Below are 57,671 nucleotides of genomic sequence, written 5' to 3' on the forward strand. Positions count from 1 at the left end.
ACGTTGATAGGCTATAGATGTAAAGGCAGTAATGTCATAGTCGAGTAGTACTAATAACCTGTAAGCTTATGTACAAACTTTTCCCCACACTAGGGTGTGGGGGAGAAACTTTCTAATACTAAAAATACTTTCTTTATCTCAGTATGTTAAGATATTGTTTTTAATTATGAATTATCAATTGTTAATTATTAATTAAAAAAGATTGCCCAAAGCAATTATAACTTCTTAAGGTGGTTATTGCGGCGGGGCTCACCTCTTCCCATCCCGAACAGAGTAGTTAAGCCCGCCTGCGCAGATGGTACTGCAGTTTTGTGGGAGAGTATGTCGTCGCCTTTCTTTATTGAGCCCCAACCTGAAAAGGTTGGGGCTCTTTTTTTTATAGGTACGACCTGTTCGCCTAACGGCTCGGTTCGTCGCCTTTCTTTAATCTGAACTTGTTTCATTCTATAAACCCTGTTTCGATAGAAACGGGATTTTTTGTTTTGGACTATTTTTGTAAAGAATATTATAAAAGGGAAAATTCAGAGTAAGATTGATTTTTATATTTTTTTTATCACATAAGTTACAATTCCCCAAATTATAAATTCATTCTCTTCGGAGACTTTTACAGGACTATAATTGCTATTTTCAGGCATTAAATAAAGGCAATCTTTCTGTAGTTTAATACGTTTTACTGTAAATTCTCCATCAATAAAACAAATCGCAATTTTATTATCCCGTGGTTCAATACTTCGATCGACAATGAGTACATCCTGATCTTCAATTCCTGCATCAATCATTGAATTTCCTTTGACCTTAATGTAAAAAGTTGCTAGTGGATTTTCACTCAGTTCTTTATTTAAATCAATATTATTTTCCATAAAATCAGCAGCTGGTGAAGGAAACCCTGCTGATACACCATCAGGAATAAAAGGAATCCGCACTTCACTTTTATAATTCGGTTTATAGAAACAGAGTTTTTTATTCTTTTTCATTCGCATCGTATTTCAAGGATCTGGTCGAATTTAGTGGTATACTTTTTAGATAAAAGTTTTTGATTCATGTCCCAGGTCACTTTTATATTTTGGCTTGCCAGTTTTATTTTGGTATCACCAATTTTAGCATTGAGATGATCTATCACTCTCATTAATGCTAAATGTTTGGGATTTTCTTCTTCGAAAAGTTGGAATTGCTTTTGGCTTTCTCCAATAAGTTCACTAACAATTACACCTGCTTTTTTAAATTTCAAATGTTCATTTCCCTGATGTAACTGCTTAAATAATTCAATAGCGGTATTTGAGATTGTTAAAGTAGAATTTGTCGCATAAGGTAAAGTGATAGCTTTGTTAAAATAATATTTCGATGTTTTTAAAGTATGTTTGTCAATAACAAGCATTACTATTATGGTATGACAGCATGATTGCTGTTTGCGTAATTTCTCTGCACATACAGCTGCAAAAGTGGTTATACGTTCCCGAAGTAAGTCAAAATCGGAGATTTGTTTGGGAAAGCTCCTGGTTATAGCAATACTTTTCTTTTGTTGGACAACCGGTTCTAAATCTAATACTGATTTTCCTTCCAATTCGGCTTTTAAACGAAGCCCAACAACGCCCATTTCTCTTCTTATCCACGTTTCATGTTCTGGTTGTATGAAATCCAGGGCTGTATTAATGTTTCTTATTTTTGCTTTTTTATACATTCTATATCCGATACCCCAGACATCTTCAATTTTAGTCCATTTTAAAGCTTTGATGCGTTTTTCTTCCGAATCGATAACATAGACACCTTGGGTTCTATCCTGAAATTCTTTTGCAATTTTGTTGGCTACTTTAGATAAGGCTTTGGTTTCTGCTAATCCGATGCATATTGGGATTCCAATCCATTTTCGGACACGATTTTTCATCTGTAGACCGTAGTCATGATAATCCGTAATATTTAATCCGTCGAAGTTTAGAAAGGCCTCATCGATACTATAAATTTCAATATTAGGTGTAAATTGATTGAGAATGGCCATGACACGGCGGCTTAAATCACCATAAAGTGCATAATTTGATGAAAAGAGTTTTACATTCTTTTCTTTGACTAAATCTTTAATCTTAAATGCCGGAGCAGCCATAGGGATGCCGGCGGCTTTCGCTTCATAGCTTCTGGATATTACACAGCCGTCATTGTTAGATAATATCGCAATGGCTTTACCATTGAGTTCCGGTTGGAAAACACGTTCGCAGGAGGCGTAGAAATTATTACAATCGACTAAAGCATACATAATACAAAATTACGCAATAGCACTGTTGTTAAATACTGTTATAAAGTTAATTTTTTAGAATTTGATAATGATTTTTATTTTATTTAAAATGATGAGAAAGTTATCCGGATACTAAATAACTATGCTATTTTACCTATTAACTGTGCTATATTGTTATATTTTAACTAAAACGTTTTCGTAAAAGGTAATATAGCATATAAATATGAAAAACTACTGTAGTTTAAATCTGTATTCGAAAACTATCTTTGTACCAGTTAAAAGAAATATAAATCTAAAATTTCTAATTATGAAAAAGATTTTAAAACTAAGTTTAGTATTAATAGTTGTTTTAATCGCTATAAATACTCGTGCAACTGATGTTAGATTTCCTAAAGTTGAAAAAGCAAATCCAAAGAAAATGGTAACATTTGCCTTGAATGATGTAAATAAAGCTAATGTATCTCTTTATGATTCAAATGATCAGTTGTTGCATACAGAAAAATTGTACACATTGAATTTGAATCCTCTTAAATCAAATGACAAAATCGTTAAAACATACGATTTGAATCCTTTAGCTGACGGGATTTATTATCTGGTGGCTGAGTCAAAAACGAAAGTTGTGAAGTATGAAATTATTGTTGCTAATAAAACTGCAACAATTATGTCAGATCCTTATTCAGAAGTGTACAAAACGGTTGCGGTTAAATAATTAACTTTGGTTAGGTTAGTAGTAAAAGACTCCTTTTTAGGAGTCTTTTTTTGTTTTACTCTAAAAATGATTTTAATTCATGCCGGTATTCCGAAGCATTTTTACCGGTGAACTCTTTGAAAGATTTGTTAAAATGACTAAAATTATTAAAGCCACTTTCAAAAGCTATGGACGAAATGCTGATGGGTTTTTCGGCTAATAATTTACAGGCATGCACTAATCTGTAATCATTAACAAATTTGGTAAAAGTTTTATGGGTTATTTTCTTAAAATAACGACAGAATGAAGGTACGGTCATACTCACTTTCTCTGCAATTTCTTCTAAACGAATTGGTTCTTTAAAATGATCTTTTACATAATTGAAAATAGAATTGATTCTTTCATTGTCCTGAACATGCATTTCCATACGGAAACCTTCGGCGTTTAAAACAGTTGCATCTTCCGTTGCTAATTCTAATTCATTCAAGATTTCGATGAGACTTAATAAGCGTTCAAAAGGAGTTTTATCTTCCATTTTTCCAATTTTCTTCCCGATTTTTCTTTTAGTTTTTCCACCAAAAGTAATTCCTGACTTAGCTTGCTGTAATAGGTTTTTGATGTTTACCATTTCCGGAATCTCAAAAAAATGTTCTCCTAAAAATTCAGGTTTCATTTGGATAACAATTTCGTTTTTATTTCCTGTTAGTTCATCAGTAAAACCGCAATGGGGTAGATTACTCCCTATTAAGGTCAGATCACCATTGGTATAATAGGAAATGTGGCTTCCTACCTGGCGTTTTCCCGCTCCACCATTTACATAAATTAATTCAATTTCCGGATGATAATGCCAAAAATGAGAGTTATAATTGATATTATATTTTGTCAATGTAAAAGAGCTGCCAAAAGAGGGCTCAATAATTTTGAGTGTTGGTAAGGTTGATTTCATTTTTTTTTCAATTTGGTTGGCTATACTAAATTAACAAAAAAATATGTAATATTAACTAAACCAAGCGATAACGTTTTAGTAGATGGTAAAATAACATAGCAACTGGAAAATCTACTGTCTTTTTGTAGAGTCTGCTTATAATAACTTTACATTATTAAATGAGTATAAATCTTAAAAGTAGGTATTATGAAAAAGATTTTAAAAATCAGTTTGGTAACAGGAATAGTTTTAATAGCTATGAATGTGTATGCGGTGGCGATCAATTTTTCAGCACGCAATGAATTTCGCCAGGAAAAGATGATTTCATTTGGTTTAAACGATACAGATCAGGTTAGAATAAGTATTTATAATGCTGATGAAAAATTAATCCATTATGAAAGTCTGATGGTGAATGGGAAAATTGTCAGAAGTTATGATTTAAATAACTTTGATAAAGGCATTTATTACTTAGTTGAAGAGTCTCCATCTAAAATTATAAAATATGAAGTTTTAGTTTTAGACGATTCAGCAACGATTATGACGGATCCGATTTCAGAGATTGTTAAGCCTGTTTTGTAAAATATTTAAAATTAAAACGACTAAAAACATTTTTTGGCACGAATTATGATAATCAAATTGTGGTTAGAAATTTTGCTATTTGTTAGTAATTAATTAGTTTGTGTAGTTAAAAAGAAAGCTTCAATTATGAAGCTTTTTTTTATTTATAATGTACCTGTAATTCTATCCATGACCCAACTGGTATGCGTTGCTGTTTTTCCAGTTGAGGGATGCCTTTCGGTTCCAAACAGCTGCTCTCTCATATCTTCCACATGATGAAGCTGAACATTTTCCGGATGGTCGATAACCATTGGAAGGATTCCGTTTTCATTAGTCAGGATTACAGGATGCTCATCGAAAATAGAAAATTCAATTGTTCCCTGACTTCCATAAATAAAGACTTTATCTTCTCTGGTTGCCGTACCAAAGTTCCAGCTTCCGGTTCCTGTAATGCCATTTTCATGAATCCAGCAGGCTACAAGAGCATCTTTGGCTGAATATAAATTTTGTTGATTTAAACTCATACCTGAAACTTCTTTAATATCCCCCAGAAGATAGTTGAATAAATCCAGCCCATGACTGGCTAGATCATCAAAATAACCTCCTTTGGCCACTTTAGCATCCGTACGCCAATTGTACAAACCTGATAAATCCTGTGGTGAAGCGGGCTTGCTTAAATGCCAGTTAATATGTCTGATCTGCCCAATGCTGTTAGCATCCAGCCATTTTTTAATTTGCTTAAAACGAGGTAAAGAACGTCTGTAATAAGCTGTAAAAAGAGGAATGTTTTTGCTTTCAAAGGCTTCAGATATGGCTTTGCTGTCTTCGTAGCTTGGCGCCAATGGTTTTTCAATGCAACATATTTTTCCTGCTTCGGCTACTTTTAAGCCGTATAATTTATGCGAATCGGGTGGAGTAGCAATATAAACGGCATCGACTTCAGGATCATTAATCAAAGCGTCAGCATCCGAATAATACTTTTTGATGTTATGTCTCTTAGCATAATCAGCTGCTTTATCGTCATCTCTGCGCATTACGGCAACAATTTCAAATCCCGTCGTTTTTTGGTAAGCAGGTCCACTTTTCTTTTCGGTTACATTTCCACATCCGATGATTCCCCAACGAATTGTTTTTTCATTATTTATAGCACTCATTTTAATCAATTTAATTGCATCCATCTATGCCACAGCTGTCGGCATCAGGAGTGTTCAAGATAGTAATTTTTGATTCAAATTGACCTTCTTCCCAAACTTTTTCTAATGTTTTTACAAATGTCTCTTCGTGTTGTGCACCTGAAATTGCATATTCATTATCGAATACAAAAAATGGGACACCTTGAATTCCTATTTTTTGTGCCATTGTGATATCTTCTTGTACTTTATCAGCAAAGGCATCTGAGTTTAAAACTTCCGTAACGGTTTTTTCATCAAGTCCTACTTGTATTGCCAGTTTGGTTAAGGTGTGTTTGTTATTTACATCTTTTCCGTCTGTTAGATAGGCTTTAAAGAGCAGTTCTTTAAGCTCATTACCTAGTTGATGTTCTTTGGCTAAATGCAGTAAACGATGGGCATGAAATGAATTAGCCATAATAGCTTTTCCGAAATGAAATTCTAATCCTGAATTAGCTGCATTTTGGGTCATGTTTTCTAATGATTCAAGAGCCCAGTCTCTGTCTTTTCGGTATTTTTCGGCCAGATGGTCGGCTAAATTATCTTCTTCAGAAGCTATAAAGTTTGGATCTAACTGGAAACTTTTCCATTCAATCTCAATAGCATCCTGATTACCAAATTTTTCGATTGCATGCTCTAATCTTCTTTTACCTATGTAGCAGAAAGGACACATGATATCCGACCAGATTTGTATTTTAAGTTTATTTTCCATTTTAAATAAAATTATTTGTATATACAAATGTGCTAAAAACCTTTTTTAACCATTTCTATTTTATGCTTTTATTAGGAATTGTGATTTAGGTTCTGAGTTGTTTAAAAACAAAAAAACCATCAAAATGTACTTTGATGGTTTCCTATTTGAGATGTAAAATGATATTACAATAAGTCTAAAACAAAAGAGGGGAAGAAACCTAAAGCAATATTCATTATAATCGAAATAACCGCTACAGCATAATAAATTTTTGAAGTTTGAATTTTAGCTTCATTGGGTTCTTTAGTGTACATGGCTAATATTAATTTGAAATAATATCCTACACTAATGATAGAATTGATTACTGCTATTACAACTAAGACAATAAATCCGGCCTGAATGGTTTGAGTGAATAAGAATAATTTAGCAAAGAAACCTCCAAAGATTGGAATTCCGGCCATAGACAATAAAGAAGCCGTTAGTATTGCTGCCATTAAAGGGTTGTTTTTTCCTAAGCCATGAAAATTAGTAATGTCTTCATTTTCTCTGGTTTTGCAAACATATAAAATTACCGTAAAAGCTGCGATTCCTGCCAGTGCATAAGCCGAGGTATAATACAATAAAGTTCCCGATGATTTCTCGGTACTTAATAAAGTCATTAACATAAAACCGGCATGGGAAATACCTGAAAAAGCTAATATACGCTTTACATTGATTTGGCGTAAAGCCATAATATTACCAACAGTCATCGAAGCAATCGATACAATTACAATAATCAATTGGAATGCCGGAGAAATATCAGCATTCATGGTTTTTACTAATTTGTATAATGTGGCAATAGCAACTACTTTAGCCAAAGTACTCATTAATGCGGTAGTCAGAGCAGGAGAACCTTCGTATACATCCGGTGCCCAGAAATGGAACGGAACAGCGGCAATTTTGAAAAGCATTCCAATAAAAATTAAAACAATTCCTATTGGAAACCAAATTGGTAATTCGGCAGAGCGGGATAATTCACTAATTTCGGCAATGTCAAAACTTCCCATTGCACCGTAAATCAAACAGATACCAAAAAGGAGAATTCCAGATGCAAAGGATCCCATTAAGAAATATTTCAAACCGGCTTCATTACTTTTAATGCTTAATCGGTTGCTTGACGCCAAAACGTACAAAGCGATAGATAAAACCTCAATTCCTAAAAAGAACATCGCCAAGTTTCCAAAAGAAACCATAGCAACTGCTCCAGCTAACAGGAATATTTTTATGGCAATAAAATCGGAAATTTTAGTTTGATTTCCTTCATAAAATTTATGTCCTAAACTCACTAAGAAAACTGTAAGGATGATAAATAATCCTGAAAACGCCGAAGAAAATTTACTGACAACAATCATGTTGTTGTAGTAAAATTGCGGAGCAGCATTATAGTCAGAGATGTCTAATCCAAGAACGGCCAATAATCCGAGTACGACTACCGGAATGATGGCTTTTCTGGCATCAAAAATTTCAAATATAAGGCATAAAATACCTAATCCTATTATTGCTATTAATGTATTCATATATTATTTTGTGATTCAGGATTGGCACCTGATATTAAAAATAGTCGGTTTATTATTGAATTTTATATAATGTTCTTAAAATCTGATCCAAACTAGGAGTAATGAGTTCATTGATAGGTCTTGGGTACATTCCGAAAAAGAAAATAACCGCAATGATAATCACTAAAACAAATGTCTCATGGAAAGTAACATCAGCAAAAACTTTAGTATTAGTTTCTCCCAGCATTACCTGTTGGTACATTTTTAACATATAATAAGCTCCTAATATAATTGTAGTTCCGCCTAACACTGCAAACCATACATTAATTTGATACAAACTATACAAAACCGTAAATTCTCCCACAAAGTTAAAAGTAGTAGGTAATGCTACCGAAGCCAAAACCAATATCATAAACAATGAAGCAAATTTTGGTGCCTGAGAACGGATTCCTCCCATTTCAGCAATTACTCTGGTGTCAAATCTTCTGTAAATGATTTCTGCCGCAAAGAATAATCCCACTACAACAAAACCATGCGAGATCATTTGTAAAACGGCTCCACGCAATCCGTCAATGTTTAACGTGTAACATCCGGCAGCAATTAGTCCCACGTGTGCCAAGGAAGAATATGCCAATAATTTTTTCAGATCTTTTTGTCTTAAAGCAACAATCGAACCGTAGATTACACCAGCAATTCCTAAACCGATTAATATTGGTAAATAGGTTGTTGATGCAATTGGTGTAATTGGCAATTGCCAACGCAATACACTATATAATCCCATTTTTAACATGATACCTGATAAAAGCATGGTTCCCACTGTAGGTGCTTTTTGGTACACTTTTGCCTGCCAAGTATGGAAAGGAATAATTGGAATTTTGATGGCATAAGCTAAAAAGAATGCCCAGAAAATCCAGAATTGCTCTACTTGACTCAGGTCAACTTTGTATAAATCCTGTAACAGGAAGCTGCCAGCTTTTTGATATAAATAAACAAAGGCAATTAACATAAATAAAGATCCGGCAAGCGTATAAATAAAGAATTTTACCACTGCTTTTTTGCGTTCTTCAACGTCTCCGTTACCCCAAATTAAAGCAATAAAATAAATTGGGATTAATGCTAATTCCCAGAAGATATAGTATAAAAGTCCATCCGAAGCTAAGAAAGTTCCTGTCATAGCAAATGACATAAACAAGATCAGTCCATAGAATGATTTAGCATTTTTATATTCATTTCCAAAAGAAGAATAGATAATCAAAGGTGTCAATGCCGTAGTCAGTAATAACATGATTAGAGATAATCCATCGGCAGTTAAGGAATACGAAACTACAGGTTTGTTAATCCAAAATTTAAAAAAACTAATATTTTCTCCTGAATTATAAGCATTCAACAAAGCAATTGATATTCCTAAAGCAACTAAGCTGAATAATAATGCCACTTTTGAAGCCAGTTTATCGCCGGCAAAATAAGTAGCAAATGCACCAACAAGAAGTATAATTAATAGTAGTGATACGTTCATGATATAAAATTATTGAGCTAAAAATAAATAAGTTAGTATGGCACTAAGTCCTAAAACAAATACAAACAAGTAAAAACCAATACTTCCTGTTTGTAATTTCTTCCCTTGGTAACTTAATTCGTTGGTTACTTTCCCTAATCCAAAAACTGCAGCAGCTAAAGAGGTTTCGATATAATCTCTAGAAAATTTGGACAAGCTGTTGATTGAATTTACAAAGATGAAATTGTAAATTTCATCCACATAATATTTGTTATACAATACTTTTGAAAACCCTGTGATTCCAGCATCTTCTGGCGGAACCTGATTTTGTTTGATGTATTTTACAAAAGCAATTGCAATTCCGATAATTCCTCCAACAATAGCTATAGCCATTAACGTGTATTCTGTTGTTCCAAAATGATGGGCTTCGTGCGCTTCTTTCGAAAATAAAGGCGCTAAGTAACCATTCAGCCAGCTATTTGTTGGTAAACTAATTAAACCGCCAATAGTTGCTAAAATTGCTAATACAATAAGTGGAAATGTAATTAATCCCGGACTTTCATGTAAATGAGATTTTTGGTGTTCAGTTCCTCTGAATTCTTTAAAGAATGTCAGATATAACAAACGGAACATATAAAAAGCAGTCATTAAAGAAGCTAAAGATGCAATAACCCAAAGCACTATATTGTTATGATAAGCAGTCATTAAGATTTCATCTTTCGAGAAAAATCCTGAAAAAGGAGGAATTCCTGAAATAGCTAATGACGAAAGTAAAAACGTAATAAACGTGATTCCCATTACTTTTTTCAATCCACCCATTTTGCGCATATCCTGTTCTCCGTGTAAAGCATGAATTACTGATCCTGAACCTAAGAACAAACAAGCTTTAAAGAAAGCATGTGTGATTACGTGAAAAACCGCAATTTCGTAAGCTCCAAAACCTAAAGCTAAGAACATTAATCCCAATTGAGAAACCGTAGAATAAGCCAATACTTTTTTGATATCGGTTTGAACTAAAGCAATTGTTGCAGCAACTAAAGACGTTACAGCACCTACAATAGAAATGATGTTTTGTACTTCAGGAGCTAAATCAAATACATAATTCAGTCTTGTAATCATGAAAATACCTGCAGTAACCATTGTTGCAGCGTGAATCAAAGCCGAAACTGGTGTTGGTCCGGCCATCGCATCAGGCAACCAGGTGTATAGTGGAATTTGCGCTGATTTTCCACAAGCTCCAATAAATAGTGCAAAGGCAGCAATTGAAATCATCGTAATATCTAAATTACCGGAAGTAGCAATAGCCGTTTTTAATGTAGTATAATCTAAAGTATTGAACAAAGAACCAATTATGAAAATACCAATCAATAATCCTAAATCTCCAATTCGGTTCATGATGAAAGCTTTTTTAGCCGCATCATTGTATTCCTGATTTTTGTGCCAAAATCCAATAAGCAGGTAAGAACAAAGTCCAACGCCTTCCCATCCGATGAATAATACCAATAAGTTGCTTCCGATAACTAACGTAATCATGAAGAAGATAAACAAATTCAAATACGCAAAAAACTTGTGCATATTCTCATCATCATGCATGTAGCTGATAGAGTAGAGGTGAATTAATGAACCGATTCCGGTTACAAATAATAACCACAAGATTGATAATTGGTCTAGCAGAAAACCAAAATTCACACGAAAATTATGAGTCCGAATCCAATTGAATAATTCAATTTGAACCGGTTGTTTGCTTTCGTTAATTTGCAGAAAAAAAACAAGAGTTGCAACAAATGAAATGAGAACAGTCAAAGTTCCAATACTTCCGGAAGCCGATTTGCTAATTTTTTTTCCAAAGAAAATATTAAATAAAAATCCTAAAAAAGGAGCTAATAATAAGAGTAAAGCTAAATTCGTATTCATTATCGTTTATCCTTTTAAGTTTTTTAAATTATTAATATCAATCGAACCTAAATTTCTAAAAATCGATACCAAAATCGCTAAACCTACAGCAACTTCTGCCGCAGCTACAGCCATAGAGAAAAACACAAATATTTGCCCTTGTGCATCCTGATGATAGGTCGAAAATGCTACGAATAATAGATTTACCGCGTTTAGCATAATCTCAATAGACATAAATACGATGATGGCATTTCGTCTGTATAATACTCCAAATACTCCAATACAAAAAAGTATTACACAAAGGAAGATATAGTTTTCAATGCCTATTTCATTTAAAATATTAGTCATTTTATTTCTCCGTTTTTTCTTTTTTAGACAATAATACAACTCCTATCATAGCTGTTAAAAGCAAGACAGAAGCAAATTCAAAAGGAACCATGTACTCGTTCAGTAAAACACGTCCTAAAACCTTTATAGATTGGTAATCTTCTCCGGTAGCAATATATTCTCCTTCAATAGGTTTTGAATTGATAAATATCAAAATCAGCACCACACAGATTAAACAAAAAGAAACAATAGCTCCTAGTCTGGTAATACGGGGTTTGTGAACCTCATTTTGCTTATTCAGATTCATAAGCATGATCGTAAACAGGAACAAAATCATAATGGCTCCCGAATAAACTATGACATGAACAATTGCCAGAAACTGAGAATTCAATAGTAAATAATGTCCTGCTATAGTAAAAAAGCAAATCACTAAGTAAAGTGCACTATGAATAGGATTTCTGCTAAATATGGCCAGAAAAGCGGTGATTAACGTAATAAACGATAAGAAACAAAATATAATTTGTACAGGAGTTGCGTTAGCAAAATCAGGAATATGTATCATTTAGTTAGCGTTATTAAATTGAGTGTTCTTGATTGCCATATCTAGCGGCATCACTAATCTGTCTTTGCCAAAAATAAAATTTTCTCTTTCATAATTCGAAGGAACTAATACTTTTGAAGTAGTCAGATAAATAGCATCTTTAGGACAGGCTTCTTCGCACAATCCGCAAAAAATACAACGCAACATATTAATCTCATATATTTCGGCATATTTTTCTTCTCTGTATAAATGTTTTTCGTTCGCTTTACGTTCAGCAGCTTTCATAGTAATGGCTTCTGCAGGACAAGATAAAGCACACAATCCGCAAGCCGTACAATTTTCTCTTCCCTGTTCATCACGTTTCAACATGTGCTGACCGCGATATACCGGACTCATAGTACGCACCTGCTCCGGATACTGAATAGTAACCTTTCTGGAAAACAAGTGTTTCAGTGTGATAAATAATCCTTTTACAATTGCAACAAGATACAAACGTTCTAAAAAAGTCATCTCTTTATTAGAGACTTGTACTTTCCTTCCCGATAAGGATATGGTTTCTATTGACATCTTTATTTTATTTTTTTATTTGAAGCTAATCCTGCTTTCCGCTATATCTTTAATTTTTTAAAGAAAAAAATTAAAGGATGCCGCTTCAATCAGGGCTAGTGCTACTCTTTGCTATAATTTAAAATCCTAAAAATACGGCTAATTCGTGTCTCAAAATTACGATTCCTGTAATCACAATATTGATAATCGATAACGGAATTAATATTTTCCATCCTAAATTCATCAATTGATCGTATCTGAATCTTGGAATAGTCCATCTTACCCACATATAGAAAAAGATGAAGAAACATATTTTTGCAAATAATACTGCAATTCCTATTAGGTTTGCTAAATTGACTCCCCAATTTTCTACCGCCCAGCTCATTCCCGGATAGTTATAACCTCCAAAGAATAATACAGCAAGAATAGTAGATGAGATAAACATACTCGCATATTCAGCAAATAAGTAGAATCCCATTTTCATAGATGAATATTCAGTATGATAACCACCAATTAATTCACTTTCGCATTCCGCTAAGTCAAAAGGAGTTCTGTTTGTTTCTGCAAAAGAACAAATCAGAAAGATTAAGAAGGAAAGCGGTTGGTAAAATACATTCCAGCTCATTCCCGATTGCTGTAAACTAATTTCTCTTAAGCTTAATGTTCCTGTCATCATTAATAATGCAATCATGGATAAGCCCATGGCAATTTCATAAGAAACCATTTGAGATCCCGCACGAACCGCTCCCATTAAAGAGAACTTGTTATTAGATGCCCATCCACCAATCATGATGCCGTAAACACCAATAGAAAGTATAGCAAAAATGTATAACAAAGCATTGTCAATGTCAGAAGCCTGAAGGATAATATCTCTTCCAAAAAGATGGAAATGATCTCCCCATGGTATTACGGCACTGGTCATTAAAGCTGTACTCATTGCTACTGCCGGACCTACAAAAAACAGGAATCTGTTTGGAGTATCAGGTTCAAATTCCTCTTTTGAAAATAATTTTAAACCATCTGCAAGTGGTTGTAGTATACCGCCTTTTCCAGCTCTGTTAGGACCAATACGATCCTGCAACCAGGCTGCAACTTTTCTTTCTGCAAGTGTAGAATACATTGCCATAACCATCGTGATGGCAAAGACAACCAGAATGATAACACTTTTTTCTATAATAATTGTACTGTCCATTTTTTACAGATTACCATTTTTAAATTCTTCCTGCTCTTCTTTATCTAAAGGTATAGCAGTCATACTGATTTTTTTACGGTCTTGCTCTCTTCCTTTCAGAATTCCTTCTTCGGTAGCTATACGAACGGTATCTAATTTTTGAGTATAATTATTCTGATTAATTACCGAATCTTTATCAAATTTTCTTGGTCCTTCAATTACCCAGTCAGCAGGGTCTTTGTGGTCAAAACGACATTCGTTACAGATAAAATCCTCTACTTCATGGTATTGATCTTTACGCCCCGTAACTCTTTGAATTTCGTCTCCAAACATCCAAACCGTAGTTTTTCCACAACAACCCGGAGTTGTACATTCTCTATGAGCGTTGTACGGTTTGTTGAACCAGACTCTTGATTTGAATCGGAACGTTTTATCCGTCAATGCACCTACAGGGCATACATCAATCATATTTCCTGAAAATTCATTGTCAATAGCCTTAGAAATACAAGTCGAAATATTAGCATGATCGCCACGGTCTAAAACTCCATGAACTCTGTTATCTGTCAATTGATCCGCTACTTGCACACAACGCTGACATAATATGCAGCGGTTCATATGAAGCTGAATGTTTGGACCGATATCTTCCGGTTCAAATGTTCTTTTTTCTTCAATAAAACGAGTCTTCGATTTTCCGTGCTCAAAGCTTAAATCCTGTAAGTCACACTCTCCGGCCTGATCACAAATTGGACAATCCAAAGGGTGATTGATTAATAAAAATTCTGTCACCGACTGACGTGCTTCACGCACCCGATCCGAATTTTTACTATTCACTTCCATACCGTCCATACATCCTGTTACACAAGATGCCATTAATTTAGGCATTGGTCTTGGATCAGCATCACTACCTTTGGCAACTTCGACTAAACAACAACGGCATTTTCCGCCGCTCCCTTTTAGTTTCGAATAATAGCACATAGCAGGTGGAACTGATTCTCCTCCTATCATACGAGCCGCCTGCAAGATGGTTGTTCCTGCTTCAACTTCAATTTCTTGACCGTCTATTGTTACTTTCATTTTTATTTTGTTTAAAGTTTCAGATTTAAAGTTCTAAGTTGTTTGACTTCAAAATTTATCTGAAAATTTTTGCAATTTTTATTTTTCAAAATGTTGATTGTATAATTTTACAACTTCTTCAAATTGATTTAATCTATAATATTTATTTGAATCCATCCATTTTTGATATAATTCTGGATAATCTTCTATTTGTTTACCTAATCCTTTTCTTAAATTTAAAGGATTTATTTGAACAAGTTTTTCATCTTTTAATAAATAATACTCTTCAGATGCTAAAGCCCCTAGAGCACCACCTGAATTATGTCTATATACTTTATAAAAAGATAATTTTCCATTCACTAATTCGTGATAAAAAAATTTATTACCTGATAAACTTACAAATTTATAATCTCCAGTTTTTGTCCCTTTTATAAAGAAAGATTGAATTTCATTCGGTTTAAAAAGTATCTTTTGTCCTTCATTATTTAATATTTTCACTTTATTTTTAACGGAGTATCTTTCAAAATCTTTACGGTCAAAAATATTTACTTCAACATCAAAACTACATTGAATAGTGTCACTACTGTTTGTTATATAGTATCCCTTAAATTTTTGAGCAAATACCTGAAAATTTAAAAAGTAAACAAATAAAACAAAAAATAATTTCTTCATGATTACAAACTTTTATACTGTTTGTTTACTAACCAAATGTTTTACTTTTTCAAAAGGCTCAGCAACAAAATGATTTCTGTTCTTTATTCTTTCCGGAAAACGAACATGATATTCAAATTCGTCTCTAAAATGACGAATGGCTGCCGCTACCGGCCATGAAGCCGCGTCACCTAATGGGCAAATTGTGTTTCCTTCAATTTTAGATTGAATACTCCATAACAAATCAATATCTTCTTCGCGACCCTGACCGTTTTCAATACGCCACAATACTTTTTCTAACCATCCAGTTCCTTCACGGCAAGGCGTACATTGTCCGCAAGATTCATGGTGGTAAAAACGAGAGAAATTCCAAGTGTTGCGTACAATACAAGCCGTATCATCATAAACAATGAATCCACCAGAACCTAACATAGATCCTGTAGCAAAACCTCCGTCACTCAAGGATTCGTAAGTCATTAAGCGATCTTCACCGTTGGCTGTTTTGAAAATCAAATCGGCTGGTAAAATTGGCACTGATGAACCTCCCGGAACTAAAGCTTTCAAAGGTCTGTTCGAACTCATTCCGCCTAAATATTCGTCAGAATTCATGAATTCATCAACGCTTAATCCTAATTCTATTTCGTAAACTCCAGGGTTTTTAACATGTCCGGAAGCTGATATTAATTTAGTTCCTGTAGATCTTCCAATTCCAATTTTAGCATAATCATCACCAGAATTGTTTACAATCCATGGTACTGCTGCAATCGTTTCTACGTTGTTCACCACTGTTGGATTTGCCCAAAGTCCGGAAACAGCCGGGAATGGTGGTTTGATACGTGGATTACCTCTTTTACCTTCTAAAGATTCAATCAAAGCAGTTTCTTCTCCACAGATATAAGCTCCAGCTCCGCAGTGAACATGTAATTCTAAATCGTAACCTGTTCCTAAAATATTTTTCCCTAACCAGCCTGCAGCTTTCGCTTCGGCAATGGCTCTTTCTAATATTTTAAAAATCCACATGTACTCTCCGCGAATGTAGATATAAGAACGGTTTGCACCCAATGCAAAACTGGAAGTAATCATTCCTTCAATCAATAAGTGAGGAATAAATTCCATCAAATAGCGATCTTTGAATGTTCCTGGTTCTGACTCATCGGCATTACACACCAGATGTCTTGGTTTTCCTGATTTTTTATCAATAAAACTCCATTTCATTCCGGCTGGGAAACCCGCTCCACCACGACCACGAAGTCCTGATTTTTTCACTTCCTCAACCACTTCGTCAGGAGTCATTGATTTCATAGCTTTTTCTACAGAAGCATAACCTCCGTGCTGGCGGTAAACTTCGTAGGTTTTAATCCCCGGAATGTTGATTTTGTCTAATAATATTTTTTTTGACATCTTATTTATCGTGTAATATTATTTTATTATCTCGGCAATCAGCAATAATCTGATCGATTTTTTCTCTGGTTAAGTGTTCTTTATAGAAATCCCCCAATTGCATCATTGGAGCATAGCCACAAGCACCCAGACATTCTACACCTCTTACTTCAAAAAGTCCGTCAGCAGTAGTTTCGCCAATGCCCACGCCTAGCTTTTCGCAGGTATAATCCATTAAATCTTCGGTTCCTCTCAGGCAGCAGCAGGATGTCTGGCAAAATTCAAACATGTATTTCCCAATCGGTTTCAGGTTGTACATGGTATAGAAAGTAGCTACTTCGTAAACTTCAATAGGTAATATTTCAAGAATTTCAGCAACCTTATCCATCAATTCAATGCTCAGCCAGTTGTCATGTGCATCTTGTACTTCATGTAAAACAGGCAACAAAGCCGATTTTTTCTTATCTTCAGGATAATGACTTAGTAATTCACTGATGCGAGTCATCAATGATTCCGTCATGTTTATTTCTTGTTTGTAATGTGTACGTTCCATAATTTATGCGTCTAATTCTCCGGCTATTACATTTAAACTGGATAAAATAACAATGGCATCTGATAATAATGCGCCTTTAATCATTTCGGGATATGCCTGGTAATAAATGAAACAAGGTCTTCTAAAATGCAATCTGTATGGAGTACGACTACCATCAGTTACTAAATAGAAACCTAATTCTCCATTTCCTCCTTCTACCGGATGATAAATTTCGGCGACGGGAACTGGAACTTCACCCATTACAATTTTGAAATGATAGATTAAAGATTCCATATTGTTGTAAACATCTTCTTTAGGAGGCAAGTAGTAATCAGGAACTTCGGCGTGGTATTCATTTCCTTCCGGCATTTTATCCAATGCCTGACGAATGATACTCAAACTTTCCCAAACTTCGGCATTACGAACACAAAAACGATCGTAAGTATCACCTGATTTTCCTACTGGGACTTTAAAATCAAAATCTTCGTAAGAACTATATGGTTGTGCAACACGTACATCATAATCAACACCTGCAGCACGTAAGTTAGGTCCTGTAAATCCGTAAGCCATTGCTTTTTCGGCTGAAATTGCACCTACATTTACAGTACGGTCTATAAAAATTCTGTTTCTTTCAAACAGATTCTCAAATTCCTTCCAGGCAACTGGAAATTCTTCCAGAAAAGTATTTAATAATTCAAAAGCTTTAGGAGACCAGTCTCTTTCAAAACCACCAATTCTCCCCATATTAGTAGTTAAACGGGCACCGCAAATTTCTTCATATATTTCGTATACTTTTTCTCTAAACTGGAAAACATAAAGAAAGCCTGTATATGCACCGGTATCTACTCCCAAAATCGAATTACAAATCAGGTGATCAGTAATTCTGGCTAATTCCATTACGATAACTCTTAGATATTGTGCTCTTTTAGGAACTTCAACACCCAATAATTTTTCTAATGTCATCCACCATCCCATGTTGTTGATAGGAGAAGAGCAATAGTTCATTCGGTCAGTAAGAGGAGTAATTTGGTAAAACGGACGATTTTCGGCAATTTTCTCAAAAGCACGATGAATATAACCAATAGTTGGTTCAGCATCTAAAATTCGTTCTCCATCCATCAGCAGAATATTTTGGAAAATTCCGTGAGTGGCCGGGTGAGTCGGACCTAAATTCAGGATAGAAAGCTCGTTTCCGTCTTCGTTTAGTTGCTCTTTTATTATTTTAGCATAGCGATGCTCTGGTGGTAATAATAGTTCTGACATTTATAGAATGTGAAAAATTATATATTTTATTTTTAGCAATTGTCTATTGTTCTTCCGAAGAATCGGTCGTCTTTATCGGTTCTTCCACCATCTTCCATTGGAAATTCTTTACGCATTGGGAAAGAAATCATTTCATCCATGTTTAAAATACGTTTTAACTGAGGATGACCAATAAAGTTAATGCCGAAAAAATCATAAGTTTCTCTTTCCATCCAGTTAGCGGTTAAGAAAATATTAGAAACTGTTTTTATTTCAGGGTTTTCTGAGTTCAGAAAAGCTTTAATTCGGATTCGTTTATTTTCATACCAATTGTGCAAATGGTAAACTACTGCAAATTGCTTTTCAATCGGATTGTCAGGGTAATGAATACCGCATAAATCAGTTAAGAAATGAAAACGTAATTCGGGATCGTTTTTTAAAAATAAAATGATAGCGGTGTTAGTATTTGCATTCATTTCGAAAGAAAAAATATCTCTTTCCTGTTGGAAGTTAACTACATTCTCAGCGAAAGCAGTTACTAATTTTTCCTGAATAGCGGTGTTTTCTAATGCCATTTTATTTGATATTATAAGAAGCTAATAATTCTTGATACTCCGGCGAACTTCTTCTTCTTACAGATTCTGTTTTTACCAGTTCTTGCAATTTCATTACACCATCTACAATTTGTTCCGGTCTTGGAGGACAACCCGGAACATATACATCAACCGGAATTACTTTGTCAATTCCCTGAAGAACAGAGTATGTGTCAAATATTCCTCCTGAGGATGCACAAGCCCCAACGGCAATAACCCATCTGGGTTCAGACATTTGCTCGTAAACCTGACGCAAAATCGGAGCCATTTTTTTAGAAATTGTTCCCATCACTAATAACATATCAGCCTGGCGAGGAGAAAAACTTACACGCTCTGAACCAAATCGTGCCAGGTCATAATGAGATGCCATAGTAGCCATGAATTCAATACCGCAACAAGAAGTTGCAAAAGGTAATGGCCAAAGTGAATTAGCACGTGCCAATCCTACAACATCATTCAGTTTTGTAGCAAAAAAACCTTCACCAACAACACCTTCCGGAGGGGCAACCATATTTATCTTTGAATCGCTCATTTATTTTAGATTTTAGATTTCAGATTTGGAAAACCTTAAAAATGAAATCAATATTTAAAAATCAATATTATATTTTGAGAAATTTACTTTTCAAATCTAAAATTCTAAATCAAAAAAATCTAAAATCTACAATCTGAAATCTAATATTTCTTTATTCCCATTGTAAAGCTTTCTTTTTGATGATATAGAAAAAACCAACTAAAAGTAAAGCCATAAACACAATCATTTTTATCATTCCTTCTATTCCCAGTTCTTTGAAATTAATAGCCCAGGGATATAAGAAAATTACTTCAATATCAAATAGAACAAATAAAATAGCGACCAGGAAGTATTTTACTGAAAAAGGGATACGTGCATTTCCCACAGATTCAATTCCACACTCAAAATTTTTGTCTTTTATAACTGATTTTCTTTTAGGGCCTAATTTCCCGGAAATAAGGATGGTGGCTACTACGAAGCCCACAGCAAGTAAGGCTTGCATTAAAATAGGAAAATAATTGAACTGTTCTGATTGCATAATAAAATATTTGTGCTAAAATAAGTCACAAAGATATGCTTCAATGTTATAAATCACAAGCAGTGAATGTAAAATCATATTGGTTTTGAAGGAGTTTTTCGGTAGTTTTTAATGATTATAAATAAGGATTTCTGTGTTTCTTAAAAAAAACTAAAAATTTAACTTTTAATTATAAAAAAAAGCGTCCCGATATTATCGGGACGCTTTGAGCATTCGTAACAAAAAAATATTTTGTTTAGATTACTGCAACTTTAGCAGCAACTTTTCCTTTTCTTCCTTCTTCTTCTTCGTAGCTAACTCTGTCACCTTCGCGTAATTCTTCCGCGTTGATTCCTGAAGCGTGAACAAAAATGTCTTTTCCTGTTTCTTCGTCTGTAATGAATCCGTAACCTTTTGATTCATTGAAAAATTTAACTGTACCTGTACGCATTGTAATAGTAATAATAATTTATAATAAGGCAAATGTAATGTTTAATACAATACGAAAATGATTAATATCAATTTTTTTAATAAAATAATTGATATTCAGCCTATTCAGTGCGTTTCGAAAGATATTTATTATAAATCCAATTGAATGCGTAATTCCTTTAATTGTGTGCTGTCAATGGCTGAAGGCGCATCAATCATTACATCTCTTCCGGAGTTGTTTTTTGGGAAAGCAATAAAGTCGCGAATAGTTTCCTGTCCACCTAAAATAGCCACTAAGCGATCCAATCCAAAAGCAAGTCCTCCGTGTGGTGGTGCTCCAAACTGGAAAGCATCCATCAGGAAGCCAAATTGTGCTTTTGCTTCTTCATCGGAGAATCCTAAATATTTAAACATCAATTGTTGCGTAGCTTTATCGTGAATACGAATTGATCCACCACCAATTTCGTTTCCGTTTAAAACCATGTCGTATGCATTGGCACGAACTTTTCCGGGCTCGGTTTCTAATAAAGTAATATCTTCCGGTTTGGGAGAAGTGAAGGGGTGGTGCATCGCATGATAACGACCGCTTTCTTCATCAAACTCTAATAAAGGGAAATCAACAACCCAAAGTGGTGCAAAAACATCCGGATTGCGTAATCCTAAACGAGTAGCTAATTCCATTCTCAAAGCACTTAATTGTGCTCTGGTTTTGTTAGCAGGTCCTGAAAGTACAAAAATCATGTCTCCGGCTTTTGCACCAGTAACTTTTGCCCAATTTCCTAAATCTTCTTGATCATAGAATTTATCTACAGATGATTTAAAGCTTCCGTCTTCATTACATTTTACATACACCATTCCGCTTGCACCGACCTGAGGACGTTTTACCCAGTCAATTAAGGCGTCAATTTCTTTTCTGGTGTAACTTCCTGCTCCCGGAACTGCAATTCCTACTACTAATTCGGCAGTATTGAAAACTGGGAATTCTTTGTGTTGTGCAAATTCGTTCAATTCACCAAATTCCATCCCAAAACGGATATCCGGTTTGTCGTTTCCATAAGTTTTCATCGCATGTTCATAGGTCATACGAGGGAATTTGTCCACTTCAACTCCTTTTATTTCTTTTAGCAAATGACGTGTTAGCCCTTCGAAAATATTTAAAATGTCTTCTTGTTCCACAAATGCCATTTCGCAGTCAATTTGAGTAAACTCAGGTTGACGGTCGGCACGCAAATCTTCGTCACGGAAACATTTCACAATCTGGAAATATTTATCCATTCCACCTACCATCAATAATTGTTTGAAGGTTTGTGGGGATTGTGGTAAAGCGTAAAATTGTCCTTCATTCATGCGGGAAGGTACTACAAAATCTCGAGCTCCTTCCGGAGTCGATTTAATTAAATAAGGCGTTTCTACTTCGCAGAAATCCAAATCAGATAAATATTTACGCACTTCCATCGCTACTTTGTGACGGAATAATAAACTGTTTTTTACCGGATTTCTTCTGATATCAAGGTAGCGGTATTTCATTCGGATGTCTTCCCCACCATCTGTTTCATCTTCAATTGTAAAAGGAGGTGTTAAAGCGCTGTTTAGAATGTTTAACTCAGAAACTAAAATTTCGATTTCACCCGTTGGGATATTTTTATTTTTAGCTTCACGCTCAATAACAGTTCCTTTTACCTGAATTACAAATTCTCTTCCAAGAGTTTTTGCTAATTCAAATACTGTTTTTTCAGAACGACTTTCGTCGAAAATTAATTGTGTTATTCCATAACGGTCTCTTAAATCTACCCAATTCATGAATCCTTTATCACGTGATTTCTGAACCCAACCCGCAAGTGTAACTTCGGTGTTTATATGTGAGGCGTTTAACTCGCCACAGTTATGACTTCTATACATTCTTGAAAAATTTAATTATTTGATTTGTAAGTCCGTTTAAAGACCGGCTGCAAATTTAGAACTAATTATGTACATTGAATTGAGAAAATTGATTTTTTAATAGCAGTTGGTAATAAGTAGTTTTAATTTCCAATGTTAAGTTTTTATCCAATGTTACTAAATTGTTACCAAATTGTTTTTTAAATGTAAATTAATATGTAATTTTGATAAAAGAAACCACGTAAAATTTTACATTATGAAAAAATATATAGTTATCGGAGCAATTTTAATTACAGGGATGATTTTTGCACAAGCACCTAAACCACAATTAGAAGCAGTAGGAAACAAAGTAAAAGCAACTTATTTTTATGAAAACGGACAAGTGCAGCAAACAGGTTTTTATAAAGACGGAAAATTAGACGGAAAATGGGTTTCCTATGATAAAGAAGGAAACAAATTAGCTATTGCTGAGTACAAAAAAGGAGAAAAAGTGGGGAAATGGTTCCACTGGAATGCTTCAACTCTAAGCGAAGTGGATTATGCTGATAATAAAATTGCCTCTGTAAAAAACTGGAAAAAAGAAGCAATAGTGAACATTGATTAAATGTGCAATTGTTGATTCAAAAAAAGGCTTTTCCTGAATTTAGGAAAAGCCTTTTTTTTAGCTTCATTATTTTTTTTCTTTATTACTTTTTAATTTAAAGCTGGCATATAAAGTTATTGTCGAGAGTATAATCCAGAAAACATCTATAAAAAACGTTTGAAATTGATTGTTGTTATAAGCTATCCAAAACCAGTTTCCTGTTTTGATACCATTTACAACAGGAATCATAAAACCCAGTATACTTCCCGAAATTAAACAAAACTGATTAGTAAAACGATTGTTTTTCTTTAGAATAAAAAAGATGCTTAAAAGTAACCAGCTGATAAAATATACTGAATACGTATTGTCTCTGCCTAGAGGATAATACATTTTAGCAATAATAAAGGTAAATGCGGTAACCGGCAGCATGCTCAGGCAAATCGCCAAATAAATGCGGACTACAACTTCATTGAAACGTCTTTTTTTCTCAGGGATACTTTTCTTATTTCTTGCAACCAACCAAATCATAACTCCTGAAATGATTACAAAACAGGATAAAATTCCCAATAAAAAACTGATTATTTTTAAACCATAACCGCCATAGTCGCCAAAATGAATGCGATACAAAATGTTTTTTACACAATCTAAATAGGTGGTTTGTGTCAGAGGATTTTTTTTAGATACGATCTCCCCGGTGGCAACTTTATAAACTACTTCACCAGCACCGGTAAATTTTTTATCATATTCGATTTCTCCTTTTACAGTTACGTGCATGTTAGCATCCCCATAGTTTTGAATTTCTACACGGGTAATATTAAAATCATCCCAGTTTTTCTTAGTATTTACAACCATTTCCTTGATACTGAACGGTTTGGTTAATGCTTTGTGTTCAAATGGATAATCAGTGCCGGAATATTGTAATTCTGTATATAATTTTTTCTGATCTCCCTGATAAAGCAATTGAACGCTGGGAGCTACAATGACTAATTTTATCATAAAAAAAGCACCCGTTACTGCATATACAAACTGGAATGGTAAACCCAGCATTCCCAGAGAAGTATGTGCGTCGGTCCACCAGGTTTTTAATTTTTCTTTTGGACGAAAAACATAAAAGCTGGAAATAATTTTTTTCCAATGTAATAAAACTCCGGTGACAATGGCAAAAAGAAAAAACAGAGCAATAAATCCGGACAGATAATAACCTACAGGATAGGGAATTTGTGCCAGAAAATGCAAACGATAAATAAACTCGCCCAGATTGTATGATTCCTCATAGGTCGATGTTTGATAAGTCTTATTGTTTAAGATAAGGTATTTTGATTCTTTTGCCTTATCAGAAGCCAGGCTGTCTTTTGATGCTTCAAGTGAAATTCCTGTGCTATGCTTATTCTGAGGTTGATAAAAACTGATGTTTCTGCCCTGTAAATCATAAGCCGAATCTAATTTTTTCAGAGCCTCATCAAAATTTAATTGTATCGTTTGACTTGCTGAAGTGGGTGTTCCTTTTTCCCAGCTTGCAATATCTTCTTTAAAAAATGAAAATGAACCTGCAAAAAAGATTACGTATAAAACGACGCTGATTACAATTCCACTGACAGTGTGGGTATGAAAAAAGATGTTGTAATTTCTATTATTCATAATTATTGTGCTATCGGATTATAATTTTGCCCTAAGTATAGTATTGCTGAAAAGAGCAGGCTTAATGCTAAGTAAATCAGCCAGATTTTCCATCCATTCTTAGCTAAGAATGCCACTACCATCAATGCCACCCAAAGGATAAAACCACTAAAAGCCATTGTTATAATAATGTTGGCTCGGTTAAACCAGCTGGCTAAAGCTAAATGGAAGCTGATAGAGACCAGATAACCGCCTAAAATCGCTGCAGTTATTTTAGCAAAACGCTGCCATTTGGATTGTGTTAAATATTTTGGATTTGCTGGCATGGTTAATTAGTTATAACATTTCGATTAAAGTGGCCGTTGTAAAAAGTAGAATGACAAATGACGGTTTTATAATCTTTAAGGGACTTATAATGATAATCAGGCTTCCGATAGTCATTAATAGTATGAAGTAAATCAGCGTTCCTGAACCTAATGCTTTTTCGAGTAATAAAACAAAAAAAGCACTCAGCAACAATACTAAACCTACATATTTAGTGGGTCTGGTATTTTTTTTAATCCATTGCTCATATGGCCTGTCATACGAAACATAGGTTTTTTGCGAAGTATAATAAAGTGCATAAAAGCCCATGAAGATTAGAAAACTTACAACTGAAATCATAACTTAATATATTAGAATCAGCTTAGCTGAAAATAGACTGGCTAAGCTGATTTGTTTTTATACTATTAAAATTTATAAGAGAAACTGGCTGACGCGCTTCTCATGTTTCTGGGATGAATCGTTGACCATCCGTCGTAGGTATCTACGTTAGCAATGTTATCAATTTTTAATGTTAAATTGAATTTGTCATTTCCATAGAACACAGAAGAGTTCAGAACCGTATATTCAGGTATGGTAAATGTTCCGGTAACCAGACCGTGAGTAATTTTGTTTTCACCGGAATAGTTTCCTCCAAATCCTAAACCAAATCCTTTTAATGTATTATTTTGGAATCTGTAACTTGCCCATAAATTAGCTGTATTATAAGCACCAGCACTTGTTGGTCTGTATCCCACAGTATTAATATCTCCTTTAGTTACTCCGGCATCTACATAGCTGTAACCTGCAACAATGTTGAATCCCTGAATTGGGTTGGCAATAATTTCGGCTTCAAAGCCTTCATTTCTTTGAGCTCCATTCTGAAAGTATGTAATATCAGTTGCTGAGTTACGAATGTTATAAACACGGTCAGTAACTTTAATGTTATAGTAACTGATTGTTGTGTATAATTTATCTTCAAATAAATTCAGTTTTGTTCCAAATTCTAATTGGTCTGCGTGTTCAGGATCAAAAACTCTTGGTGTTCTGGTGGATCCGTTAATGTCTTCGGCAGGGGCAACATTTGTAAATCCGTTCATATAGTTGGCAAAAAGGGATACTTTATCTAAAACAGGCTGGAAAACTACTCCAAATTTCGGAGAAAGTGCTGTTTGATTGTAACTTCCGTTTTGAGCATTCATAAATCGGTCTACGCGCAAACTCGCCATAGCAGATAAATTAGGCAAAAAGTTGATTACATCTGATACATAAGCACTGTATACTTCCTGTTTTTGTTTGGAATTATTAACAGTTGCTCCGGCTAATAAGGCATCTGTGGCATTTTTACTCAATTTACCGTTATCTCCTGTTCTTATATATTGAGCCGGATTAGTGATTTTAAAAACGGATTGATTAACCGTTTGTAAATTATCATCTCCAATATAAACTGCACCATTTTGTACATATCCTGTACCATTATCAATAATTTGACGATTGAAATAATCTAAACCGGCAACAATGCGGTTTCTCATGTTTCCTATTTTGAAATCACCAATAAAATTTTGTTGAATATCGGTTGCTAAAGTTGTTGAGTTTTGATAATTTAAAAGTCTTTCAAATACAAGACCATTGTCAATTCCTTCATATTTTCGTTCATTTGAATTGGGTAACAGGGCGTCTGTACTATCAAATAAATAGTTGTAATAGCCTTCTGATTTTGCCGATGTTCTGGAAACAGCGGTTTGTGAAGTCCAGGAATCATTTATTTTATAAAACATTTGCCCTTGTAAATTGAAAGAAGGAGTTTTAATTGATAATTGATTACTGGTGTAAGAGCGCTTGTTGTCGTATCCTAATTCATCCATGTTCTTGACTCTTAGTGGAGTAGAACGGGTCAGGAACAACATTGTTGCATTCGTCGCTTCATTGCTTAAAAATTCAGTATTAATTAAGAATGAAAGTCTGTCAGACGCTTTATAAGATAATGATGGAGCTACAAATAGTGCTTTTCTGAATCCTGCATCCTGAAAACTATTTTCGTTGTGATAGGCAGTATTTATTCTGAAATTAACTGTTTTTTCTTCGTTAAGAGGCGTGTTAATGTCAGCTGTCACACGGTTTAATCCGTAGGAGCCTGCAGTATAATTTACTTCTCCGCCAAAACGGTCGTATGGAGTCTTAGTAGTAATATTGATTAATCCTCCGTACGAAACTAAAGTACTTCCAAATAAGGTTCCAGAGGGTCCTTTGATAACTTCAATCTTGTCTATGTTTGCCGGATCAAGACTTCCGTTAGACAATCCCGGTAAGCCATTTAGAGCTCTTGGCTGAACTGCAAAACCACGTAGAGAAAAATAACCCGCACCGTCTGAACCTCTTCCCGTTGATGTCCAAAGTGGCTGTATGCCAGGAGCATTTTTTAAGGCGTCGTCAATATTAGTAACTACCTGGTCTTTTAATAATTCTGAAGTGATGGTGGTATAAACCTGAGGATTTTCAAGATTTTTCAGAGGTAATCGTGATACCTGAACATTTTCTTTTCTGGCAAAATTGTTCTTTTTATTACTATTAACGGTTACTCCTGAAAGTTCTTCTGAATTAACATTGATTTCAGCATTTTGAATTAATTCCTGACCTGAAGACAAGATTATTTTAAATTCTTTGGCGATGTATCCAATAGCCGAAATTTTTAAAGTATAACTTCCGGGCTTTACATTTTTAATTTTATAATTGCCATTTGCGTCTGTAATGGTACCCCATCTGGTTCCTTTCAGAATAACAGAAATGTTTTCAGGAGACTGTTTGTCATTTAAGCTCACTTGTCCTGTTATTGTCCCTTTTTCCTGTGCCCAGCTTGGATTAGAAAATAAGAGAATAAATAATGAAGTTAAAATAATCAGCGTAGCCTTTGTTTTCATTTTATTTAGAATTGTTTTTGATAGCGCAAAAGTAAAGAGTGAAATGCGAAAAACCAAATAATTTTAATTTATTCTAAATAAGATACGAAAAACTGATGTTGCTGAAGGAAGTATTATTACAAAACTAATAAAGCCTGTACGATAGTTTGTACAGGCTTTATTAGTTTTGTCTTTGAATGTAAAAATTAAACTGTATGTTTTGGGGTAAAACCGTCTTCGCTTAATTCTTTATGGTCATAATCCGCCACCATTTCGGCATCGTAATCTACTTTTTCATCTTTGCCCATTCTCCTTAAGATAGAGTCAAATAATGAATATACTACTGGAACGATAATCAAAGTCAGAAATAATGATGATGTCAAACCACCAATAATTACCCAAGCCAAACCGTTATTCATTTCTGCTCCGGCTCCTTTTGCAATTGCAATCGGAATCATACCAAAGATCATCGCAATGGTAGTCATCAAAATCGGACGAAGACGCGCATGATTGGCCTGAATCAATGCATCATGAGTAGTTTCTCCTTCAGCTTTTCGCATATTCGCAAAATCGACAATCATAATTGCATTCTTGGCTACCAGACCGATTAACATAATCATACCAAGCATCGTAAAGATATTTAATGAATTTGCTGTTAATGCCAGAATTACCATTACTCCAATCAATGCTAACGGAATTGAAAACAATACCACAAACGGATATACAAACGAGTCATATAACGATACCATAACCAAATAAACTAATATGATAGCCGCTAATAACGCAATTCCTAAGGTACCCATACCTTCAGTTTGGTTTTCCATATCTCCGCTCCAAATGTAATTTACACCAGCTGGTTTCGTTTTTTCGTTATCCATAAACTGGGCTGCCCATTCATTAGCAACGTCACCTATTGGACGACCTACTACTTTTGATTTAACCTTTACAGATGGTGATTTGTCTCTACGCTCTAACAAACTTGGTCCAGAACCCATTTTTACATCAGCAAACTGACTTAATCTAATTTGTTGTCCTTGTGGATTTGTAAACATTAAGTTTCTAACATCTTCAATTGATTGTCTGTTAGCATCACCAAAACGAATATTGATGTCATATTCATATTCTCCTGCTCTGAATTTTCCATCGGTATTTCCGCTGAAAGCCGTTTGCATGGTTTGTCCTATACTTGCTAAGTTTAAACCTAAGGATGCCATTTTATCTCTGTCAATATTTACCTGAACTTCCGGACTACCGCCATCTGATGATAATTCAGCATCTACTGATCCGGGTACTTTTTTAAGCAATTCAAGAATTCGATTTGCTTCTTTATTGGCTGTTGCATTATCCGGACCTGTAACTACCATTTCAATTGGTGCAGCATCTGCACCCATTAATCCTATAGGAGCGGTTTTAAATTCAACTCCCGTGAATTTTTCTTCTAATGCTCTTTTTACCTTAGCCGATTTAATATCTGTGCTTTCGGAACGTAATGATTTGTCTACTAGATTTACCTGAATTTCAGACTGATATAAAGTAGCCTGTGCAGCACCAAAACCGGTGGATTGTTGTCCCACGGTAGTAATCATATCTACTACTTCTTTATCATTTCTAAGAAATTTTTCAACCTGTAAAGTTAATTGATTTGTTTTTTCTACCGAAGCATCCTTGGTTAATTCCATTTGAACTAAAAATTGGCCTCTATCGGTTTTAGGGAAGAATTCTCCACCAATAAATCCACCTCCAAGTAATCCCATTGTAGTTACAATTAAAAGGACAAATGTTAAAAACACAGTAAGGAATCTTCTTAAAGTTGTTTTTAGACACCACTCTAAAATTCCTGAAATCCAGTGTGTGAATTTATCTAATTGTTTTTCAAAACTAAGAATAAATCTTTCGAAAATATTTTTTCCAGTAAGGTGAACTAATTTACCGTATCTTGAGGATAACCATGGAATAATGGTGAAAGAAGCCAGTAAAGAGAACATTGTTGCGATTACTACAGTCACACAAAATTGAGCTAATATATCCGCTACTAATCCGGAACTCATCGCAATTGGTAAGAACACCACTACGATTACCAATGTAATAGCGGTTACCGTAAATCCAATTTCTGAAGCACCGTCATAAGCAGCGCGAATTCGGCTTTTACCCATTTCCATATGACGATATACGTTTTCTAAAACCACAATCGCATCATCCACAAGAATACCAACTACTAATGAAAGTCCTAATAAACTCATTAGGTTTAAGGTGTATCCCATTAAGTACATCCCGATTACAGTTGCGATTAACGAAACTGGAATAGAAACCATTACAATAAAGGCATTTCGGATATTGTGAAGAAATAGTAACATCACAATTGCAACCAAAATAATTGCTAAGAACAAATCGAAGATTACGTGATCTGCTGCTTCTAATGTAAAATCGGTAGTGTTATCTACAATTTTTACTTTTACCGCTTGTGTTTTATAATCCGTTTCTACCTGAGCAACTGTTTTTTCTATTAATTCAGAAACCGTTACTGCATTGGCATCCGATTGTTTCTTAACCTGCATTAAAATAGTTGGTAACTGATTGTATCTTGCTACTTTTTCAGTATCTTTTTGAGAATCAAAAACGCTTGCAATATCAGAAAGTCTTATCTGTGCTCCGTTTCTATTAGAAACCACAAGATTATTCATTTCGGCAATGTTTTGGTACTTTCCGGAAAGTCGGATAGTTGCTCTTGATGTTCTTGTTTTTAGAGCACCGGTTGGGAAATCAAGGTTAGATGTTAAAATTGCCTGTTGTACATCACCTATAGAAAGGCCGTATCCTTGCATTTTCTTTTCATCTAAATTAACCTGAATTTCTCTTTCCTGACCACCTACAAGATCAACTTGAGCTACTCCGTTTACACGTGAGAATATTGGTTCGATTTTTTTATCTAAAAGATCGTATAATTCTTTATTATTCAGTTTATCACTGGAAACACTCATGGTGATAATAGGAAGATCATCTAATGAGAATTTTTGAAGAGATGGAGCATCTACATCTTCAGGAAGATCTCCCAAGATTGCATTTACTTTTCTTTGCGCGTCATTCATAGCGTAGTTTACATCGGCACCAGTGTTTAGCTGAACCATTACAACTGATAAACTTTCGTATGATGAAGCTTCTACTTTTTTTACGTTTTCCAGAGCACCAACGGCATCTTCAATCTTTCGGGTTACCGAAGTTTCTACCTCACTTGGCGAAGCTCCCGGATACACCGTAGAAATAGTTACCATATTAGTTTCAAACTTCGGGATTAACTCATACCCCATTAAGGAGTAGCTTAACAAACCTCCTAAGGTAAGTATCGTAAATAGTACGATTACCAGGGATGGTCTTTTAATAGATATTTCTGCTAACTTCATTTTTATTTTACTTTATGATGTTAATTTTAGAACCGTTGTCCAGGTTGATTTGTCCAGAAGTAACTACTTGTTCTCCCTCATTTAATCCGTCTAAGATTTGAACTTTATCACCGTATACTTTTCCGGTTTGTACCTTAATTAATTTTGCAGTTCCATTGTTTATTACAAACAATTGCCCTGAACTTACTCCGTTTACAAATGCTGTTGCAGGAACGGTTATCATATTTTGAGTTTCAGCTCCGCTATTAGTTTTAAAATTAGCTGTAGCATACATACCTGCTTTTAAATTTCCACTGTTTTGAACTTCAATTTCAACTGGAAAATTTAATGAAGCATCACTTTTAGGGGCAATAAAAGTAATTTTTCCGCTGAAGTTTTCGTTAGCTAAAACATTAACATTTATTGATACTTTTTGACCTATTGAAATTTTCCCTATTTGACTTTCATCCACTAAAACAGAAAGTTTTAAAGAGTTAATATTAACGATTTCGAACAAAGCGGTACCAGGCGAAACTACCATTCCTGGTTCAACCATCTTTTTATTAATGGTACCACTAATTCCGGCTTTGATTCGGGTGTCGTTTACTTTTACATTTTGTGATTTTAAAGCAGCCTGAGCATTTTTCAACTGTAATCTTGAATTGTCAAGCTGTTGTTTTGTGACACCACCGGTTTTATAGGCGTTTTCATAACGCTCATTATCGGCAATGGCATTTTGTAAATTGTTTTGTGCCTGAGTTACTTCAACTTCAATAGCGTCCCTTTTGATAGTAGCCAGGGTTTGTCCGGCACTAACTTTCGATCCTTCTTTTACAAGAACACTTAGAATGCGACCTGAAATTTCTGCGGCTTGATTAATTTCTTGTTTTGGAAGAAAAGTACCATTGGCAACATAAGCGGTATTAATATTTTCTCTGGAAACAGTAATGGTATTTACGTTGATTTTATCTACTTGTTTAGCAACTTCGGCTACTTCTTGTTGTTGCTTTTCTTTATTATTTCCAATTTTGTAAGCTGCCAGTCCTATTAAAACAGCTGCTACGATGGCATATATTATGTTTTTTTTCATTTTAGTTATTTATTAAGTTTTTAAGTTCTCCTTTTGATTTTATTAGTTTAATTTCTGCCAGTTTATAATCTAGAATTGCAGCAGTATAATTGTTCTGTGCTTCGGTAGAAGCATTTTCTGCATCGAGTAAGTCTGTTAAAGAGGCTAAACCCTGCTGATAGTTATTGTTGATGTTTTTCAGAATTTCATCCGCTAAACTCATGTTTTCTTTTTGATTTTGCAGCGTGATGATGCTGTTCTCAATTTGCGTTTTTGCGTTTTTGTAATCTAAATCTAAAGATAACTGCGTGTCTTTAATATCTTCCTGAATCGTTCTTAGTTCAATATCAGCTTGTCTTATTTTAGCTCTTGTCCCAAAACCTGAGAAAATAGGAACTCTCAGATTCATTCCAATGGTCGAAAAATCTGACCAGTAAACACCGTCAGATGGTTTTGCAAACAATGGCATCTCAGGACCCTGACCAATGTAATTGTAGCTTGCTGAAAGAGATAGTGTTGGGTAATAGCCTGCAATTATTGATTTTTTTTGCAGTACTAATAATTCTTCCTGTTTTTTGAGCAGTAAATATTCAGAACGATTATTGGTATTTGGAGCATCTGTAAAAGCAGCAGGAGTTATTTCAAATTCTGTTTGCGGGATTTCGATTTGTGCATCCATTGGCATTCCCATATAAAACTTCAACGCATTTTCCTGTAACTGCAGCGAGTTAATAATTTGTTGTTTTTGAGTATTGATATTAGAAAGATTTACCGTCATTCTGTCTAAATCAATTCTTTTGGCTAATCCGTTATCAAATTGTCCTTTTACAATATCGCGAACTTTAGTAGTTGTTTTTAAATTACTTTCAGCAAGCGCCAGCTTTTGACGTAAAACATATACCTGATAATAATTATTAGCCACTCTTTCAATAACCTGTTCTTCGGTTAGCTGATTGTTGATCTGATAAAATTCACGGGTCGTTCTTGCTGCTTTCAAACCTGTAAAAACAGATTGATCAAATAACGCCTGTGTTAAAGATACACCTGCTGTAGAAGTCCATTTTTGTCCTAATGGTGCTAAAATTGTCGTTCCCGGTGTGCCGAAAAAATCGCCCGGTAAAGCATTCAACTGCAAAATAGGATTATAAGTCAAATTTCCGTTTGCCGAAATTTGAGGTAAAGCTCTGGAGCGAACTTCCTGAATCTGATATTCGCTGTTTTCAATTTGTAATTGCGCTTTTTTAGCATCTGCTTTATTTTCCAGTGCATACTGAATCGCTTCTTTGAGTGTTAGTGATTTAATTTCCTGCGCTTCGATGGAAACGGCTAGAAATAATATGGTGATTAAAATTATTCTCTTCATTGATTATTAATTATATTAAGATTTGATAATTGTTTATTTAATTCAGTAATTCCTTTTTCTGTAGCCATAGCTCTGGTGTGGTATTCTAAAGCTTCAAGTTCTATTCTTTTAGCTTCGCGTTCAGAACTGGTATTTTCATTGATATGAAAAATCAGGATGTAATAAAACTTTACATAAGTTTCAACATCGAGATCGTTTCGGTATAAGCCTTCCTGAATTCCTTTGGTGATGTTTTGTCTGAAACAGTGTTCGCATTGGTTTACTTCCTGTTCTAGAACCCGCTGGTATATTTCAGGATAATGTTTTTTTAACTGATAAATAGGAGAGTTGTCCAGGCTGCTGTTAAAAAGTTCTCCAAACATTTTTCTGATTTCAAAATTCTCCTGGATGGCATTGTAGTTCTTCGCTACAACACTGTCAATTAATTCATGCACCTGTTTGTGAACCAGTTCGGTGCTTTCCTGAATTAATACTTCTTTGTTGCAGAAATATTTATAAATGGTTTTTTTAGAAATACACATTTCACCTGCTATGTCGTCCATGGTGATGCTTTTAAAACCTAATTTTAAAAACATTTCGCTTGCCTTGGAAATAATCTTCTCTTTCATTGTTGTCTTACTTTCATTATTGATTACATACTAAACTCTACGTTAGCCACAAGTTTAATATCCTGTCCGGTTGTTAAACCGTTATTAGTGTGAAAAGAATTAGAGGCTAATCCAAAATCTTTTCGGTTAATAGCTGCCGTGAGTTCAAAAGCTATTTTTTTTTCTCCGTCTAAATAGTCATTTTCTATCAGTTCAACATCAAGTTCTACTGTTTTAGTAATGTTTTTGATGGTTAAATCTCCTTTTATAAAATTAATGTTTTTGTTAATTTTTTGAAAAGATGTGGATTTAAAGCTGATAGTGGGGTATTGATTTACGTCGAAAAAATCATTCAGTTTTAAGTAATTACTAAACTGTTCCAGCTTTGATTCCCTGTTTTTAACATCTAATGAAAAAGCTATTGTGGCGTCTTCAATCTCATTGTTGTCAAAATCAGCATAGCCTTGAAAACTGTTGAATGTGCCTCCTAAATAGGCAATTATTGAATGTCTCATTCTGATTAAAACATCCGATTCATTTGAATTAACTTTCCATTTTGTCTTCATGATGCCATAGGTTTTTTACAATTTCTTCCGATGATATAAAGTTTTTCCTGATTAGAAGCGCTTCGGAATTTAATTGTTAAATATGGCGCAAATATAGAACGGAAACTTTAAAAACCAAAATAGTTTCCATTGTATTTAAAATAATTTAACATTTCATTGATAACCGAAGTTTGTAATCCAGTGTGAATGCTGTAAATTAGCCCAAAATTATGTTTATGCACGCCTTAAGTCAATATCAGGAATTCGTAACAGAATATCTTAAATCGCAGTTAGAAGTAAAAGAACCTAAAAATTTATACGAACCCATACATTATATATTGCATCTTGGCGGGAAAAGAATTCGTCCTGTTTTAACGGTGATGAGTGCGGAAATTTTTGATGTTTCCTATGAAAAAGCATTACCGGCTGCTTTAGCTGTTGAGGTTTTTCATAATTTTTCATTGGTGCATGATGATATTATGGACGATGCGCCGCTGAGAAGAGGGAATGTCACTGTGCATGAAAAATGGGATACTAATACCGCTATTTTGTCCGGAGACGCAATGCTGATTCTGGCTTATCAGTATTTTGAAAAATATGAACCTGTAATTTTTCAGGCGTTAGCTAAGTTATTCAGTAAAACAGCGCTGGAGGTTTGCGAAGGTCAGCAATGGGATGTGGACTTTGAAACTCGAAATGACGTTACCATTCCGGAATATTTAAAAATGATTGAATATAAAACTGCTGTTCTTGTGGCTGCGGCAATGAAAATGGGAGCTATTATAGCTCAGACTTCTGATGAAAATGCTGATTTAATTTATGAATTTGGTTTGAATTTAGGATTAGCGTTTCAGTTGCAGGATGATTATCTGGATGCTTTTGGCAATCCGGAAACATTTGGAAAGCAGGTGGGTGGTGATATTATTGAGAATAAAAAAACCTATTTGTATCTAAAAGCAATGGAATTTGCTAACGCGATGGACAGGCAGGAACTGGCTGATTTGTTTTCGATTCAAATGGAAGAAAATGAAGCTAAGATTGTTCAGGTAAAAGAAATATTTATCAATTCAGGAGCTTCGGCTGCAACTAAGAAAGCGATTGAAGTCTATACTTTTAAAGCTTTTGATACTTTAGATAAGATGGATGTTGAGGCGGAGAAAAAACAAATTCTCCGTTCTTTTGGCGAGAATCTGATGGGGCGTAAAGTTTAAAAATGATAAACAGGATTCTATTTCTTCCCGAAAAACCAAATGCCGGAATGCAATTGTTATTGGCGTTTTTGTTTCCTGTTTTTACTTTTACGGCACTCGGAATTGATTCTGTCTTTTTTGCCGGACGTTATTTTGACGGAAGGCAAATAACTAATTTTATTTCGATAGTTTATTTCCTGATTTTCTTTTTTGCGTCTGATTCCTATTTGAGGAAATTAATGTTTATCATGGTCTTTTTGTCTTATTTAGGTGAAATTATCTTTTGTAAATGTTTAGAAATGTATCATTATCGAAATGAAGCTATACCTTTATATGTTCCTTTTGGTCACGCAATAGTGTATGCCTCAGGTTATGTTTTTGCACATACAAAATGGGCAATCAGGCAAGAACGAAAATTAAAAGTGTTTTTTCCAATATTGTTTATCTTGCTGTTTCTTTTTGTGGGTCTTTTTTTAAATGATATTTTTTCTTTAATTTTCGGTATTTGCTTTTTTTTACTTTTAAAAAGAAAGCGTTGGGAAAATCTCTATTTTTTTATTGCTCTTTGTGTTGTTTTTATAGAATTAGTGGGTACTTTTTTTCAATGCTGGACTTGGGAACCTGAAATTTTCGGAATAATACCTACAGTAAATCCGCCTCTTGGAGCAGTTTTCGTTTATGCCGGCGGAGATGTGCTTTTAGTTAAGATTGTTGAACTTTTGGAAAGGCAAAAAAGAATATTAACCTGTTGATTACTGTTATGAATTTTATTAGTCCTGTAAATACTGATTTGTTGTTTGAAGAAGCGCAAAAAGATGCTTTGTATTTGAAGTTAGTCGAGCAATTAAACAAAGATTTCAATCTGGCTAATGAAGGTGTGGATTTTCCTATGAGTATTTCTCCGGAAGAGCTAAAGATTCAATTGCATGAGAAAGTCTATCGGTTAATCCAGTATAAGTTTGCTGAATATTTGAATTTGCTTTATGTAATTGATGTCTCTGAAGATGAAATCAAAAAGTTGGATGGCTCTGATTTAGTTGTCTTAGCAGAACAAGTTGCTTTTTTAATTTTAAAAAGAGAATGGCAAAAAGTTTGGTTCAGAAATAAGTTTAAATGAGTTGCTGAGAAGCTAAGATTCTGAGTTGTTAAGTTATATTTCGCTCCAGTAATAAAATTTCGTATTTTCTTTAGTTTTTAAAATGGAGTCGTAATTATTTTTCTCAATAGGAATGTATTGGTCGTTTTCTAAAATAAAAACTTGTTGATTTTTTAAAATGGCATCAATATTTTTTGACATTTCTTTTAATTCTTTGGTTTGGTGATTTCCTTGAGATGCACCCTATGTGAAAATGCCAATCACATTTTTTTTCAGTATTTTCAAACCGATTGTTATTTCACAATCATAAGTTGCAATCCATAAAAAACTATTCCCATTTTGCTTTTTATCGAACAGTCGAATGATTGATCTTTTTTGAAATTAACAGTTTTTAAAAATCAGGATGATTTTCTTTTAAATATTTTAATGTTGTATCTGAAAATAAAGCTTGATTCATTTACTGTTTTTTTGATCTTAGAAAATTAGCTACTTAGGATCTCAGCAACTTTGATCAAAAATAAAACCGTACAAAAGGCATAAACGCATCGCTGTAAGCACTTTTGTTGTCGTCATGTAAAACATTGTACCGGGCGCCAATAGTTACATTTCCACTGCGGTAACCGGCGCCTAGGAACAAGCCAGTGTTCCAGAAATTATTGCTAAAACCATCATTGTCGCCAATTCCTTTGACATTGACTCTTAATTGTTCCAGTTCGGCTGAAAGCTGAATTTCAGGAATAGGATTGAAAAGGGTGATTAAGCTTCCGCCATAAAGGTTTGAATTGTAAAGATCTTTTTGTTTTACATAGGTATATTGTGCGCCAAGACCTACTGCAAAATATTCATTTACATTATAAATCGCACTTGGAGAAACGGAAATATCAGTGTATCTGTTGCCAAAACTTAAGCCTAATCCGCCTCCAAATTGTACTTTCTGCCAAAAATTATTACCGGATTTAAAGTTGGAACTCTGATTTTGAGCTGATAATTGAGCTGAAAAAAATCCGATTAAGACGGTCAAAATTAAATTTGATACGCCTAAGACATGTTTTTTTGTCATAAGTAGTAAGGTATTTAACATTTTAATAGTTAAAAGTGTTTTAATTTACAGGTAAATTTAGTTGATTATTGTACTTTTGCCAAACTATTTTAACAAAAAGTATATTCACAATATTATGGATAGGTTTTCATTTTTAAATGCAGCGCATACCGAATTTTTCGCTCAATTATACGATCAATATTTAGAAAATCCAGATAGCGTTGAGCCTAGCTGGAGAAGTTTTTTCCAGGGTTTCGATTTTGGAATGGAAACTTACAATGAGGAGAATCCAGTTCAATACAGCAGAGAAGTTGCTTCAGCTTCAGTGTCTCCGGCAGCTGTTGATAACAGCAAGATTTCAGAACAACTTCAAAAAGAATTTAAAGTTGTAAAATTAATTGAAGGATACCGTACCAGAGGACATTTATTTACTAAGACAAATCCTGTAAGAGAACGCAGGACTTTTTCTCCTAGTCTGGATTTAGAGAATTTTGGTCTGTCGTCTGCTGATTTAGCTACTGTTTTTGATGCGGCTAAATTATTAGGCCTGCAACCTTCTTCTTTGTCTCAGATTATTGACCATCTTACAGCGGTTTATTGTCAGCATATCGGTATTGAATACATGTACATCCGAAGACCTGAAATTGTAGAGTGGATTCAGGAGAAATTAAATATCAATGAAAACCGCCCTACTTTTTCTGCTGAAGAAAAGAAGGGAATTTTAAATAAATTAAATCAGGCAGTTTCTTTTGAGAACTTCCTGCATACTAAATATGTAGGTCAAAAACGTTTTTCTCTTGAAGGAGGAGAAACAATTATTCCTGCACTGGATGCCTTAATTGAGAGAGCAGCCGAAAAAGGAGTAGAGCAATTTGTTATGGGGATGGCTCACCGTGGTCGTCTGAACGTTTTGGCTAATATCTTTGGTAAATCTACTCAGGATATCTTTTCTGAATTTGACGGAAAAGATTATGATCAGGAATATTTTGATGGTGACGTAAAATACCATTTAGGTCTTACGGCTGATAAAATTACCAAGTCAGGTAAGAAAATCAACATTAACTTAGCTCCAAATCCTTCGCACCTTGAAACTGTAGGTGCAGTTATTGAAGGTATTACAAGAGCAAAACAGGATAAATATTTTGCAAATGATTTTTCTAAAGTATTGCCTATCGCCGTTCACGGTGATGCTGCAATTGCAGGACAGGGAATTCTTTATGAAATTATTCAAATGGCACAATTAGATGGTTACAAAACAGGAGGAACCATTCATATTGTAATCAATAATCAGGTTGGTTTTACAACGAATTACTTAGATGCACGTTCATCGACATATTGTACGGATGTGGCTAAAGTGACTTTGTCTCCGGTATTGCACGTGAATGCTGATGATGCTGAGTCTGTAGTTCACGCCATGCAATTTGCATTGGATTTCCGTATGCAATTTGGACGTGACGTATTTATTGATTTATTAGGATATAGAAAATATGGTCATAACGAAGGTGATGAACCTCGTTTTACACAGCCAGTATTGTATAAACTGATTGCAAAGCACAGAAATCCAAGAGATATTTATGCTGAAAAATTATTGTCTGAAGGTGTAATCGATGCTAATTTGGTTAAAACTTTAGAAAAAGAATACAAAGACGATTTAGATCATAATCTGGAAGCCTCACGTAAAAAAGATTTAACTGTAATTACTCCGTTTATGCAAAATGAATGGAAAGGATTTGAACAGGTTTCCGATGATGTAATGCTGCAAAAAGTAGAAACTAAAGTTGAAAAAACAACTTTGGATTCAATTATTAAAACAGTTTCTATGTTACCGTCTGATAAAAAATTCATCAATAAAATTACAAAAATCGTTACCGACAGAAAAGCGGGTTACGACAACAATACTATCGATTGGGGTACTGCTGAGACTTTGGCTTATGGTACTTTATTGACCGAAGGCTTTGATATCCGTATCTCAGGTCAGGATGTAGAGCGTGGTACTTTCTCTCATCGTCATGCAGTAGTAAAAGTAGAAGATTCTGAAGAAGAAGTAGTTTTATTAGACCACATCGAAAACAAAAAAGGAAACTTCCGCATCTTCAACTCTTTCTTGTCTGAATACGGAGTTTTAGGATTTGATTATGGATATGCTTTGGCTAATCCAAACTCACTGACTATTTGGGAAGCACAATTTGGGGATTTCTCTAACGGAGCTCAAATCATGATTGACCAATACATTTCTTGTGGAGAAGACAAGTGGAACAATCAAAACGGATTAGTAATGTTATTGCCTCACGGATACGAAGGTCAGGGAGCTGAACACTCTTCTGCACGTATGGAGCGTTATTTACAATTATGTGCCCGTCACAATATGTATGTAGCAGACTGTACAACGCCGGCTAACTTCTTCCATTTGTTGAGAAGACAAATGAAAACTAAATTCCGTAAGCCATTAGTTGTTTTCTCTCCAAAAAGTTTATTGCGTGATCCAAGATGTGTTTCTACAGTGGAAGAATTAGCCAATGGTGAATTCCAGGAAACTATTGACGATACTACTGTAAACAAAGTCGATGTGAAAACATTAGTTTTCTGTACGGGTAAATTCTACTATGATATTGTAGCCGAAAGAGAAAATAATGGACGTAATGATGTAGCGGTGGTTCGTATCGAGCAATTGTTCCCATTACCGGTAGAACAATTAAAAGCAATTATCGCTCAATATCCAAATGCGGATGATTATGTTTGGGCACAGGAAGAACCTAAAAACATGGGAGCTTACACGTATATGTTGGCTAACTTTGATTTGGTTAAATGGAGATTGGCTTCGTTAAAAGCATACTCGGCACCAGCTGCAGGAAGTTATACAAGAGCAAAACGCCGTCATGCAGATGCTATCAGAATGGTATTTGATAAAAATTTATTTAGATAGTCATTGCGAAAAATGAAGCAATCTCATTAAAATATTTTTTTTCAGAAGCTATTTCCTGCTGTCCGCTGTATCTTTTTCTTTTTAAAGAAAAAAAGAAAAAGGATGCCGCTACCATCAGGGCTAGAAACAAACACAAAAGAATAACGATTCATACATTAAAAAATAAAATTCATAATTTAAAATATTAGGACATGATTTTAGAAATGAAAGTTCCATCACCAGGGGAATCTATTAAAGAAGTTGAAATCGCCACTTGGTTAGTAAAAGATGGGGATTATGTTGAAAAAGATCAGGCAATTGCTGAAGTAGATTCAGACAAAGCTACATTAGAATTACCAGCTGAAGCGAGTGGTATTATTACCCTAAAAGCAGAAGAAGGTGATGCAGTAGCAGTAGGAGCAGTAGTTTGCCATATTGATACTGCAGCGGCTAAACCGGAAGGATCAGCACCGGCAGCAGCACCTGTTGCAGAGGCTCCAAAAGCAGCACCTGCATCAGCGGCTCCGGCAGCACCAGCAGCTACTTATGCAACGGGAACTCCATCTCCGGCAGCTAAAAAAATATTAGACGAAAAAAATATCGAGCCTGCTTCAGTTTCTGGAACTGGAAAAGGAGGAAGAATAACTAAAGATGATGCCGTAAATGCAGTACCGTCAATGGGAACTCCTACAGGAGGAAACCGTGGTGCTGAGCGTACTAAATTATCCATGTTGCGTCGTAAAGTAGCCGAAAGATTAGTGGCTGCTAAAAACGAAACAGCTATGTTGACTACTTTCAACGAAGTAAACATGACACCAATTAATCAATTGCGTAATGAATACAAAGATGCTTTCAAAGCAAAACATGGTGGTGTTGGTTTAGGATATATGTCATTCTTTACAAAAGCGGTAACAAGAGCTTTAGAATTGTTCCCTGATGTAAACTCAATGATGGACGGTGATTATAAGGTAGCTTATGATTTTGCTGATATCTCTATCGCAGTTTCCGGCCCTAAAGGATTAATGGTTCCTGTAGTTCGTAATGCTGAAAACCTGACGTTCCGTGGAATTGAAGCTGAAATCAAAAGATTAGCTATCAAAGCGCGTGATGGTCAAATTACTGTTGATGATATGACTGGTGGTACTTTTACAATCACTAACGGTGGTGTATTTGGTTCTATGTTGTCTACTCCAATTATCAATCCTCCACAATCAGGAATTTTAGGAATGCACAACATTATTGAGCGTCCAATTGCGGTAAACGGTAAGGTTGAAATTCACCCAATGATGTATGTGGCTTTATCTTATGACCACAGAATTATTGATGGTCGTGAGTCTGTTGGTTTCTTAGTTGCTGTAAAAGAAGCTTTAGAAAATCCGGTAGAATTGCTTTGCGGTGGAAATCCTAAAAAAGCATTTGAATTGTAGACTTCGACAAGCTCAGTCTGACAAACATATAAATCCCAAAGTTCATTTAAGGACTTTGGGATTTTCTTTTTATATTCGAGAAATAAATTGAGGAATTATGAAAACCAAATTACTGTTGCTTACTATTGTTTTTAGCTTAAGTTCTGTTTTTGCAAATCCACCTGCTAAAAAACGCATTTTAGTGTATACCAAAAACGGAAAAGGCTATGTGCATAAAAATATTGCTTCAAGTGTGGGAGCCTGGAAAAAAATTGGTGAAATAAACAATCTAATTGTTGACGTTTCAGATGATCCGGCAGTTATGAATACTGCTAATTTAGCAAAGTACAGCTGTCTGGTGTTTTCGAATACCTGCAATGATATCTTTGATACTGAGGAACAAAAACAGGCTCTTGTCGATTATATTCATGCTGGTGGTGCTTATGTTGGAGTTCATAGTGCATCAGATTCTGAAAAAGACTGGTCTTGGTATGCTGAAATGGTAGGAGGGAAGTTTAAAAGGCATCCGGCTTTTCAGGAATTTGAAATAAAAGTAATTGATAAAAATCATCCGGCTACTTCAATGTTAGGAGAAAAATGGACAAAAGAAGATGAGTGTTATTATATGAACGAATTCAATCCTAATAACCATGTTCTTCTGGCTGCCGATATGCGAACAGTGAAAGATAAAGAAAAAGAAATCTATCCAAGGCGTACTTTTGGGGATTATTTACCTTTGACCTGGTGTCATGAGTTTGAAGGAGGCAGAGTGTTTTATACCGCTTTAGGTCACGATAGTAAAGATTATGTTGATCCCGTATTTTTAAAACATCTTGAAGGTGGACTTCTGTGGGCTTTGGGTAAGAAGCCAAAAGAGTTTCATTTGAAGAAAAAATAAAATAAATAGTGCATACAAAAAAGCCTTCTTTTTAAACTGAAAGAAGGCGTTGGGTTTTTTGATTCTATTTAAAAATTATAAGTTATCATTCCTTTTAAGAAGAATGGTGTTCCGGGTGTAAAATGAATTTCTTCTACAGGAGTTGATTCGTTTTGTAGTCTGGATTCGGTTGCAAATTGAGTTTCATTCCATTGGGTGTTGAATAAATTTTGAACTGAAATACCAAATATTAATTTCTTGTAGGTATAATTTAAATTGCAATCTGCTACAAAATATCCTTTAGCTACAATTGACTTATCCTCGTTTGCAGGTCTGTCATCCATGTAACGATAGCGAATTCCACCTGAAAAATTTTTCCAATTTTGTAAACTGATTCCAGCAGTATTTGTAAAAGCGGGAGCTAACGGAATATAATCTTCTCCTTTTGCTTCCTCTATGCTTCTCGCATGAGTGTAATTCCCATCAAAATCAAAAAATAAAAAATCATTCAATTGATAGCGTAAGCCTAAATCAATTCCCATTCTTTTGGTCTTTCCACTGGGTTCAACAATTCCTGCGTCACCTACATAGACAAATTCTTGTTGCAAATACAAATACCATAAAGCAGAATTGACAATTAATCTTGGAAAAGGTTTCCAAATCGTTCCTATATCGGTTCCAATAGCAGTAGGCAAAATCTTTTCTCCATTATTTGCTACTACAACTCTAGTGTCATTGGAATGGAATCCCATTCCTGATTTTATAAAGAATTGTAAATTGGCATTTTCAGAATAAATAAAATTCAATTTTGGAGAAATTTTTACTTTGTCTTCCGTTTGAGTTTTATAAGCTATTTGCAATTTGTCCTGATAATTGAATTTAAAATAGTCTAATCGAAGTCCGGGATTGATTGTCAGTTTTCCTAATGTAATTTCAGTATTTAAATAAGTAAACAAGTTAGACTGATTAATATCACCTAATTTAATTTGTTCCAGAGTAGTATTTCGGTTTATGGTATGGGATAATTCAGTGTCTGTTGTCTGATCATTGCGAACACCAACTCCCAATTGGTATAAAACATCAGTTGCTCCATAATGATGTTTGTTATTTAGTTCGGCGTTAATACCATAAATGTTTCTGTTTTCTTTTTGTTTGATTTGATCTCCATTTATTGGATCTTCCAAGAAAAAGGTAAAATTAGAATACAATTCAAATTGATAATTACTGTAAAAAGCATTAGTTTTTAAAAAGGTGTCTTCGTCAATATGTTTGTTCATCATAACATTGAAATTGGATCTTGAAGTAGTTCCTCCTTCGGTATCATCAACAGCACCAAATCTTGAAATAGTTCCAGTATCTACCAGTCTTTGTGGAATTTGTCCTGAAGCATCCCAATTGCTGGTAAAATGAGAGCCTGAAACAGAAATCGAGCTATTATCGTCCAAAATTGTCGAATATTTACCTAATATATTAATGCGATTGAAGTTTTGTGGAGAATCAAAAGGACCGTTTGTCATAATGTATTCGGTTGCCAAATAAGCACTCTGCTTTTTTTGGTTACCTAATAAATCAAATAAACCAATGGTTCTAAAAGTATCAAACTGTCCAACTTCAACTCCGATAGTACTTTTTTCGAGTTTATCTTTCGTTTTAAAATCAACATAGCCAGCAGTATTAAAGTCCCCTTTATTGGTATAATAAGTTCCTTTTCCAAAATCTATTTTATCAACCGTTTCAGGAATCACAAAATGTAAATCAGAATACCCTTGTCCGTGAGCATGAGAAACCATATTTACAGGCATTCCATCAACCGAAAGTGCTACATCTGTACCGTGATCGACATCAAATCCTCTCAAAAACATTTGTTCTGCTTTACCGCCACCAGCATGTTGTCCGATGAATAAACCAGGTACTTTACGCAATATTTCTTGAGTAGAATTTACAGGAGATGTTTCTAAATCAATTTTAGTAATTACGTTCATTGCCGATAATGTAGGTTGAATAACTACTTCTGATAATTGGAAAGTAGCGGGTTCAAGTGTAATTAAAATTACGCTATCACTAACAGTAAATTCGGTTTTTTTGAATCCTAAAGCGCTTATTCTTAATAGCGTATTTGTTGTGGTTTTATCCATACTAAAAATGCCTAATTCATTACTATGCGCATGATTATTAGTTATGGTGTTTAAAATATAGGCGTTTTCAATTGGATGTCCGTAATGATCTATAATTTTTCCTTTTATATTTTGGGCATTACAAATACAGTTTGTTAGTATTAATAGCAATGCTAATATTTTATTCATTTTTATTTTATTCATTTTAATTCTAAGCCACACTCCATACCGTTTTTTTTTTAATGGCTAATTTAAATTTTACAATTTAATACTATCAATGATTTGTGTTCTGTTCTCATTTGTAATGATGCCTCCATTGGTTATTTGCCCCCCTTGAAGGAAGTAATAAGAATGAGACAATTCGAGTGCAAAGCCTACAAATTGCTCTACTAAAAGAACCGAAACATTTAGCTCTGAAGTGATTTTTGTTAGTATACGGCCTATTTCCTGAACCACATTGGGCTGTATTCCTTCAGCGGGTTCGTCTAGTATAATCAGTTTTGGGTCTATAACGAGCATTCTGGCAATGGCTAATTGTTGTTGTTGACCACCGCTTAGCATTCCGCCTTTTCGTTTGTTTATTCCTTTTAAATCAGGGAAATAATCGTAGCCTACTTCAAGTGCCTTTTTTAAATTCATTTTTCGAACTTCGCAGCCCAACAATAGATTTTCTTCTACTGTCAGATAAGGGAAAATCATTCGTCCTTGAGGCACATAGCCAATTCCCATTTGAGAAATTGTTTCTGAATCTAATTTAGAGATTTCTTGTCCGTCAAAAATAATTTCACCATTAGAAGAAGGTAGTAAGCCCATGATGGATTTTAACAGCGTTGTTTTTCCGGCTCCGTTACTTCCAATAATAGAACAAACTTCATTTTTGGGTACCTGAATGTTGATGTCGTGAATGGCTGCGGTTTCGTCTGAATATCCGGCGGTCAAATTTTTTATTTCTAACATTTTTATTTTGATTAGGATGGTGTGAATTACTGGAGAGACTTTAACTTGAGAGTTATTTCTGTCTTCCCAGATAAATTTCAATCACCTGTTGGTTGTTTACAATCTGGTCAAAAGTACCTCGGTCTATAATCCGTCCTTCATGCATAACAAGTACGGAAGTTGAAAAGTTACTTACAAATTTCATGTCGTGTTCTACAACAAAAACAGTTCGGTCTTGGGCAATTTGTGTCAGTAATTCTCCGGTCTTATCTCGTTCGTTTGGCGACATTCCGGCAATGGGTTCGTCTACCAATAGCAACTCGGGTTGGTTGATGATAGACATGGCGATTTCTAGCCATTGTTTTTGGCCATGTGATAAAGAACCACTAACAGCATGTTTGAATGCTAATAAGTTTAATTTTTCTAAAGTTTCATCAATTATGACTTCTTGTTCTGTAGTGATTTTATAATTGAAAAGATACCAAATTGTTGCCTTTCCTGAAATTAAAGCCAGCTTCATATTTTCATAAACGGTTTGTGTATTGAAAATAGTGGGATTTTGAAATTTTCGGCTAATTCCAAGATGAACAATTTTTTCAGGTTTCTTGTTTTGAATTTCAGTATCAAATTTATAAGTAATACTCCCTTTTGAGGTTTTAACACGTCCACAAATAGCATCTAAAATTGTTGTTTTTCCGGCTCCGTTAGGACCTATTATAAATTGCACTCCTTTGTGCGGAAAATCAATGGTTATTTTATTTAATGCTTTGTATCCGTCAAAATCTACCTCAACATCACGTAAACTAATAATGGGATTTGGTACTAACTGATGTAATTTACTCATTTTTAATTTTGTTTAATGCATTGATAAACCATTTTTTTTCTAATAAACTTCCAACAATTCCTTTAGGAACAATTATAGTGGCAGCTATAAATAAGAAACCATAAAAATACCACCAGTATTCGGGCATGGATTCTGAAAAACTGGTTTTAGCATAATTGATGACCAAAGCTCCAATGATGGGGCCTAATAACGTGGCTCTACCGCCAATAGCTACCCAAATCACAAATTCAGTTGACATTAAAATACTCATTATTGACGGAGATATGATGCCGACAATTGGTACAAATAAAGCACCTGCAACTCCTGCAATTGCTGCCGAGGTAGCTAGAGTAAGTATTTTGAAAGAATCTGTTTTATAACCTAAAAAACGAAGTCTTGTTTCTCTGTCTCTAATAGCTCTAATAATAATTCCACCATGAGTATTCAACATAAATCTGACTATAAAATAGATGGCTACCAAAATCAATACTGCCATGAGGTATAATATTTTAATTAAATTGGGATCGCTCAAAGAATAGCCAAATAGACCGTCAAAACCAGTAATCCCGTTTGAACCTCCGGTAAATCCTTGTTGTCCAACAAAAAGAATAGACATGATTAATGTTATTGCCTGACTAATAATAGTAAAGTAAACACCTTTAGTTCCGGATTTGAAAAGAGGAATACCTACTAATAAAGCTAATGTCACAGGTAACAATATTACCATTGCTAATGCAAAGGGTAAGTGTTGAAAGGGTTTCCAAAACCATGGTAAAGTTTCAATTCCGGACCATTCCATGAAATCAGGAAGTGGTTGTGATTGAAGTTTTAAATACATAGCCATAGAATAGCCGCCAAGTGCAAAATAAACGCCATGTCCTAAACTTAGAATTCCGGTGTATCCCCATAGTAAATTGATAGAGATTGCTACAATAGAAAACACTAAAAATTTACTTAATAATGAAAGACGGAAATCCGACAGTGCAAAAATGGGAACAATTATGAGTATTGTAATTAATATTATATATATTATTTTTTGTTTCATTTTTTATAATTCAAAAGATTAGTCAATAGTTCTGTCCTTCATTGGAGATAAACCTTGAGGTTTATATTGTAAAGTGATAAGTACCAGGCATAGTATAATCACTTTTGCCATGCTTGATGTAGTAAAATTTTCTATAAACGGACTGCTGATACCAATTAGTAAAGCTCCTAAAATAGATCCTCTTAAGCCTCCAATTCCTCCTAAGATAACAACCAAAAAGGTGTCAATAATGTAATTTTGACCAGTAGACGGGCCGATTGAACCTAACATTGAAATACAAATTCCGGCGATTCCGGCCAAGCCGCAACCAAATGAAAAAGTAAATGCATCTGCTTTCTTTGTATTGATACCGATACAGGCTGCCATGGAACGGTTTTGCATTACCGATTGTAAAATTCTTCCCTTCGGAGTTTTATACATGAAATAATAAACAAAAAGACAAACCAAAATAGAGATCAGAATAATAAAAAGCCTGTTATAAGGTAAAGTAATGTCTTCTGAAATTTTCCATCCGTTATTTAATATTTTAGGCATCGGTGCATTCACATTATTAGAGCCAAAAATATTCCGTGCAACCTGTTGTAATATTAAACTAACTCCCCATGTGGCCAGAATGCTGTCTAAAGGTCTGGCGTATAGTCGTTTTATAATAAATTTTTCGACCAGAAATCCAATACTAAACGAGAGTATGAATGAAAGGAAAAATGCTATAATTAAAGTGAGCCACGTACCTTCTCCTCCCATTACCAGACTTACAATGTAGGTGCTGTAACAGCCTATCATTATAAATTCACCATGTGCGAAATTAATGACTCCCATCATTCCAAAAACAATACTCAATCCAATTGCTGTGAGCAGAAGTATGGAGCTGATACTTAATCCGTTAAATAAAAATGGTAGAAATTCTTCCATGAGTTTTTTGTTATAAAAGCAAACGGATTACATGAATTAATAATACTCATGCAATCCATAAGCTGAAAATTAATTTTTAAAATAAAGTAACACCAAGTAAACCTGTCATTGTATGATTTACAGGACTGGCAACTGCACCAGCGCTCGCTTTTATACTATAGTTATCAGTAATTTTTATTGGCTTACTAATGTTGATTCCAATTTCATTAAATCCCGAACTTTTAGCGTCAGCAACGGCTTTGTCTGTCCATTGCCAAAACGTATCTCCTTCATCACTATTCAATGCAAACCCATAAGAGATATAAGGACTAACTGTTATGCTGTTTTCAAAACTAAAGTCGTATGAAGCTTTGAAATAAGAAGACAGTCGTTGCGAATCATCAGTATTTTTATCTCTTCCTGCTACTATTGTAGCCAGAAATAAATTGAGGTTTGTTTTTGGAATAGTGTAGGCTAAAGACAAATCAAAGAAATGTCTGGTTCCATCTCCATAATTAAAATAATTAGATTGTGAGTGATTTCCATAAGCCGCATACGCTGGAGAAGCGGTGTAATCACTGTAATTATAAATATCCCACAGTGCTATGCTTAATCCGAATTTAGTGGTATAGGAAACATACAAATCAACATCCTTCCAGATTCCGGCTAAACCATATCCGTTCCAGGTACCTACTTCTAAACCTTTGTATTTAAAACTAGCCTGAGCAGCCACAATGGGATCCGGTCCTACTGCATAGCCTCTCCAGTACCATTGATTATGGAATGATCCGGTTAAATTGAATTCTCCTTTATCTTGGGCAAAAAAAACGGAAGTACATAAAAGAGCAACGAGTGTCAATAAAATTTTTTTCATAAATGGCTATTATTTGGGATTGTTATAAAATGGTTTTGGTTATTGGATGTTTCCCGGGGCAATTACTTTTTTGTTAGTAGCAATACTCGGGAAAGGATCGGCTTTAATCATTTCTGGAGATTGGTACATAATATCAAATTGTCCTTTGTCATTGGCTTTACCAACCATAAAGTTTTTAATAGTGTGATTTGTTACCGGGTCAATTGAAACTTTTCCTTCCGGAGCGTCAAAACTAACACCGCCAATTGCTTTTTGTACATCTGCCGGTTCAAATGAATTTGCTTTTTTAACAGCTTCAGCCCAAATGTATACTCCAAAATAAGCTGCCTCAATTGGGTCATCAGTAACTTTATCAGTGCCATATTTTGCTTGATATGCTTTGATGAATTTTTCGTTAGCTTCTCCTTTCATGCTCATAAAGTAATTCCAGGCCGTTAATTGGTCTTTCATAATGTCAATTCCAATTCCTTTTAACTCCACTTCAGCAATAGAAAACGACATACATGTTACTGCTGGAGCAACTAATCCGTTTGATTTTATTTGTTTAAAGAATCCAATGTTGCTGTCTCCATTTATGGTATTTAATACAGCGTCAGCTCCTGAACTTTTTATTTTTTGAACAATAGATGTAAAGTCAGTATGACCTAGTGGAGCATATTCTTCACCTACCACTTCATAACCTTCTGCCTTTAATTTAGCTTTAATGATTTTATTAGCTGTTCTTGGAAAAACATAATCAGAACCCACTAAGAAGAATTTTTTCTTTCCTTCTTTAATTAAGTAGTCAACAGCAGGAAGGATTTGTTGGTTAGGAGCTGCTCCGGTATAAATTACGTTTTTAGAAGCTTCCATTCCTTCATATTGTACTGGATAGAATAACAAGTTGTTTTTAGATTCAAAAACAGGTAAAACAGCTTTTCTACTTGATGAAGTCCAGCATCCAAAAACTGCTTTTACATTATCTTGGTCAATTAATTTAGTTGCTTTTTCAGTAAATGTCGGCCAATCAGATGCGCCGTCTTCTACAATAGGTTCAATTTTTTTTCCTAAAACTCCGCCAGCGGCATTTATTTCTTCAATAGCTAAAAGAGTAGCGTTTTTGCAATCTGTTTCGGAGATAGCCATTGTTCCTGATAATGAATGTAATACTCCTATTTTTACTGTTTCGGCATCTTCTTTGCCTTCAGTAGAGGTCGTTTTTTTGCATGATGCAAATAATGCTAAACTTGTAAGTGCTAAAATGATTTTTTTCATAATGCTTGATTTTTATTTTTGGTTTCTACTGAGGTAAAATTATAATTATTTTTGTAAGACCCCCTGAAAAATAGGGGGTGTATTGTAATAATTATTATATTTTAGATTTATCACCCCTATTTTTTTGTATTTTATTTTTACAATTAGTTTTTTTGAGAAATAAGTATTTTGGGGTATTTTATTTAAAATGTTCCGTTGTAGATTCGGATTTCAATAAAAAATAATGATATTTTTGTAACAATAAGTTCAAATAATATATCATGCACCTAACTCCAAAAGAAATAGAAAAATTACTCTTGCATACTGCTGGAGAAGTCGCCCATAAAAGAAAAAAAAGAGGTCTTAAGTTAAATTACCCAGAAGCAATTGCTCTAATTAGTTCGGAACTTTTAGAAGCAGTTAGAGATGGAAAAACAGTTGCAGAACTCATGCATTATGGAACAACAATTCTGAGTCGAGAAGATGTAATGGAAGGAGTTCCTGAAATGATACACGATATCCAAATTGAGGCTACCTTTCCAGATGGAACTAAATTAGTAACCGTTCATAATCCAATCAAATGATACCAGGAGAATATATTTTAAAAGAGGAACCCATTCAAATTAATGTTGGTAAGCGAACCGTTGCTATTGAAGTAACCAATACTGGAGATCGTCCAATTCAAATTGGTTCTCATTTTCATTTTTTTGAAGTTAATAAAAAAATGGATTTTGATCGAATGAAAACTCTTGGAATGCGATTGAATATTGCATCAGGAACTGCGGTGCGTTTTGAGCCAGGAGAAGCAAAAGAAGTGGAGTTAGTTGAAATAAGTGGCGATAAAACTATTTATGGATTCAATAATTTGATAGATTCCAATGTCAATATTTTAGACAAAGAAAGCATTCAGGAAAAATTAAACAAATTTCTAAAACCATAATATGCGATGAGTATAGAAATAAATAGAATAAAATATGCCAATATGTTTGGGCCAACAGTTGGTGACAAAATACGATTGGCTGATACAGAATTGTTTATCGAAATTGAAAAAGATTTTTCGGTTTATGGTGAAGAAGCCAAATTTGGTGGAGGAAAAACCATTCGCGATGGAATGGCACAATCCGCTAGAGCCACCAGAGATGAAGGTGTACTTGATTTTGTGATTACCAATGCCATGATTATTGATCATTGGGGAATTGTGAAAGGTGACATTGGTATTAAAGACGGAAAAATTGTTGCCGTTGGAAAAGCAGGAAATCCAGACACTATGGATGGCATTACCGAAAATATGATTATTGGTGCCTCAACCGAAGTGCATTCGGGAGCAGGATTAATTGTTACCGCTGGAGGAATTGATACGCATATTCATTTTATTTGTCCGCAACAAATAGACCACGCTTTATATAGTGGAGTGACCACTATGATTGGTGGCGGAACAGGTCCAGCTGATGGAACCAATGCTACTACGGTAACTCCGGGAGCTTGGAATATTCAAAAAATGCTCGAAAGTGCAGAAGCTTTTCCGATGAACTTAGGCTTTTTTGGAAAAGGAAACTGTTCTACATTGGATCCACTTGTAGAACAAATTGAAGCAGGAGCTTTAGGATTAAAAATTCACGAAGACTGGGGAGCTACTCCGGCTACTATTGATGCTTCCTTAACTATTGCTGATAAATACGATATTCAGGTTGCTATCCATACGGATACACTTAACGAAAGTGGTTTTCTGGAAGATACTGTTGAGGCGATTGATGGCAGAGTAATTCATACTTTCCATACCGAAGGAGCAGGAGGAGGTCATGCACCTGATATTATTAAGGCAGCCATGTATCCAAATGTTTTGCCATCCAGTACCAATCCAACGCGTCCTTTTACTATTAATACTATTGATGAACATTTAGATATGTTGATGGTTTGTCATCACTTGGACAAATCCGTACCTGAGGATGTATCTTTTGCTGATTCCAGAATTCGTCCAGAAACCATTGCTGCCGAAGATATTTTACACGATTTAGGTATTTTTAGTATGATGAGTAGTGATTCACAAGCCATGGGAAGAGTGAGTGAAGTTGTAATCAGAACTTGGCAAACCGCTCATAAAATGAAAATCCAAAGAGGCTTTTTACCCGAAGATGAAGCCAATAGCAATGACAACTTTAGAGTAAAAAGATATATTGCCAAATACACGATAAATCCTGCCATTTCTCACGGAATTTCAAAACATGTAGGTTCTATTGAACCTGGAAAACTAGCCGATTTAGTGTTGTGGAAACCAGCTATGTTTGGCGTAAAACCCGAATTGATTATTAAAGGCGGAATGATTATCGCAGGACGAATGGGAGATCCTAATGCTTCTATTCCTACCCCGCAACCTGTAATGTACCGTCCTATGTTTGGGGCTTATGGAAAAGCTTTGCATAAAACCTGTGTTACTTTTGTTTCCAAAATTTCGATTGAAAACAAAACGATTGAAAAATACGAATTAAACAAAATTATCCTTCCGGTAGAAAATTGCCGAAACATAGGGAAGAAAGATTTAATTCACAATGATAAAACGCCAAATATAGAAGTCAATCCAGAGAATTATCAAGTAAGAGTAGATGGAGAGCATATTACTTGCGAACCTTTGAAAGAAGTACCAATGGCGCAAAGATATTTTTTATTTTAAATGATTATTACCACTAAAATTCAACCCGAATCGCTTTGTCTTAAACCGAGAACTGAAATCTTAATTGATTTTGAATGGTTTGAAACCAATAAGCGTATCCAACATAAAACAGCAAGGGATGGTAAAGATTTCCGATTGAAATTTTTAAACGAAAATCCTAATTTAGAACAAGGAGAAATCTTAAGTCAGGAAGGAGATAAGAATTACGTAGTGAATATTCTTCCTTGTGATTGCTTGGTTATTATTCCCAAAAATAATTTTGAAACGGCCTCTATTTGTTATGAAATAGGAAACAAACATTTGCCCTTGTTTTATGAAGAAGAAGCGCTATTAGTCCCTTTAGAAAAACCGCTTTTTCGCCAATTGTCAGCGATGGGTTTTGAAGTCTATGAGCAAACAAGACAGTTGTTAACTCCTTTAAGAACTTCAGTGGCGCCACATGGAGAAAGTGGTACTTTGTTTTCGAAAATTATGAATCTAACCCAAAAATAATGAAAAGTTCATTGCTGCATTTATTGCATCTTTCTGATCCTACTTTACCTATTGGGGGATTTTCACATTCTTATGGATTGGAAACATATACTCAAAAAGAAATAGTAAAATCGGTAGAAAGTGTACGAGTTTTTTTGACCGAAATATTGACTCATAGCATTTTGCCTAATGAAGCTTCTTTTATTAGTTTGGTTTATGATGCTTGTGAGCAAAAAGATTGGGACAAAATTATAGAACTTGATGGTTTGTGTCATGCGTCAAAATTGCCCAAAGAAATTAGAACCGCTAGTCAGAAACTAGGGATTCGGTTAACGAAAATTTTCAATCCTTTAATTGAAACCGAATTAATCCAAGAATTAAAATTGGCACTAAAAAACAAAAGTATAAATGGACATTATTGTATTTTATATGCCATTTATGCGCACGAATTAAAAATAGTAAAACAAGAAGCTTTAGAAGGATTCTTTTATAATACAACCATTGGTTACATCACCAATGCTGTCAAATTAATTCCTTTGAGTCAGGATTCCGGACAAGTAATGCTGTTTGAATTATTGCCTGTTTTAGAAAAATTGACTCAAAAAGCACTACAGCCCAATCTTGACGTATTAGGAATGAGTGCCACCGCATTTGACATTCGAGCGATGGAACATGAAAATTTATACTCCAGATTGTACATGTCTTAAAAATAAAAAATGGAAAGAAATTATATAAAAATAGGAATTGCTGGACCAGTAGGTTCAGGAAAAACAGCTTTGATTGAAGCTTTAACACGCGAATTAGCCTCTAAATATTCACTGGGTGTGATTACCAATGATATTTATACGCAGGAAGATGCCGACTTTTTAACAAAAAACAGTTTGTTGCCAGCGGATAGAATTATAGGCGTGGAAACAGGAGGTTGTCCTCATACTGCTATTCGCGAAGACGCCAGTATGAACCTTGAAGCAGTGGATGAATTGATAGAACGATTTCCAGATATCGAATTGGTTTTTATCGAAAGTGGAGGCGATAATCTATCGGCGACTTTTAGTCCTGATTTAGCGGACTTAACCATCTTTGTAATTGATGTTGCCGAAGGAGATAAAATCCCAAGAAAAGGTGGTCCAGGAATCACACGTAGCGATTTGTTGATGATTAATAAGATTGATTTAGCTCCTTATGTCAATGCCGATTTGGGTGTAATGGAACGCGATGCCCGAAAAATGCGAAATGGAAAACCTTTTGTTTTTACCAATTTAATGAAGAAAGAAGGCTTGTATGATGTGATTGGTTGGATTCAAAAATATGCCTTGTTAGAAGCTGTAGACGAACCTAATTTAGTTAGATGATTTCAAAAGTAAGCATAGAAGCTGAAGTGAAAAATGGGCTTACCCAATTGAAATCGGCTTTTTTTAATACCCCATTTAAAGTAGTTGACATTCGGGAAGATAAAAAAAATCCCTTGCTGGAACTTATTTTGATGAGTTCTTCACCTGGAGTTTTGGACGAGGATGAATTGTATTTTGATTTTACTTTGCATGAAAATAGTCAAATGGAGTTTACTACTCAATCTTTTCAACGCTTGTTTATCATGGAAAAGAGCGCTTTTCAAGAAACAAATGTGACTTTGAAAACCAACTCTTTTTTATGCTATTTGCCACATCCTTGTGTACCTCATAAAGATTCTAGTTTTAAGAGTAGCAATACGATTTATTTAGAAAAAAATGCTTCGGTACTCTGGGGTGAAATTTTTACTTGTGGAAGAAAACTAAAAGAAGAAGTTTTTGAATTCAAGCAGTTTCAATCGGTGACAAAGATTTATCAGGAAAATAGATTAGTGTTTTTTGAAAATTTATATTTAAAACCATCGGAATCTAATCCGATGAATTTAGGACAGTATGAGGGTTTTACACATCAGTTGAGTTTGGCTTTTTTGAACGAATCTTGCGATGTAAAGAACTTAAAGAAGCAATTGGACACTTATTTAGAGGATAAAAACTGTGTGTTCGGAATTTCAGAAACGCCAACAAATGGCTTGGTTGTTAAAATTTTGCATGACAAAGCCGAAAAACTATTATTCTGGATGAGAGAAATGACTAAAATAATCAAACAAAATGGATTTTAATATACTTTGCTTAACGGTAATTTCCATTAGTGCCTTACATACTTTTAGTGGGCCGGATCATTATTTACCGTTTATTGTTTTATCGCGTTCTAAAAAATGGAGCTTAAAGAAAACAATACTTTGGACTTCCTTATGTGGGCTGGCTCATGTTTTAAGTTCCGTATTATTAGGGGTTGTGGGAATAGTTTTAGGCTGGACTTTGGCCAAAACTTTTAACATAGAATCCATTCGTGGTGGATTTGCTTCCTGGATGTTGTTCCTTTTTGGATTAGTATATGTATTGTACGCTCTTTATAATATGAATAAAAATAAAATTCACAAACATTTTGATACTTCCGAGGAAGGAGAGATTTATGTTTTTGAACACCAACATGGACAAACGGTAGCACCAAACCAACGTTTTAAAGTAACGCCTTGGGTGATGTTCTTCATTTTTGCATCTGGTCCAAGTGAACCCATGATTCCACTTATTATTTATCCCGCTATTGATTATTCATTAACTGAGGTTGGAATCCTAATTGTAGTCTATACGCTAGCAACCATTTTAACCATGCTGTCCATGGTTTTAATTGGTTTTTTTGGTGCTAATTCCATCAACTATAAAGGATTTGAAAAGTTTATTGAGTTAATTAGCGGTTCCATAATCTTAGTGTGCGGAATTGGAATGATTTGGCTCGGATGGTAAATAAAAAATCCTTCTTTTAATTCCAAAAGAAGGATTATTTATTTTATTTGAATTCTACCCAGTCAAACAAACCATAATTCTGTGTCGTTGGAATATGATCGCCAATGAAACTGAGGTTTTCGACACTACAGAAGATTTTAAACTTTTTCTGAGTACCATAAGTAAGTGTTTTTGTAGTTAAGATCCGGTTGTCGATTTTCCAGGTAGCAACATATTTTTTCTTGTTGTTTAAGGCTAATGTAATCGAAAGGGTGTACCATTGTTCCCGTTTGATTTTTGTTGGAAAAGAATGATAAGGATTTGCCTGAGAAGTTGCATAAACAATGAGATCATCTGCAACGGCATTTAATTCTTGACGAGCGCTTTCTTTCCCATAACCTATTTCAAAATCGAGTTCATGCGTGTC

The 57,671-nt window shown here is 34.6% G+C and carries 58 protein-coding genes and 1 rRNA gene (1 of these 59 running past the window's edge); 18 read left to right on the plus strand and 41 right to left on the minus strand.

Features of this window, described 5'->3' with window-relative positions; all coding sequences use genetic code 11:
• Positions 1–226: 226 nt before the first annotated feature.
• Positions 227–336: ribosomal RNA gene (gene rrf / locus ABS764_RS09420) — 5S ribosomal RNA — on the plus strand.
• Positions 337–539: 203 nt separating this feature from the next.
• On the opposite strand, the gene ABS764_RS09425 is transcribed toward rrf, so the two are convergent.
• Positions 540–980: a LexA family protein gene (locus ABS764_RS09425; protein ID WP_408081541.1), complete on the minus strand. Its 441-nt coding sequence runs from the start codon at positions 978–980 to the stop codon at positions 540–542.
• On the minus strand, positions 971–2,245 hold the full coding sequence (locus ABS764_RS09430) for a Y-family DNA polymerase (RefSeq protein ID WP_408081542.1): 1,275 nt from the start codon (positions 2,243–2,245) through the stop codon (positions 971–973). The genes ABS764_RS09425 and ABS764_RS09430 overlap by 10 nt, the downstream gene beginning before the upstream one ends.
• Before the next feature lie 286 nt (positions 2,246–2,531).
• Between ABS764_RS09430 and ABS764_RS09435 the strand changes: the two genes are divergently transcribed.
• On the plus strand, positions 2,532–2,933 hold the full coding sequence (locus tag ABS764_RS09435) for a hypothetical protein (RefSeq protein WP_408081543.1): 402 nt from the start codon (positions 2,532–2,534) through the stop codon (positions 2,931–2,933).
• 55 nt (positions 2,934–2,988) lie between these two features.
• Here ABS764_RS09435 and ABS764_RS09440 read toward each other — a convergent pair whose 3' ends face one another.
• Positions 2,989–3,858, minus strand: coding sequence for an AraC family transcriptional regulator (locus ABS764_RS09440; RefSeq protein WP_408081544.1), 870 nt, complete (start codon positions 3,856–3,858; stop codon positions 2,989–2,991).
• Positions 3,859–4,044: 186 nt separating this feature from the next.
• On the opposite strand from ABS764_RS09440, the gene ABS764_RS09445 reads away from it, so the two are divergent.
• The gene (locus tag ABS764_RS09445) at positions 4,045–4,416 is read left to right on the plus strand and encodes a hypothetical protein (protein ID WP_408081545.1); all 372 of its coding nucleotides are present in this window, start codon (positions 4,045–4,047) and stop codon (positions 4,414–4,416) included.
• Between the two features lie 143 nt (positions 4,417–4,559).
• On the opposite strand, the gene ABS764_RS09450 is transcribed toward ABS764_RS09445, so the two are convergent.
• The 19 genes from ABS764_RS09450 to aspS form a co-directional block, all read right to left on the minus strand.
• Positions 4,560–5,549, minus strand: coding sequence for a Gfo/Idh/MocA family protein (locus tag ABS764_RS09450; protein ID WP_408081546.1), 990 nt, complete (start codon positions 5,547–5,549; stop codon positions 4,560–4,562).
• Positions 5,550–5,559: 10 nt separating this feature from the next.
• Positions 5,560–6,276 (minus strand): DsbA family oxidoreductase, encoded by a 717-nt coding sequence (locus tag ABS764_RS09455; RefSeq protein WP_408081547.1) that lies wholly within the window; start codon positions 6,274–6,276, stop codon positions 5,560–5,562.
• A 164-nt stretch (positions 6,277–6,440) separates the two neighbouring features.
• Entirely contained in the window at positions 6,441–7,811 is a 1,371-nt protein-coding gene (locus ABS764_RS09460) for an NADH-quinone oxidoreductase subunit N (RefSeq protein WP_408081548.1), read from the minus strand.
• 52 nt (positions 7,812–7,863) lie between these two features.
• Positions 7,864–9,306 carry a complex I subunit 4 family protein gene (locus tag ABS764_RS09465; protein WP_408081549.1) on the minus strand — a complete coding sequence of 481 codons (1,443 nt, stop codon included), beginning with the start codon at positions 9,304–9,306 and terminating at the stop codon, positions 7,864–7,866.
• Between the two features lie 9 nt (positions 9,307–9,315).
• Positions 9,316–11,199 carry an NADH-quinone oxidoreductase subunit L gene (nuoL, locus tag ABS764_RS09470; protein WP_408081550.1) on the minus strand — a complete coding sequence of 628 codons (1,884 nt, stop codon included), beginning with the start codon at positions 11,197–11,199 and terminating at the stop codon, positions 9,316–9,318.
• Between the two features lie 6 nt (positions 11,200–11,205).
• Complete coding sequence (gene nuoK, locus ABS764_RS09475) at positions 11,206–11,526, minus strand: NADH-quinone oxidoreductase subunit NuoK (protein ID WP_408081551.1); 321 nt, start codon at positions 11,524–11,526, stop codon at positions 11,206–11,208.
• A 1-nt stretch (position 11,527) separates the two neighbouring features.
• On the minus strand, positions 11,528–12,067 hold the full coding sequence (locus tag ABS764_RS09480; RefSeq protein ID WP_073243866.1) for an NADH-quinone oxidoreductase subunit J family protein: 540 nt from the start codon (positions 12,065–12,067) through the stop codon (positions 11,528–11,530).
• Positions 12,068–12,613 carry a NuoI/complex I 23 kDa subunit family protein gene (locus ABS764_RS09485; protein ID WP_408081552.1) on the minus strand — a complete coding sequence of 182 codons (546 nt, stop codon included), beginning with the start codon at positions 12,611–12,613 and terminating at the stop codon, positions 12,068–12,070.
• 118 nt (positions 12,614–12,731) lie between these two features.
• Positions 12,732–13,784: an NADH-quinone oxidoreductase subunit NuoH gene (gene nuoH, locus ABS764_RS09490; protein WP_408081553.1), complete on the minus strand. Its 1,053-nt coding sequence runs from the start codon at positions 13,782–13,784 to the stop codon at positions 12,732–12,734.
• A gap of 3 nt (positions 13,785–13,787) precedes the next feature.
• Positions 13,788–14,837, minus strand: coding sequence for a 2Fe-2S iron-sulfur cluster-binding protein (locus tag ABS764_RS09495; protein WP_408081554.1), 1,050 nt, complete (start codon positions 14,835–14,837; stop codon positions 13,788–13,790).
• Positions 14,838–14,915: 78 nt separating this feature from the next.
• Positions 14,916–15,488 carry a hypothetical protein gene (locus tag ABS764_RS09500; protein ID WP_408081555.1) on the minus strand — a complete coding sequence of 191 codons (573 nt, stop codon included), beginning with the start codon at positions 15,486–15,488 and terminating at the stop codon, positions 14,916–14,918.
• A 12-nt stretch (positions 15,489–15,500) separates the two neighbouring features.
• A complete protein-coding gene (gene nuoF / locus ABS764_RS09505) occupies positions 15,501–16,868 on the minus strand; it encodes an NADH-quinone oxidoreductase subunit NuoF (protein ID WP_408081556.1) in 1,368 nt (455 codons plus the stop codon).
• 1 nt (position 16,869) lies between these two features.
• Positions 16,870–17,400 (minus strand): complex I 24 kDa subunit family protein, encoded by a 531-nt coding sequence (locus ABS764_RS09510; RefSeq protein WP_408081557.1) that lies wholly within the window; start codon positions 17,398–17,400, stop codon positions 16,870–16,872.
• Positions 17,401–17,403: 3 nt separating this feature from the next.
• Positions 17,404–18,642, minus strand: a complete 1,239-nt coding sequence (locus ABS764_RS09515) for an NADH-quinone oxidoreductase subunit D (RefSeq protein WP_408081558.1) — start codon at positions 18,640–18,642, stop codon at positions 17,404–17,406.
• A gap of 32 nt (positions 18,643–18,674) precedes the next feature.
• On the minus strand, positions 18,675–19,196 hold the full coding sequence (locus tag ABS764_RS09520; protein WP_408081559.1) for an NADH-quinone oxidoreductase subunit C: 522 nt from the start codon (positions 19,194–19,196) through the stop codon (positions 18,675–18,677).
• A 1-nt stretch (position 19,197) separates the two neighbouring features.
• Positions 19,198–19,746: an NADH-quinone oxidoreductase subunit B gene (locus tag ABS764_RS09525; protein WP_373390370.1), complete on the minus strand. Its 549-nt coding sequence runs from the start codon at positions 19,744–19,746 to the stop codon at positions 19,198–19,200.
• Between the two features lie 151 nt (positions 19,747–19,897).
• Positions 19,898–20,263, minus strand: coding sequence for an NADH-quinone oxidoreductase subunit A (locus ABS764_RS09530; protein ID WP_408081560.1), 366 nt, complete (start codon positions 20,261–20,263; stop codon positions 19,898–19,900).
• A 235-nt stretch (positions 20,264–20,498) separates the two neighbouring features.
• A complete protein-coding gene (locus ABS764_RS09535; protein ID WP_007137066.1) occupies positions 20,499–20,693 on the minus strand; it encodes a cold-shock protein in 195 nt (64 codons plus the stop codon).
• Positions 20,694–20,821: 128 nt separating this feature from the next.
• Positions 20,822–22,570: an aspartate--tRNA ligase gene (gene aspS / locus ABS764_RS09540; protein ID WP_408081561.1), complete on the minus strand. Its 1,749-nt coding sequence runs from the start codon at positions 22,568–22,570 to the stop codon at positions 20,822–20,824.
• Positions 22,571–22,805: 235 nt separating this feature from the next.
• Between aspS and ABS764_RS09545 the strand changes: the two genes are divergently transcribed.
• Positions 22,806–23,153: a toxin-antitoxin system YwqK family antitoxin gene (locus ABS764_RS09545; protein WP_408081562.1), complete on the plus strand. Its 348-nt coding sequence runs from the start codon at positions 22,806–22,808 to the stop codon at positions 23,151–23,153.
• A 66-nt stretch (positions 23,154–23,219) separates the two neighbouring features.
• On the opposite strand, the gene ABS764_RS09550 is transcribed toward ABS764_RS09545, so the two are convergent.
• The 9 genes from ABS764_RS09550 to ABS764_RS09590 form a co-directional block, all read right to left on the minus strand.
• Entirely contained in the window at positions 23,220–24,770 is a 1,551-nt protein-coding gene (locus tag ABS764_RS09550; protein ID WP_408081563.1) for a PepSY-associated TM helix domain-containing protein, read from the minus strand.
• Positions 24,771–24,772: 2 nt separating this feature from the next.
• Positions 24,773–25,075, minus strand: coding sequence for a hypothetical protein (locus ABS764_RS09555; protein ID WP_408081564.1), 303 nt, complete (start codon positions 25,073–25,075; stop codon positions 24,773–24,775).
• A gap of 10 nt (positions 25,076–25,085) precedes the next feature.
• On the minus strand, positions 25,086–25,412 hold the full coding sequence (locus tag ABS764_RS09560; protein ID WP_408081565.1) for a hypothetical protein: 327 nt from the start codon (positions 25,410–25,412) through the stop codon (positions 25,086–25,088).
• A gap of 65 nt (positions 25,413–25,477) precedes the next feature.
• Positions 25,478–27,967, minus strand: a complete 2,490-nt coding sequence (locus ABS764_RS09565) for a TonB-dependent receptor domain-containing protein (RefSeq protein WP_408081566.1) — start codon at positions 27,965–27,967, stop codon at positions 25,478–25,480.
• A 185-nt stretch (positions 27,968–28,152) separates the two neighbouring features.
• Positions 28,153–31,344 carry an efflux RND transporter permease subunit gene (locus ABS764_RS09570; protein WP_408081567.1) on the minus strand — a complete coding sequence of 1,064 codons (3,192 nt, stop codon included), beginning with the start codon at positions 31,342–31,344 and terminating at the stop codon, positions 28,153–28,155.
• A gap of 7 nt (positions 31,345–31,351) precedes the next feature.
• Complete coding sequence (locus ABS764_RS09575; protein WP_408081568.1) at positions 31,352–32,413, minus strand: efflux RND transporter periplasmic adaptor subunit; 1,062 nt, start codon at positions 32,411–32,413, stop codon at positions 31,352–31,354.
• 1 nt (position 32,414) lies between these two features.
• Positions 32,415–33,755: a TolC family protein gene (locus tag ABS764_RS09580; protein ID WP_408081569.1), complete on the minus strand. Its 1,341-nt coding sequence runs from the start codon at positions 33,753–33,755 to the stop codon at positions 32,415–32,417.
• Positions 33,752–34,363, minus strand: a complete 612-nt coding sequence (locus tag ABS764_RS09585; RefSeq protein ID WP_408081570.1) for a TetR/AcrR family transcriptional regulator — start codon at positions 34,361–34,363, stop codon at positions 33,752–33,754. Before ABS764_RS09585 ends, ABS764_RS09580 begins: the two co-directional genes overlap by 4 nt.
• A gap of 23 nt (positions 34,364–34,386) precedes the next feature.
• The gene (locus ABS764_RS09590) at positions 34,387–34,908 is read right to left on the minus strand and encodes a YceI family protein (protein ID WP_408081571.1); all 522 of its coding nucleotides are present in this window, start codon (positions 34,906–34,908) and stop codon (positions 34,387–34,389) included.
• Positions 34,909–35,123: 215 nt separating this feature from the next.
• Between ABS764_RS09590 and ABS764_RS09595 the strand changes: the two genes are divergently transcribed.
• The 3 genes from ABS764_RS09595 to ABS764_RS09605 are packed head-to-tail and all read left to right on the plus strand — an operon-like array spanning position 35,124 to position 37,194.
• Complete coding sequence (locus tag ABS764_RS09595) at positions 35,124–36,098, plus strand: polyprenyl synthetase family protein (protein WP_408081572.1); 975 nt, start codon at positions 35,124–35,126, stop codon at positions 36,096–36,098.
• 2 nt (positions 36,099–36,100) lie between these two features.
• Positions 36,101–36,829, plus strand: a complete 729-nt coding sequence (locus tag ABS764_RS09600) for a hypothetical protein (RefSeq protein WP_408081573.1) — start codon at positions 36,101–36,103, stop codon at positions 36,827–36,829.
• Positions 36,830–36,837: 8 nt separating this feature from the next.
• Entirely contained in the window at positions 36,838–37,194 is a 357-nt protein-coding gene (locus ABS764_RS09605) for a hypothetical protein (RefSeq protein WP_408081574.1), read from the plus strand.
• 33 nt (positions 37,195–37,227) lie between these two features.
• Here ABS764_RS09605 and ABS764_RS09610 read toward each other — a convergent pair whose 3' ends face one another.
• Both ABS764_RS09610 and ABS764_RS09615 read right to left on the minus strand, forming a co-directional pair.
• Positions 37,228–37,374: a hypothetical protein gene (locus ABS764_RS09610; protein WP_408081575.1), complete on the minus strand. Its 147-nt coding sequence runs from the start codon at positions 37,372–37,374 to the stop codon at positions 37,228–37,230.
• Between the two features lie 310 nt (positions 37,375–37,684).
• On the minus strand, positions 37,685–38,233 hold the full coding sequence (locus ABS764_RS09615; RefSeq protein WP_408081576.1) for a hypothetical protein: 549 nt from the start codon (positions 38,231–38,233) through the stop codon (positions 37,685–37,687).
• A 115-nt stretch (positions 38,234–38,348) separates the two neighbouring features.
• Here ABS764_RS09615 and ABS764_RS09620 point away from each other — a divergent pair, with 115 nt between their 5' ends.
• The 3 genes from ABS764_RS09620 to ABS764_RS09630 all read left to right on the plus strand — a co-directional run bounded on the left by ABS764_RS09620 (position 38,349) and on the right by ABS764_RS09630 (position 43,418).
• Entirely contained in the window at positions 38,349–41,135 is a 2,787-nt protein-coding gene (locus tag ABS764_RS09620; protein WP_408081577.1) for a 2-oxoglutarate dehydrogenase E1 component, read from the plus strand.
• Positions 41,136–41,326: 191 nt separating this feature from the next.
• Complete coding sequence (gene odhB / locus ABS764_RS09625; protein ID WP_408081578.1) at positions 41,327–42,541, plus strand: 2-oxoglutarate dehydrogenase complex dihydrolipoyllysine-residue succinyltransferase; 1,215 nt, start codon at positions 41,327–41,329, stop codon at positions 42,539–42,541.
• Positions 42,542–42,638: 97 nt separating this feature from the next.
• A complete protein-coding gene (locus ABS764_RS09630) occupies positions 42,639–43,418 on the plus strand; it encodes a ThuA domain-containing protein (protein ID WP_408081579.1) in 780 nt (259 codons plus the stop codon).
• A gap of 68 nt (positions 43,419–43,486) precedes the next feature.
• Here the strand turns inward: ABS764_RS09630 and ABS764_RS09635 are convergent, their stop codons facing one another.
• From ABS764_RS09635 to urtA, 7 genes are all read right to left on the minus strand, one after another.
• Positions 43,487–45,700: a TonB-dependent receptor gene (locus ABS764_RS09635; RefSeq protein ID WP_408081580.1), complete on the minus strand. Its 2,214-nt coding sequence runs from the start codon at positions 45,698–45,700 to the stop codon at positions 43,487–43,489.
• A gap of 69 nt (positions 45,701–45,769) precedes the next feature.
• Entirely contained in the window at positions 45,770–46,468 is a 699-nt protein-coding gene (locus ABS764_RS09640) for an ATP-binding cassette domain-containing protein (protein ID WP_408081581.1), read from the minus strand.
• A 52-nt stretch (positions 46,469–46,520) separates the two neighbouring features.
• Positions 46,521–47,291, minus strand: coding sequence for an ATP-binding cassette domain-containing protein (locus ABS764_RS09645; protein ID WP_408081582.1), 771 nt, complete (start codon positions 47,289–47,291; stop codon positions 46,521–46,523).
• Positions 47,284–48,315, minus strand: coding sequence for an urea ABC transporter permease subunit UrtC (gene urtC, locus ABS764_RS09650; protein WP_408081583.1), 1,032 nt, complete (start codon positions 48,313–48,315; stop codon positions 47,284–47,286). Before urtC ends, ABS764_RS09645 begins: the two co-directional genes overlap by 8 nt.
• 18 nt (positions 48,316–48,333) lie before the next feature.
• Complete coding sequence (urtB, locus tag ABS764_RS09655) at positions 48,334–49,227, minus strand: urea ABC transporter permease subunit UrtB (protein WP_408081584.1); 894 nt, start codon at positions 49,225–49,227, stop codon at positions 48,334–48,336.
• Positions 49,228–49,303: 76 nt separating this feature from the next.
• A complete protein-coding gene (locus ABS764_RS09660) occupies positions 49,304–50,080 on the minus strand; it encodes a hypothetical protein (protein WP_408081585.1) in 777 nt (258 codons plus the stop codon).
• A 39-nt stretch (positions 50,081–50,119) separates the two neighbouring features.
• Positions 50,120–51,334 carry an urea ABC transporter substrate-binding protein gene (gene urtA, locus ABS764_RS09665; protein ID WP_408081586.1) on the minus strand — a complete coding sequence of 405 codons (1,215 nt, stop codon included), beginning with the start codon at positions 51,332–51,334 and terminating at the stop codon, positions 50,120–50,122.
• 260 nt (positions 51,335–51,594) lie between these two features.
• Between urtA and ureA the strand changes: the two genes are divergently transcribed.
• The 8 genes from ureA to ABS764_RS09705 are packed head-to-tail and all read left to right on the plus strand — an operon-like array spanning position 51,595 to position 57,265.
• Positions 51,595–51,897: an urease subunit gamma gene (gene ureA / locus ABS764_RS09670; protein ID WP_408081587.1), complete on the plus strand. Its 303-nt coding sequence runs from the start codon at positions 51,595–51,597 to the stop codon at positions 51,895–51,897.
• On the plus strand, positions 51,894–52,253 hold the full coding sequence (gene ureB, locus ABS764_RS09675; protein WP_408081588.1) for an urease subunit beta: 360 nt from the start codon (positions 51,894–51,896) through the stop codon (positions 52,251–52,253). Before ureA ends, ureB begins: the two co-directional genes overlap by 4 nt.
• Before the next feature lie 6 nt (positions 52,254–52,259).
• Entirely contained in the window at positions 52,260–53,981 is a 1,722-nt protein-coding gene (ureC, locus tag ABS764_RS09680) for an urease subunit alpha (RefSeq protein ID WP_408081589.1), read from the plus strand.
• Positions 53,982–54,473, plus strand: coding sequence for an urease accessory protein UreE (locus ABS764_RS09685; RefSeq protein WP_408081590.1), 492 nt, complete (start codon positions 53,982–53,984; stop codon positions 54,471–54,473).
• Positions 54,473–55,159 (plus strand): urease accessory protein UreF, encoded by a 687-nt coding sequence (locus ABS764_RS09690; protein ID WP_408081591.1) that lies wholly within the window; start codon positions 54,473–54,475, stop codon positions 55,157–55,159. Before ABS764_RS09685 ends, ABS764_RS09690 begins: the two co-directional genes overlap by 1 nt.
• A 9-nt stretch (positions 55,160–55,168) precedes the next feature.
• Positions 55,169–55,804: an urease accessory protein UreG gene (gene ureG / locus ABS764_RS09695; protein ID WP_408081592.1), complete on the plus strand. Its 636-nt coding sequence runs from the start codon at positions 55,169–55,171 to the stop codon at positions 55,802–55,804.
• The gene (locus tag ABS764_RS09700; RefSeq protein WP_408081593.1) at positions 55,801–56,580 is read left to right on the plus strand and encodes an urease accessory protein UreD; all 780 of its coding nucleotides are present in this window, start codon (positions 55,801–55,803) and stop codon (positions 56,578–56,580) included. Before ureG ends, ABS764_RS09700 begins: the two co-directional genes overlap by 4 nt.
• Positions 56,570–57,265, plus strand: coding sequence for a hypothetical protein (locus ABS764_RS09705; protein ID WP_408081594.1), 696 nt, complete (start codon positions 56,570–56,572; stop codon positions 57,263–57,265). Before ABS764_RS09700 ends, ABS764_RS09705 begins: the two co-directional genes overlap by 11 nt.
• Positions 57,266–57,308: 43 nt before the next feature.
• On the opposite strand, the gene ABS764_RS09710 is transcribed toward ABS764_RS09705, so the two are convergent.
• Positions 57,309–57,671, minus strand: the 3' end of a protein-coding gene (locus tag ABS764_RS09710) for a LamG domain-containing protein (protein WP_408081595.1). 402 nt of this gene lie beyond the right edge of the window; the window shows 363 of its 765 coding nt (coding positions 403–765); its start codon lies off the right edge, out of view; it ends in the stop codon at positions 57,309–57,311.

This window comes from Flavobacterium plantiphilum (assembly GCF_046000495.1).
GTDB lineage: Bacteria > Bacteroidota > Bacteroidia > Flavobacteriales > Flavobacteriaceae > Flavobacterium > Flavobacterium plantiphilum.

Bases quoted from the DNA above. Each gene is read 5' to 3' on its own strand.
- ABS764_RS09610 (WP_408081575.1), bottom strand. From the start codon at position 37,374: ATGTCAAAAAATATTGATGCCATTTTAAAAAATCAACAAGTTTTTATT.
- urtC (WP_408081583.1), bottom strand. From the start codon at position 48,315: ATGAAACAAAAAATAATATATATAATATTAATTACAATACTCATAATT.
- ABS764_RS09585 (WP_408081570.1), bottom strand. From the start codon at position 34,363: ATGAAAGAGAAGATTATTTCCAAGGCAAGCGAAATGTTTTTAAAATTA.
- ABS764_RS09445 (WP_408081545.1), top strand. From the start codon at position 4,045: ATGAAAAAGATTTTAAAAATCAGTTTGGTAACAGGAATAGTTTTAATA.
- aspS (WP_408081561.1), bottom strand. From the start codon at position 22,570: ATGTATAGAAGTCATAACTGTGGCGAGTTAAACGCCTCACATATAAAC.
- nuoK (WP_408081551.1), bottom strand. From the start codon at position 11,526: ATGACTAATATTTTAAATGAAATAGGCATTGAAAACTATATCTTCCTT.
- ureB (WP_408081588.1), top strand. From the start codon at position 51,894: ATGATACCAGGAGAATATATTTTAAAAGAGGAACCCATTCAAATTAAT.
- ABS764_RS09425 (WP_408081541.1), bottom strand. From the start codon at position 980: ATGCGAATGAAAAAGAATAAAAAACTCTGTTTCTATAAACCGAATTAT.
- ABS764_RS09640 (WP_408081581.1), bottom strand. From the start codon at position 46,468: ATGTTAGAAATAAAAAATTTGACCGCCGGATATTCAGACGAAACCGCA.
- ABS764_RS09560 (WP_408081565.1), bottom strand. From the start codon at position 25,412: ATGATTTCAGTTGTAAGTTTTCTAATCTTCATGGGCTTTTATGCACTT.
- ABS764_RS09550 (WP_408081563.1), bottom strand. From the start codon at position 24,770: ATGAATAATAGAAATTACAACATCTTTTTTCATACCCACACTGTCAGT.
- ABS764_RS09565 (WP_408081566.1), bottom strand. From the start codon at position 27,967: ATGAAAACAAAGGCTACGCTGATTATTTTAACTTCATTATTTATTCTC.
- ABS764_RS09495 (WP_408081554.1), bottom strand. From the start codon at position 14,837: ATGAAAGTAACAATAGACGGTCAAGAAATTGAAGTTGAAGCAGGAACA.
- ABS764_RS09500 (WP_408081555.1), bottom strand. From the start codon at position 15,488: ATGAAGAAATTATTTTTTGTTTTATTTGTTTACTTTTTAAATTTTCAG.
- ABS764_RS09620 (WP_408081577.1), top strand. From the start codon at position 38,349: ATGGATAGGTTTTCATTTTTAAATGCAGCGCATACCGAATTTTTCGCT.
- ABS764_RS09590 (WP_408081571.1), bottom strand. From the start codon at position 34,908: ATGAAGACAAAATGGAAAGTTAATTCAAATGAATCGGATGTTTTAATC.
- ABS764_RS09480 (WP_073243866.1), bottom strand. From the start codon at position 12,067: ATGATACATATTCCTGATTTTGCTAACGCAACTCCTGTACAAATTATA.
- ABS764_RS09580 (WP_408081569.1), bottom strand. From the start codon at position 33,755: ATGAAGAGAATAATTTTAATCACCATATTATTTCTAGCCGTTTCCATC.
- ABS764_RS09685 (WP_408081590.1), top strand. From the start codon at position 53,982: ATGATTATTACCACTAAAATTCAACCCGAATCGCTTTGTCTTAAACCG.
- ABS764_RS09635 (WP_408081580.1), bottom strand. From the start codon at position 45,700: ATGAATAAAATATTAGCATTGCTATTAATACTAACAAACTGTATTTGT.
- ABS764_RS09595 (WP_408081572.1), top strand. From the start codon at position 35,124: ATGCACGCCTTAAGTCAATATCAGGAATTCGTAACAGAATATCTTAAA.
- ureC (WP_408081589.1), top strand. From the start codon at position 52,260: ATGAGTATAGAAATAAATAGAATAAAATATGCCAATATGTTTGGGCCA.
- ABS764_RS09535 (WP_007137066.1), bottom strand. From the start codon at position 20,693: ATGCGTACAGGTACAGTTAAATTTTTCAATGAATCAAAAGGTTACGGA.
- ABS764_RS09600 (WP_408081573.1), top strand. From the start codon at position 36,101: ATGATAAACAGGATTCTATTTCTTCCCGAAAAACCAAATGCCGGAATG.
- ABS764_RS09525 (WP_373390370.1), bottom strand. From the start codon at position 19,746: ATGAGCGATTCAAAGATAAATATGGTTGCCCCTCCGGAAGGTGTTGTT.
- ABS764_RS09615 (WP_408081576.1), bottom strand. From the start codon at position 38,233: ATGACAAAAAAACATGTCTTAGGCGTATCAAATTTAATTTTGACCGTC.
- ABS764_RS09545 (WP_408081562.1), top strand. From the start codon at position 22,806: ATGAAAAAATATATAGTTATCGGAGCAATTTTAATTACAGGGATGATT.
- ABS764_RS09430 (WP_408081542.1), bottom strand. From the start codon at position 2,245: ATGTATGCTTTAGTCGATTGTAATAATTTCTACGCCTCCTGCGAACGT.
- ABS764_RS09510 (WP_408081557.1), bottom strand. From the start codon at position 17,400: ATGGAACGTACACATTACAAACAAGAAATAAACATGACGGAATCATTG.
- ABS764_RS09570 (WP_408081567.1), bottom strand. From the start codon at position 31,344: ATGAAGTTAGCAGAAATATCTATTAAAAGACCATCCCTGGTAATCGTA.
- urtB (WP_408081584.1), bottom strand. From the start codon at position 49,227: ATGGAAGAATTTCTACCATTTTTATTTAACGGATTAAGTATCAGCTCC.
- ABS764_RS09530 (WP_408081560.1), bottom strand. From the start codon at position 20,263: ATGCAATCAGAACAGTTCAATTATTTTCCTATTTTAATGCAAGCCTTA.
- ABS764_RS09515 (WP_408081558.1), bottom strand. From the start codon at position 18,642: ATGTCAGAACTATTATTACCACCAGAGCATCGCTATGCTAAAATAATA.
- ABS764_RS09700 (WP_408081593.1), top strand. From the start codon at position 55,801: ATGATTTCAAAAGTAAGCATAGAAGCTGAAGTGAAAAATGGGCTTACC.
- ABS764_RS09460 (WP_408081548.1), bottom strand. From the start codon at position 7,811: ATGAATACATTAATAGCAATAATAGGATTAGGTATTTTATGCCTTATA.
- ABS764_RS09645 (WP_408081582.1), bottom strand. From the start codon at position 47,291: ATGAGTAAATTACATCAGTTAGTACCAAATCCCATTATTAGTTTACGT.
- ABS764_RS09555 (WP_408081564.1), bottom strand. From the start codon at position 25,075: ATGCCAGCAAATCCAAAATATTTAACACAATCCAAATGGCAGCGTTTT.
- nuoH (WP_408081553.1), bottom strand. From the start codon at position 13,784: ATGGACAGTACAATTATTATAGAAAAAAGTGTTATCATTCTGGTTGTC.
- ABS764_RS09450 (WP_408081546.1), bottom strand. From the start codon at position 5,549: ATGAGTGCTATAAATAATGAAAAAACAATTCGTTGGGGAATCATCGGA.
- nuoL (WP_408081550.1), bottom strand. From the start codon at position 11,199: ATGAATACGAATTTAGCTTTACTCTTATTATTAGCTCCTTTTTTAGGA.
- ureG (WP_408081592.1), top strand. From the start codon at position 55,169: ATGGAAAGAAATTATATAAAAATAGGAATTGCTGGACCAGTAGGTTCA.
- ABS764_RS09705 (WP_408081594.1), top strand. From the start codon at position 56,570: ATGGATTTTAATATACTTTGCTTAACGGTAATTTCCATTAGTGCCTTA.
- ABS764_RS09605 (WP_408081574.1), top strand. From the start codon at position 36,838: ATGAATTTTATTAGTCCTGTAAATACTGATTTGTTGTTTGAAGAAGCG.
- ureA (WP_408081587.1), top strand. From the start codon at position 51,595: ATGCACCTAACTCCAAAAGAAATAGAAAAATTACTCTTGCATACTGCT.
- urtA (WP_408081586.1), bottom strand. From the start codon at position 51,334: ATGAAAAAAATCATTTTAGCACTTACAAGTTTAGCATTATTTGCATCA.
- odhB (WP_408081578.1), top strand. From the start codon at position 41,327: ATGATTTTAGAAATGAAAGTTCCATCACCAGGGGAATCTATTAAAGAA.
- ABS764_RS09465 (WP_408081549.1), bottom strand. From the start codon at position 9,306: ATGAACGTATCACTACTATTAATTATACTTCTTGTTGGTGCATTTGCT.
- ABS764_RS09435 (WP_408081543.1), top strand. From the start codon at position 2,532: ATGAAAAAGATTTTAAAACTAAGTTTAGTATTAATAGTTGTTTTAATC.
- ABS764_RS09575 (WP_408081568.1), bottom strand. From the start codon at position 32,413: ATGAAAAAAAACATAATATATGCCATCGTAGCAGCTGTTTTAATAGGA.
- nuoF (WP_408081556.1), bottom strand. From the start codon at position 16,868: ATGTCAAAAAAAATATTATTAGACAAAATCAACATTCCGGGGATTAAA.
- ABS764_RS09630 (WP_408081579.1), top strand. From the start codon at position 42,639: ATGAAAACCAAATTACTGTTGCTTACTATTGTTTTTAGCTTAAGTTCT.
- ABS764_RS09520 (WP_408081559.1), bottom strand. From the start codon at position 19,196: ATGGCATTAGAAAACACCGCTATTCAGGAAAAATTAGTAACTGCTTTC.
- ABS764_RS09690 (WP_408081591.1), top strand. From the start codon at position 54,473: ATGAAAAGTTCATTGCTGCATTTATTGCATCTTTCTGATCCTACTTTA.
- ABS764_RS09440 (WP_408081544.1), bottom strand. From the start codon at position 3,858: ATGAAATCAACCTTACCAACACTCAAAATTATTGAGCCCTCTTTTGGC.
- ABS764_RS09660 (WP_408081585.1), bottom strand. From the start codon at position 50,080: ATGAAAAAAATTTTATTGACACTCGTTGCTCTTTTATGTACTTCCGTT.
- ABS764_RS09455 (WP_408081547.1), bottom strand. From the start codon at position 6,276: ATGGAAAATAAACTTAAAATACAAATCTGGTCGGATATCATGTGTCCT.
- ABS764_RS09485 (WP_408081552.1), bottom strand. From the start codon at position 12,613: ATGTCAATAGAAACCATATCCTTATCGGGAAGGAAAGTACAAGTCTCT.